Source organism: Falsiroseomonas ponticola (assembly GCF_016805305.1).
Taxonomy (GTDB): domain Bacteria; phylum Pseudomonadota; class Alphaproteobacteria; order Acetobacterales; family Acetobacteraceae; genus Falsiroseomonas; species Falsiroseomonas ponticola.
In genome coordinates this window covers 224,273-277,928 of sequence record NZ_JAERQN010000002.1, presented here as the reverse complement: position 1 = coordinate 277,928, position 53,656 = coordinate 224,273, and the positions used below count along the sequence as shown (strand labels likewise).

Here is a 53,656-nt window from a genome sequence, read left to right as displayed (position 1 = left end):
TCTGGATCGGCCCCTCGCGCTCCCCCCGCGCGAACTGGTCCACCATCGCATTCCCCGTCTCGCCGAGCTTGGCCGCGCCGCCCCGCCAGACGATCCTTCCCTTGTGGATCATCGCCGCGTCATCGCCGATCCGCCGGGCACTCGCCATGTCATGCGTGATGGAAACCGCCGTCGCGCCCAGCTTCTCCACGCAATCGACGATCAGCCCGTCGATCACCGCGCCCATGATGGGGTCGAGCCCCGTGGTCGGCTCGTCGAAGAAGATGATGTCGGGCTCCGCCGCGATGGCGCGCGCAAGCCCCACCCGCTTCTGCATGCCGCCCGAAAGCTCCGCCGGCGACAGGTCGCCGACGCTCGCCGCTAGGCCCACCTGCGCCAGCACCTCCGCCGCCTTGTCGCGGGCCGCGCGGCGAGAGATGCGGCGCTGCGCCAGCAGCTTGAAGCAGACATTCTCCCAGACCGGCAGGCTGTCGAACAGCGCGCCGTTCTGGAACAGCATGCCGATGCGGTCGTTCAGCGCCTCCCGCTCCCGCCGGCTCATCCGCGCCACATCCTGGCCATCGATCTCGATCGTGCCGGCATCGGGCTGGATCAGGCCCAGGATGCATTTCAGCGTCACGGATTTCCCGGACCCCGATCCCCCCAGGATCACCATCGAATGCCGCGCCCGGATATCCAGGTCCACGCCATCCAGCACCACCTTCGGCCCGAAGGCTTTCGTCAGCCCGCGCAGCCTGATCTTCGGCGTCTCGCTACTCATCGGGCGAACAGGATGGCGGTCAGGATGTAGTCCAGCGCCAGGATCAGGATGGAGGACGCCACCACGGCCGAGGTCGTCGCACGCCCCACGCCCTGCGCGCCGCCGCCGGACTGGTAGCCCGCCCAGCACCCCATCAGCGTGATCACGAAGCCGAACACCGCCGCCTTGATCAGGCCGGAGACCACGTCCGACATCTGCAGGAAGTCGAAGGTGGATTTCAGATAGGCGCCGGAGGCGAAGCCCAGCTGCTGCGTGCCGATCAGCCAGCCGCCCATCACGCCCAATATGTCCGCCACCACCACCAGCAGCGGCAGCGCCAGCGTCCCCGCCAGGATGCGGGGCGTGACCAGGTATTTCATCGGGTTGGTGGAGAGCGTGGACAGCGCGTCGATCTGGTCCGTCACCCGCATGGTGCCGATCTCCGCCGCGAAGGCCGCGCCGATCCGCCCCGCCACCATCAGCCCCGCCAGCACCGGGCCCAGTTCGCGGGTGATGGACAGCACCACCACATTCGCCACGGCCCCTTCCGCGTTGAAGCGGGAGAAGCCGGTATAGGATTGCAGCGCCAGCACCATGCCGGTGAAGACCGCCGTCAGCGCCACCACCGGCAGGCTGAACCAGGCGATCTCGATGAAGGCCTTCAGGAACAGCCGCCCATGGAAGGGCGGCCGCACCAGGTGGCTGATCGCCTCCGCCGCGAAGATCGCGATGGCGCCGACCGACCGAAGGAAGCCGATGACGACCCGGCCGAGGGCCGCGGTCAGGTCCAGGGTGCGATCCAAGGCGATCAGGCGCCGCCGCTATGCAGCCGCGCGTAGCGCGCGCCGAGGCTCGTCAGCACCTCATACCCGATGGTGCCGCAGCGCGCCGCGATGTCGTCGGGCGTGTTTCCGGGCCCGCCGATCAGCATCATGCTGTCGCCGACCCGGGCTTCCGGCACATCCGTCACGTCGAAGGTCGTCAGGTCCATCGATACCCGGCCAATGAGGGGCACGGCTCGCCCGCGCAGCAGCGCCAGCGACCGGCCGGAGAGGCTCCGAAGGTAGCCATCGGCATAGCCCGCCGCAACGGTTGCAACCCGCCGGGGTTCCTTCGCGGCCCAGGAAGCCCCGTAACCAACGGTATCACCCGCCGCGATGGTGCGGATCTGCAGCACCGGCACCTCCAGCGTCACCACCTGCCGCATCGGGTTCGGCTCGCCCGGCGTCGGGTTGATGCCGTACAGCGCGCAGCCCGGCCGGGCGAGGGCGGAGGCATAGTCGGGCCCCAGGAAGAGGCCCGAGGAATTGGCGAAGCTGCGCTTCACCCCCGGCGCGATCCGCGCCGCCGCCAGCCCGAAGCGCGCGGCCTGCCGGGCGTTCAGCGCGTGCCCCGGCTCATCCGCGCAGGCCAAGTGGGTCATGACGTAGCGCAGGCCGAGGCCGTCGAGCCGCCCCCGCTCCTCCGCCAGCCTGGCCTGTTCCCCGGCATCCAGCCCGAGCCGCGCCATCCCGGTATCGAGGTGCAGCACCGCCGGCCGCGCCACCCCGGCCGCGCGCCCCGCCGCCGCATGCGCCTCCACGTCCGAAAGCCCGTTCAGCACGGGCCAGAGCCCGGCCTCCCCATCCGCCCCCGGCGGGAAGCCGTTCAGCACGATGATGGCGGGCCCCGCCCCCAGCGCCTGGCGCAGCGCCAGGCCTTCCGTCAGATGCGCCACGAAGAAGGTGTCGCACCCCGCATCCCGCAGCGCGCCCGCGACTGTGGCGGCGCCCAGCCCATAGCCATCCGCCTTCACCACCCCCGCGCAGGGCGCGCCATGCCGCGCGACGAGGTCCCGCCAGTTCGCGACGATGGCGGAAAGGTCGATCCGCAGCACGCCCTGTCCCGGAACCATCAGAGATCCTGCCGATAGACGATGAAGCCCGACCGTTCCGCCACCTGGTCATAGAGGCGCTGCGCCACCGCATTGCTCTCATGCGTGTGCCAATAGACGCGCCGCGCCCCGGCGGCCCGCGCGCGGGCATAGACGCCCTCGATCAGCGCCCGCCCCACCCCCTGCCCGCGCACATCCGGCGCGGCAAACAGGTCCTGCAGGTAGCAGGTCGGCCCGACCAGGCCCGTGTTGCGGTGGAAGATGATGTGGGCGAGCCCGACCAGCCCGCCGCCGGCCTCCGCCACCAGCGCCTCCATCGGCTCCATGCCGTCGAAGAAACGCTCCCAGGTCGCCGCCGTCAGCGCCACCGCCGGCGCCGTCTCCCCCGCCCGCCCGTAGAATGCGTTGTAGCCATGCCAGAGCGGCAGCCAGGCGGCGAAATCCCCCGGCACCGCGGCGCGGATGGCGACTCCCTCAATCGCCATAGCCGCCGCCATCGTGATGCTGGTCGAGGTCGCCGAAGCGCGTGAACTCGCCCTCGAAGAACAGCTTGATGGTGCCCGTGGGTCCGTGGCGCTGCTTGGCGATGATCAGCTCCGCCTTGTTGTGCGCGCCCTCCATGTCCTTCTGCCACTTCTCCATGGCTTCCTGCAGCTTCTGCGGATTCTCGAAGTTCAGCTCCTTCGGCTGCCGCTGCTGCAGGTAGTATTCGTCGCGATAGACGAACATCACCATATCCGCGTCCTGCTCGATCGAGCCCGATTCGCGCAGATCCGCCAGCTGCGGCCGCTTGTCCTCCCGGCTCTCCACCTGGCGGGAGAGCTGGGACAGCGCGATGACCGGAATCGAGAGTTCCTTCGCGATCGCCTTCAGCCCCTGCGTGATCATGCTGATCTCCAGCACGCGGCTTTCCGGCCTGGTGCCCGCCGCGGGGCGCATCAGCTGCAGGTAGTCCACCACCACCAGGTCGAGCCCCCGCGTGCGCTGCAGGCGCCGGCAGCGCGTCCGCAGCGCGCTGATGGTGATGGCCGGCGTGTCGTCGATCCACAGCGGCAGCGCCTGCAATTCCCGGCTCACCTCCAGGAACTTGTCGAAATCCCGCTGCAGGATGTCGCCGCGGCGGATGCGGTCGCCGCTGATCCGCGCCTCCTCCGACAGCAGGCGCGTCGCCAGCTGGTCGCAGGACATTTCGAGCGAGAAGATCGCGACGCCGCCGCGCGGCACCGCATTCGGGTCGGCCTCCCGCGCCTTGCGCAGGATGCTGCGCGCCGCGCCGAAGGCGATCTTGGTGGCCAGCGCCGTCTTGCCCATGGCCGGGCGCCCCGCGAGGATCAGCAGGTCCGATTTGTGCAGCCCGCCCGTCTTCGCATCGAAGTCGCGCAGCCCCGTGGACAGGCCGCTGACCCCGCCGGGGTTGGAGAAGGCGGCCGCCGCGTGCTGCACCGCGGTCGCCAGCGCCTTCTCGAAATGCACGAAGCCGCCGTCGGAGCCATTGTCCTTCGCCAGGTCGAACAGCGCCTGCTCGGCGGATTCCAGCTGCTGCCGGCCATCCAGCTCCGGCTCCGCCCCGAAGGCGCGGTTGACGATGACCTCGCCCAGATCCACCAGCTGGCGGCGCATCCAGGCATCGTGGATGACCTTCCCGTATTCGCCGGCATTGATGATGCCGACCATGGCGCCCAGCAGCTGGCCCAGATAGGCGGTGCCCCCCACCTCATCCAGCAGCCCGTTATGCTCGAACTCCGCGCGCAGCGTGACGGCATCGGCCAGCTGCCCGGCCTCGATCCGCCGCTGGATGGCGCCATAGATCCGGCCATGGATCGGATCGGCGAAATGCTCCGCGGCCAGGAATTCGCTGACGCGCTCATAGGCCTTGTTGTTGGCCAGCAGCGCGCCGAGCAGCGACTGCTCGGCCTCCAGATTCGCGGGCGGCAGGCGCTGGGAAAGGCCGAGCAGGCCGTCGCCGCCGAAGGCGGGGCTGGGGGGGGCGCCGAAGGTGTTCATGGCGCGATCATAGCGCGCCGGACGAGTCGGGCGCGCCCCCGTCCGGCGGTGGATGACTGTGGATAGCGGGGACGAGGGGGGACAAATGAAGATGGGGAGGGCGCTGCCCTCCCCAAACCCCACCCGCCAGGGGGGAGACCCCCCTGGACCATCTCAAATACAAGGGTTCCAAGGGGCCGCTGCCCCTTGGCAGGGGGTGCAGGGGGACGGCGTCCCCCTGCAATCAATCCCGCTCGGACGCCGCGCCCAGCTCAGCCAGCTCGGCGGCCAGCTCGGCCTCCAGGCTCTCCTCCTCCGCCTGGTCGGCGGCGCGCAGATCCTCGCCGCGGGCCTGCTTCTCGGCCTCCTCGACGGAACGCGCGACATTCACGCCCACCGGGATGGAAACCTCCGGGTGCAGCGCCACGCGGACCTGGGTCAGACCCAGCGTCTTGATCGGCTGCTCCAGCAGCACCTGGCTGCGGTCGAGCGTGAGGCCCGAGGCCTTGCAGGCCTCCGCGATGTCGCGGCCGGAGACGGAGCCATAGAGGCTGCCGCTCTCGCCGGCGGAGCGGATGATCACGACCGTCAGGCCGTGCACGCGCTCGGCGATGCGCTCGGCCTCCTCGCGCTTCTTGAGGTTCAGCGCCTCGAGCTGCGCGCGCTCCCGCTCGAACCGCGCGAGGTTGTCCTTGTTCGCGCGGATCGCCTTGCCCTGCGGCAGCAGGAAGTTGCGGGCGTAACCCGGGCGGACCTTCACCAGTTCGCCCATCTGGCCGAGCTTCTCGACCCTCTGCATCAGGATGACTTCGATCATGGCTGCACCGTTTCAGCGCTGGGGGGGCGGCGCGCCGCGCCGGCCCCGTGTTCCGTTGAGGATATCGAACAGGCCGTAACCCGTGACGGCCAGCGCCACCGGGACGGACATGATGAGAAGCGCCGCATAGGCGCCCCCCAGGACCATGGGGCGGCCGCGCAGCGCGCGGGTCGCGCGATGGAAGGCGGCCAGACCATGCAGGAAGACCGGCACCAGCAGCGCCAGCAGCAGCGACAGCTCCACCGCATCGCTGCCCTCCGCCGCCACCAGCCAGAGGCCGAGCGCCAGCGCGGGCAGCAGGGCGTACCAGGCCGGCAGCCGCGCCTCCCGGAAGGCAGGCCGGGCGGTGATGATGCCGAAGCGCACCAGCAGGCCGGATGCGGCGGCGGCGTTGATCAGCAGGGCCAGCGTGACCCAGAAGCCGATCGCGGCCGCCTTCACGCGCACCAGCTCCGCGACGATCCCGTCGGAAGCCGGCAGCCCCATGCGGGACATCGCCTGCTCCACGGCGCCGCGCAGCGCCCCCTCCAGCCCGCCCGGCACGTCGGACAGCAGCCAGGCCGCCACCGCGACCCCCGCCGCCGGCAGGATGCCGAGCAGGGTGAAGGGCGCGGCCAGGTCCGGCATGCCCGTCACCGCCGTCGGCCCGCGCCGGGCCACGAGGACCAGCGCCGCCACCGGCGCGCCGAAGATGCCGAGGAAGAGCCCGGCGCCCAGGCTGGTGCCCACGGCCATGACCGCGACCAGCGCCACGCCCACCGCCGCGATCACCGCCCCCGCGCCGAAGCCGATGCCCGCCATGAACAGCGGCATCGGCGCCAGCCAGAGCGTCAGCGCGCCCCCGGGCATGCCCCGGAAGCCCCACAGGGTCAGGACCGCCGCGGCCAGCCCGGCGGCACCCGCGGCAAGCCAGCGGGGATCGGACGCGATGCGCCGATCCTCCCCCGTCTCCTGCTGCGTGCTGTCCGCGGTCATGCCGGCCTCGGCCCCTTTCCCCGGGCGCCCGTCAGTCGTTGATGACGTAGGGCAGCAGGGCCAGGAAGCGCGCGCGCTTGATGGCGTTCGCCAGCTCGCGCTGCTTCTTCGCGCTCACCGCCGTGATGCGGCTCGGCACGATCTTGCCGCGCTCCGACAGGAAGCGGCTCAGCAGGCGCACATCCTTGTAGTCGATCTTCGGCGCGTTCGGGCCGGAGAAGGGGCAGGACTTGCGGCGGCGGTAGAACGGCCGGCGCGCGCCCACGGCGGGGCGGCGCATGGCGGGGTTCAGGGAGATCTCGTCGTTGCGGTCCGACATCTCAGCTCACTCCTCGCCCGCGCCCATGTCCATTTCCTCGCGCGGCCGCGCGCGGTATTCCTCGCGGTCGTCGCGCTCGCGCCCGCCGCCGGTGCGGCCGGAGCCGAAGCGCCCGGCCGGGCGGGGGCCGCGGAAGCCGCGGTCACGCTCGCGATCCTCGCCACGGCGGGCCAGGATGGCCGACGGCGCCTCGTCGATCGCCTCGATCCGCAGCGTCAGGCTGCGCAGCACATCCTCATGCAGGCCGAGCTGGCGCTCGACTTCCTGCATGGCGGCCGGGGGCGCGGAGATACCGAGGAGCATGTAATGCGCCTTGCGGTTCTTCTTGATCTTGTAGGCGAGGCCGCGGAGGCCCCAGTATTCCTGCTTCTTGACCTCGCCGCCCTGCTCGCCGACCGTCGTCGCCACCTGGGCGGCGATCGCCTCGACCTGCTGCTGCGTGATGTCGTTGCGCGCCATGAGCACGCATTCATACAAGGGCATCGGGTCCCTCCGGCTGTCTCAGCCCAGGCGCCCCCGGCACCATGCCGGAATACGCACGAACGGGCATAGCCGGGACCGATGCCTCGGGTCCCGGCAGGGAAGCGCGGCGTAAAGCACGCCGGACCCGCCGGGGCAAGAAATGAATCGGGCAGGCCGGACATGCGAAGGGCGCGCCCGGCCTGGCCAGGCGCGCCCTTCGTCACGCAACCGGGGGCGTCGCCGCCCCGCCGGTCAGCTCACAGCCCGCGGCGGCGCTTCGCCTTCAGGCGCTTCGCGGCGGCGGACAGGCGCTCCTTCAGGTCGGCGCCCTTGAGGTTGGCCAGGGCCTTGCGGCGCTTGCGGTTGACGACGCGGAGGAGCGGCATGGCGGAAGGCCCTTCTTGCTCGGTTCGGGTGGATGCCCCGCCAGATAGCCCGGACGCCGCGCCAGGGCCAGCGGGCCCGGCCCGCCCGCTCACCGCCGCGTGAACCCCCACCCTTGACGCTCCCGCCATTCCCGGCCTAGGGCCCGCGCGCGTCACACCAGGGTCACACGGACAAAAAATGGCTCTCGCCTTCACCTTTCCCGGCCAGGGCAGCCAGGCCCCCGGCATGGGCCGCGACCTTGCCGCGGCCTTCCCCATTGCCCGGGAAGTGTTCCAGGAAGTGGACGACACCCTCAGCCAGAAGCTCTCGAAGCTGATGTTCGAGGGCCCGGCCGAGGAACTCACCCTCACCGCCAATGCCCAGCCCGCGCTCATGGCCGTCTCCCTGGCCGTGGTGCGGGTGCTGGAGAAGGAGGGCGGCTTCGCGCTGCGCGACCGCGTCGCCCTCGTGGCCGGCCATTCGCTCGGCGAATACGCGGCCCTCGCCGCCGCCGGCACCTTCAGCCTGGCCACCGCCGCCCGCCTGCTCCGCCTGCGGGGCGAGGCGATGCAGCAGGCAACGCCCCCCGGCACCGGCGCCATGGCCGCCCTGCTCGGCGCCGAATTCGACCAGGCCGCCGCCATCTGCGCCGCCGCCGCCGCGGACCCGGAGACGGGGAAGCGGGAGGTGGTGGAGATCGCCAACGACAATGGCGGCGGGCAGATCGTCATCTCCGGCGCCACCGCCGCGGTGGATCGCGCGATCGAGGGTGCCAAGGCCGCCGGCGTGAAGCGCGCCATGAAGCTGCCCGTCTCCGCCCCCTTCCACTGCGCCCTCATGGCCCCGGCCGCGGATGCGATGGCGGAGGCGCTGTCCAAGGCCGCGATGGCCGCGCCGCTCGTGCCGGTCGTCGCCAATGTCACCGCCGCCAAGGCGACGGACCCCGACACCATCCGGGACCTGCTGGTCCGCCAGGTCACCGGCACGGTGCGCTGGCGCGAATGCATCCTGGCCATGGGCGCCATGGGCTGCGACCGCTTCGTGGAGGTCGGCTCCGGCAAGGTGCTGACGGGGCTGATGAAGCGCCTGATGCCGGAAGCCCAGGCCAGCGCCGTCGGCACCCCCGCCGACATCGAAGCCTTCCTCAAGGCGCTGTGACGGTCACCCTCCACCTGACCGCCGCCCCCACGGCGGCGGAGGAGGCGGCCGCACGCGGCGCTCTGCGGGACGCCAATGCGGCGGCCGGCTTCCCGCATGACACCCGCCCGCTCTGCATCCTGCTGCGAAGCGAGGCCGGCGCGGTGGCCGGCGGGCTGGTCGGGCGCACCGGCTGGTCCTGGCTCTATGTCGAGAACCTGGCCGTGCCGCCCGCGCTCCGCGGCGGCGGCTGGGGCGCCCGGCTTCTGGCGGCCGCCGAATCGGAAGCCCGCGCCCGCGGCTGCATCGGCGCCAGGCTCGATACCTACACCTTCCAGGCCCGCGGCTTTTATGAAAAGCAGGGCTACCGCGTCGTCGGGGCCATCCCCGACTGCCCCCCGGGCCAGACGCGCTTCACCATGATCAAGCGCCTGGATGCAGGCGGGGAGACAGGCTGATGTTCCGTCTGGACGGCAAGGTGGCGCTCGTGACCGGCGCCACGGGCGGCATCGGCGCCGCCATCGCCACCGCGCTGCACGCGCAAGGTGCCAAGGTCGCCATCACCGGGCGGCGGGAGGCGGAGCTGGCCGCCCTGGCCGAGGCACTCGGCGGCGACCGCGTCCTGGTCGCGCCCGCCGACCTCGCCGACCCCGCCGCCCCCGCCGCGCTGGTGGAGAAGGTGGAGGCCGAGCTCGGCAGCCTCGACATCCTGGTCAACAATGCCGGCTTCACGCGGGACATGCTGGCGCTGCGCATGGGCGACGCCGACTGGAACGCGGTGCTGGAAGTGGACCTCAACGCCCCCTTCCGCCTGGCCCGCGCCGCGCTGCGCGGCATGATGAAGCGCCGCCAGGGGCGGATCGTCTCCATCGCCTCCATCGTCGGCGTCACCGGCAATGCCGGCCAGGCCAACTACGCCGCCGCCAAGGCGGGCCTCATCGGCATGTCGAAGTCGCTGGCCCAGGAAGTCGCGACCCGCGGCGTCACGGTGAATGTGGTGGCCCCCGGCTTCGTGAAGACGGCCATGACGGATGCCCTGCCCGAAGCCGCCCGCACCGCGCTGCTGACGCGCATCCCCACCCAGAAGATGGGCACGCCGGAGGACATCGCCGCCGCCGTCGCCTACCTCGCCAGCCCGGAAGCCGCCTGGGTCACGGGCCAGACGCTGCACGTCAATGGCGGGATGGCGATGATCTGACGCCCCCGATTCGATGCGCCACCGGGGGGCGGAGCAGGGGGGCCATCCGCCCCCCGCCGGCAAAAAGGCAGGGATTTCCCCCGCCTTTGCGCCGGTTCAGGCCCCCGGGCGGCTTGCGCGCGGCGCGCGCCTAGGCCAGATGACGCATCCATGTTAAGCGGCGCCGCCCCGGAACCAAGGGCCGGGCGCGCACGCATCGCGTTCGCAGCACGGCACTTACCAGCAGGAGATATCGCGGGATGAGCGACACCGCCGACAAGGTGAAGAAGATCGTCGTGGAGCACCTCGGCGTCGAGGAATCCAAGGTGACGACCGAGGCGTCGTTCATCGACGACCTGGGCGCGGACAGCCTCGACACGGTCGAGCTGGTCATGGCCTTCGAGGAAGCCTTCGGGGTCGAGATCCCGGACGACGCCGCCGAGAAGATCACGACCGTCAAGGACGCGATCGACTACATCGAGAAGCAGAAGTCCGCCTGAACAAGGCGACCGGTCGGTAGGGTAGGGGATCCAGGGGTGTTCGTTCATCTCGAGGCGCCGCGGCGCGTCGTCGTCACGGGGATGGGCATCGCCTGCCCGCTCGGCCTGGGCGTCGAGAATGTCTGGAAGCGCATGCTGGCCGGCGAAAGCGGGCTGGCGGCGATCCAGTCCTTCGACGTCAGCAACCTGCCGGCGAAGATCGCCGGCCAGGTGCCGGTCGGCACCAAGGCGGAGGGGAAGCTCGACATCAACGAGTGGATCCCCGTCAAGGACCAGAAGAAGATGGACCGCTTCATCCAGCTCGCGCTCGTCGCGGCGCAGGAAGCGGTCGAGGACAGCGGCTGGATGCCTGGTCCCGACCAGGAGGAAGCCCGCTGCCGCACCGGCGTCATGATCGGGTCGGGCATCGGTGGCCTGCCCACGATCTATGAGGCCTCCCTCCTCATCGCGCAGGGCAAGCAGCGGCGCATCTCGCCCTTCTTCATCCCCTCGGCGCTGATCAACCTGGCCTCCGGCCACGTTTCCATCCGCTACGGCTTCAAGGGCCCGAACCACGCCGTGGTCACGGCCTGCGCCACCGGCGTGCATGCGCTGGGCGATGCGGCGCGGCTGATCGCGCTGGGTGATGCGGACGTCATGGTGGCCGGCGGCGCCGAAGCCGCCGTGGCGGAAATCGGCATGGCCGGCTTCTGCGCCTCCCGCGCCCTCTCCACCGCCTTCAACGACGCCCCCACCAAGGGCAGCCGCCCCTGGGACAAGGACCGCGACGGCTTCGTCATGGGCGAAGGCGCCGGCGTGCTGGTGCTGGAGGAGCTGGAGCACGCGAAGGCCCGCGGCGCCAAGATCTACGCCGAGGTCATCGGCTACGGCATGTCCGGCGACGCCTACCACATCACCGCCCCCACCGAGGATGGCGACGGCGCCTTCCGCGCCATGCGCGCCGCGCTCCGCAGCGCCGGCCTCTCCCCCGCCGATATCCAGTACGTCAACGCGCATGGCACCTCCACGCCGATGGGCGACGACCTGGAGCTGCAGGCGGTGGAGCGGCTCTGGGGCGACGAGGCGAAGAACCTCGCCATGTCCTCCACCAAATCGGCCATCGGCCATTTGCTGGGCGCGGCGGGCGCGGTGGAGGGCATCTTCTCCATCCTCGCCATCCGCGACAGCGTGGCGCCGCCGACCCTGAACCTGGAAAGCCCGTCCCGCGAAAGCCCGATCGACCGCGTGGCCCTGCAGGCCCAGCCGCGGAAGATCGACATCGCGCTGTCCAACAGCTTCGGCTTCGGCGGCACCAACGCCAGCATCATCTTCAAGAAAGCGGCCTAGCCACGACCGCCTCCGGCGGCGCTCGGACCGGCCGAAAGGCCGGTCTTTTTTTGTGCCCTCAAGCGCCGGGCGGCGGCATCCGCCGCCTTGGCTCGCCGGACTGCCGGCGGCGCCCGTTCGGGCGCTCGGACCGGCCCCAAAGCCGGTCCGCCTTTTTGTGCCCTCAGACGCCGGGCGCCGGCTCCGCCGGCTTGGCTTCGCCGGACTGCCGGCGGCGCCCATTCGGGCGCTCGGACCGGCCAAGAAGCCGGTCCGGCTTTCTGTGCCCTCAAGCGCCGGGCGGCGGCATTCGCCGGCTTGGCTTCGCCGGACAACCGGCGGCCCCCCTTCGGGCGCTCGGACCGGCCAGGCGGCCGGTCCGCCTTTTTCCGCCCTCAACCGCCGGGCGCCGGCGCCACCCCGCCAACCGATCCGCCCCCACACCGACCCGCCCGCGCGGAGTTTGACGCGCGGGCGCCTTGCCAGAGTGGCACGGCGACGCCAGGACTAGGCCATGCGCCGCCTCGTCGCTCTCCTCCTCGTCCTGCTCATCATCGCCGGCCTCGGCGGCGGGGCCTGGTGGTATGCCCACCGCGCCTGGACCGCCCCCGGCCCCCTGGCCGAACCCGCGCAGATCGTCGTCCCCCGCGGCGGCACCACCATCATCGCCGAGGCCCTGGCCGAGCGCGGCGTCATCGCCGACCCCCGCGCCTTCCTCGCCGCCGTCTGGCTGACGCGCGGCGAAGGCGCCGTCCGCGCCGCCGAATTCACCTTCCCCGCCCGCGCCAGCCTGCGCGACGTGCTGGAAATCCTGCGCAAGGCCCGCCCCGTCCAGCGCCGCGTCACCATCCCCGAAGGCCTCACCGCCCGCCAGATCACCGCCATCCTGGAACGCGCGGAGGGCCTGACCGGCGAGATGCCCGAGATCGCCGAGGGCGAGATCCTGCCCGAGACCTACAGCTACCAGTTCGGCGACACCCGCGCCGCCGTCGTCCGCCGCGCCGAACAGGCGATGGAGCAGGCACTCGCGGAAATCTGGGCCGCCCGCCAGCCCGGCCTGCCCATCGCGACGGCGCGGGAAGCCCTGATCCTCGCCTCCATCGTGGAGCGCGAGACCGGCCGCGGCGACGAACGCGCCCGCGTCGCCGGCGTTTTCATCAACCGGCTGCGGCGGGGCATGATGCTGCAATCGGACCCCACCGCCGCCTATGCCGCCGCCGATGGCGGCCTGCTGGAACGCCCCCTGACCCGCGCCGACCTCGACCGCGACCACCCCTTCAACACCTACCGCATCCGCGGCCTGCCCCCCGGCCCCATCGCCAGCCCGGGCCGCGACAGCCTGCGCGCCGTGACCCGCCCCGAAGCCACGGATTTCCTCTTCTTCGTCGCCGATGGCACCGGCGGCCACGCCTTCGCCCGCACGCTGGAGGAGCACAACCGCAACGTCGCCCGCTGGCGGGAGATCGAGCGAACCCGCGCCGCGGCCCCCGCGCGGTGACGCGCCCCCCCGCCGCATGACCCCCCTCGCCGGCCCGGCGCTCTGGTGGCGCCTGATCGTCATCGGCGGCCTCTGGGGCTCCTCCTTCCCCCTGCTCCGCCTGGTGGCCGGGGAGATGCCGCCCTTCGCGCTCGCCGCCTGCCGCGGCGCCTTCGCGGCGCTGGGCGTGCTCGCCTTCCTCGCCGTCACCGGCCAGCTGCGCGGCGGCGGCTGGAATGTCTGGCGCGCGGCACTCGTGCTCGGCACCTGCAATGGCTGGGTGCCCAACCTGCTGACGGCCCTGGCGCTGGACCGGATCGAGGCCGCGCCCGCCGCCCTGATCCACGCCGCGACGCCGCTCCAGGTGGCGCTGATGGCCAGCGTCCTGCTGCCCGGAGACCGGCCGGGCTGGCGCGGCGTGGCCGGGCTGCTGCTGGGCTTCGCCGGCATCGCCGTCATCCTCGGCCCGGCGGCGCTCACGGGGAATGCCTCCTTCACCGGGGGGCTGCTGATCCTCGTCTCCGGCTGCTCCTACGCCGCCGGCACGCTCTACGCGCGCATGGCGCGGCCCGGCGCCTCCGCCCAGCTGGTGCTGGGGCAGCAGGTGGTCTCCGGCCTGGTGGCGGGCATGCTCTCCCTGCCCTTCAACGGCATCGGCGCCTATGACCAGCCCGCCTGGGTCTTCGGCGTCATCGCGCTGCTCGGCATCCTCACCTCCGCCATCCCGCTGACCATGTTCCTCCGGCTGCTGACGCGCGCCCGCGTCACGGACGCCTCCATGGTCGGCTACATCCAGCCGCCCTTCGCCGCCGGCGTCGGCGCCCTGCTGCTCGGCGAATGGCCGGCGGCGGGCGTGCTGCTGGGCGGGCTGGTCGTGCTGGCCGGCGTCTGGCTCGCCACCTCCCAACCCCCACCCCGCAAGGCCCCCGCCTGACCCTGGACGGGCAGGCCCGGCGCATGCGCTGATGCAGCCCGGAACAGGGGGAGGCATCCATGCCCATCGGCGGGATCGAGCACATCAACATCTGGGCCGTGGACCTGGACGCCACCATCGCCTTCTACCGGGACGTGCTGGGGCTGGAGCAGGGCGACCGCCCGCCCTTCGATTTCCCGGGCGCCTGGCTCTATGCCGGCGGCGCCCCCGTCATCCACCTGGTCGGCCCCCGCGCCGCCGATGCCACCCGCCCGCCGCGGCGCGCCCAGCCCACCGGCCTGATCGACCATGTGGCCCTCGCCGCCACCGGCCTGCCCGCCATGCGCGCGCGCCTGAAGGCCCATGGCCTGGCCTTCCGCGAACAGGTGGTGCCGCGGGATGGCGTGACGCAGCTCTTCGTCACGGACCCCAATGGCGTGGTGCTGGAGCTGAACTTCCCCGCCGCCGAGACCGGACAGTGAGCCACCATCCCGGGGCCGGGCCATGACGCAGCGCATCACCATCACGCTCGATGACGAAACGGCCGCGGCGCTGGATGCCTTCATGGCGCGGCGCGGCTACGCCAACCGGTCGGAGGCGATGCGGGACCTGCTGCATGGCGGCCTGGCCCGCAGCGCGGAGGAAGCGGGCGACCCGGAGGGCGAATGCGTCGCCGTCGCCAGCTTCGTCTATGACCATGCGGAGCGCGAACTGGGCCGCCGCCTGCTGGATGCGCAGCACGCGCACCACGACCTCAGCGTGGCCACGCTGCATGCCCATCTGGATGCGCATCACTGCGTGGAGGTCGCGCTGCTGCGCGGCCAGGCGCGGGCGGTGCGGCCCTTCGCCGAATCGCTGATCGCCGAACGCGGCGTGCGGCTGGGCCGCGTGAACCTGATGCCCGCCCCCCGCCCCGGAAGGCGGCGCGGCCACCGCCACGACTGATACCGCCGAGCACATGTCGTGACCTGCGGCCGGCAAGGCCGGCCGAGGCGCCGAACGGCGCCCGCCGGAACTCCGGCGAAGCCAAGCCCGCGGAGCGGGCGCCGGCGATCGAGGCATCGGAAAACATGACCAGCGAGCCGCCGCAGGCGGCCATTGGCATGAGCCTCAGGCGAAGCGCGACCGCTCCGTCAGCAGCGGCCCGGTCGCCATCGCGCCGCGGAACGCGAAGCCGTAGTCGAAGCGCGCGCGCCGCGCCCAGACGCCCAGGGATTCCACCAGCGGCACGGCGCAATGCGCCGCCGCGATCCGCCGCTGCGCCTCCGCCCAATGCGCCATCTGCGCCGCGCCATCGGTCGCCCCGCGCGCGGCCTCGATCGCGTCATCCGCCACCCGGCAATGGGAGAAGTTGGTCACCGCCCCCGGCATGCCCACGATGCTGCGTCCGTGGAAGAACTGCGTCAGCATCACGTCGGCCACCGGGAAGCGCGCCGCGGAGTAGTGCACCACGGGGCTGAGGTCCTGCCGGATCATGGCGTGGTAGGAGAGGTGGTCCACCACCTGCACCTCCAGCGTGATGCCCGCGCGGCGCAGCTGCGCCTGCACCACCTGGATGGCGCCCAGCATGCCGGTGTTGCTGGTGTGGATGCTGCGCAGCGTGATGCCATCCGGGAAGCCCGCCTCCGCCAGCAGCCGCCGCGCGCCCTCGGGATCGACCGCGGGCAGCCCCGTCTCCACGAAGCCCAGCGTCCCCGCCGGCAGCACCCCCCGCGCCGCCCGCGCCACATCCCCCCGCCAGCGCGCCAGCGCCGCGCGGTCCACCGCCAGGCCGATGGCGCGCCGCACCCGGACATCATCGAGCGGCGCCCGCGTGACGTTGAGATGCAGCTGCGACAGCTCCGCCGGCTCGATCACATCCACCGTGGCGCCGGCGGCGCGCAGCCGCGCGATCCAGGCGGGATCGCCCTGGCCCTCGATGATGTCCACCTCATTCGCCTGGAAGGCGAGGTCCGCCACCGCCGGCGACCCCACGAAGCGGTACAGGATCTGCTCCAGTTGCGGCCGGCCGCGGAAATAGGCCTGGTTGGCGGCCAGGCGCATGAACTGGCCGGGCTGGTGCTCCGCCACCGCGAAGGGGCCGAAGCCCACCATGCCGGCCTCCGCGCCGCCGGCCTCCATGGCGCGGCGGGAGAGGATGAAGCCGCCGGCATAATTGGTCAGCGGCCCGAGCGGCGCCGGCGGCGCCACGCGCCAGCGCAGCCGCACCGTGGAGGCATCCGGCGCCGACACTTCCTCGAGTCCCGCGAAATCGCCGGCATGGGCGGAGGTCGCGGGGTTGGCCGCCTTGCGCAGGCTGAAGACGACATCCTCCGCCGTCACCGGCCCGAAGCCGCGATGGAAGGCCACGCCCGGCCGCAGCCGGAACAGCCAGTCCCGCCGGTCGGCCGAATGCTCCCAGGCCTCCGCCAAATCGGGCTCGATCTCGGCGGGGCTGGTGGAGCCCGGCCGGAACCGCACCAGCGCGCCATGCACCCAGGAGGCCAGCATGCGGTCCGGATGGGCGGAGGCGAGGTGCGGGTCCGCCGCCCCGATGCCCCGCGGCGCGGAGACCGCCACCCGCACGACGCCCCCCTGCCCCTGCGCCCGCGCGCCGGACAGGGACGGCGCGGCCAGGGCGGCCGCGATCAGGGCGCGGCGGGGGAGTTGCGGCACGGGGAGGCCTCCGGTTCGGAGCGCCGATGCTAGGGGCGTGGCGAGTATGACGTCCAGGCGGAATCGTCATACCGCTCCGCCCCCTACCCCTCCCGCGGCTTCGCCGGCACCACCCCCATCATCGCGTTCCGCCACGCAGGCGGCAGCGCTCCCACCAGACGCGCCACCGCATACAACCGCCGCGGATAGACCACCCGCACCCGCCCCGCCGCGATCCCCGCCAGCGTCCGCGCCGCCGCCACCTCCGGCGTCATCAGCAGCGGCATGGGGAAGGGGTTCCGCGCCGTCATCGCCGTGCGGATGTAGCCCGGGCAGACCGCGTGCAGCCGGATCCCCCGCGCCCGCTCGCTGGCATCCAGCGCCTCCGCCCATCGCTGCACCGCCGATTTGCTGGCGCAATAGGCTGGCGCCCCCGGCGCCGCCACGAAGGCGGCGATGGAGGCGATGACCGCGATCCGCCCCCGCACCCCCGCCGCATCCGGCGCCTGCCCGGCCATCACCGCCAGCGCCGGCAGCGCCGTGTTCAGCACGCCCCCCACATTCGTCGCGAAAATCCGGGCAACCTGGTCCGCCGGCTCCGTCTGCCCACCCGTGCCGCCCGAAACCCCCGCATTGGCGATCACCAGGTCGAGCCTGCCCGCCCCCGCCACCCAATCCGCCATCGCGGCCTGGTCCGTCACGTCCAGCACCCTGGGGCTGACCGCCGCGCCGCGCGCCACGCAGGCGGCCACCACCGCATCCAGCCGCGCCTCGTCCCGGCCGCTCAGATGCAGCGTCACCCCCGGCGCCGCGCAGGCCTCCGCCAGCGCCCGGCCGAGCCCCCCGGTCGCGCCGGTGATCATCACGTCACGCCAGGGGTATGCCGCCACCTTGCCCTCCACCCTCACAAGGGGGAGAAACCCCCCATGAGCAAGCTCGCTTCCATGACCGGCTTCGCGCGCGAAGGCGGCACCCTGCCGGACGGCACCTCCTTCGTCTGGGAACTCCGCAGCGTCAACGGCCGTGGCCTGGACCTGCGGCTGCGCCTGCCCGGCGGGCTGGATGCGCTGGAGCCGGCGCTGCGGGAGGCGCTGGGCAAGCGCCTCAAGCGCGGCAACGTCTCCGCCACGCTCACCGTGAAGCGGGAGGAACGCGCCCCCCGCCTGACCCCCGATCCCGCCGCGCTGGAACAGGCCATCGCCCTGGTGCTCTCCGTCGCCGCCCGCATCCCCGGCGCCGCGCCCCCGAGCCCCGAAGCCGTGCTGACCCTGCCCGGCGTGCTGCGGGCCGAGGTGGTGGAGCCCGACGAGGCCGCGGAGGAAGCCCGCCGCGCCGCCCTCGCCACCGCCTTCGCGACGACCCTCGATGGCCTGGTCGCCTCCCGCGCCCGGGAAGGCGCGCAGCTCGCCACCATCCTGACGACGCTGCTGGATGAGATCGCCTCGCTGCGGGAGGCCGCCGCGAAGGAAGCCGCCGGCCAGCCCGCCGCCCAGCGCGCCCGCCTCATGGAGAACCTGGCGAACCTGCTCGGCGAGGGCGACCTCCGCGCCCGCGTGCCGGAGGAACGGCTCGCCCAGGAAGTCGCCCTGCTCGCCCAGCGTTCCGATGTGCGGGAGGAGCTGGACCGCCTGACCGCCCATATCAACGAGGCGCGGTCCCTGCTGAAATCCGGCGACGCCGTCGGCCGCAAGCTGGAATTCCTGACGCAGGAATTCGTGCGGGAAGCCAATACGCTCTGCAGCAAATCGGCCAGCACCGCGCTGACGCGCATCGGCCTCGACCTCAAGGCCGCGATCGAACGCCTGCGCGAACAGGCGGCCAACGTCGAATGAGCCGCACCCTCCCCGCCCGCCGCGGCATCTGCCTCGTCCTCGCCGCCGCGCCTGGCGGCGGCAAGACCAGCGTATCCCGGAAAATCCTGGAGACCGAGCCCGACCTCTCGCTCTCCATCAGCGCCACCACCCGCGCCCCCCGCCCGGCTGAAACCGATGGCGTCCACTACTTCTTCAAGACGCCCGAGGCATTTGAAGAAATGGTCCAGCGGGATGAGCTGCTGGAGCACGCCGGCTTCCTCGGCCGCCGCTACGGCACGCCGCGCGCGCCGGTCGAGGCCGCGCTGGCCGAGGGCCGCGACGTGCTTTTCGACATCGAATGGCAGGGCCATCGCCAGTTGAAGGCGAAGCTGCCGCAGGATGTCGTCGGCATCTTCCTGCTGCCGCCCTCCATGGAGGAGCTGGAACGCCGCCTCCGCGGCCGGCAGCAGGAGAATGAGGCCGAGATCGTCAAGCGCCTGGCCATCGCGCGGGAGGAGATGACCCACTGGTCCGACTTCGACCACGTGCTGGTCAACCGCGATTTCGATGCCTGCGTCGCGGAAGTCCGCGCCATCCTCCACGCCGCGCGCACCACCCGCGCGCGCCAGCCCTGGCTGCCCGGCTTCGTCGATACGCTGCTGGGCCGGTAGCGCCGCATGGGGGGCGTCATCGAGGTCGTCCTCCCGGTCTTCGCCCTGATCGGCCTCGGCTTCATCGCCGGCCGCCGGGCCCTGCTGCCGCGCGCGGCCTTCGACGGCATGTCGGCCTTCGTCTTCGGCCTCGCCGCGCCCTCCCTCATCTTCCTCGGCGGCACCAGGCCGCATGACAGCGCCGGCGGCGCCGCGGCGGCGCTGCTGACAGGCGGCGTGCTGGTCTTCCTGCTCGCCACCTGGGCCGGGCGGCGCTTCTTCCGCATGGGGCTGTCGGAAGCGGCGCTCTTCGCGCTGGCCTGCGTCTTCGGCAACTCGCTGATGATGGGCGTGCCCATCATCGTCGCCGCCTATGGCCAGGCCGGCGTGCCGCCCATGCTCGGCATCCTCGCGCTGCAGACCATGGTGCTGCTGGGCCTCGCCACCATCGTGACGGAGATGGGGCTGAACGAGCACGCGCCCTGGCGCCGCGTCGCGGTCACCACCGCGCGCGGCGTCGCGCGCAACCCGGTGGTGATGGCGGTGGTGGCCGCGCTGGCCTGGACCTCGCTCGGCCTCACCATGCCCGGCCCGATGGAGCGCACGCTGGAATTGCTGGGCAATGCGACCCCCGCCGTCGCGCTGTTCTGCCTCGGGGGCGGGCTTTCCGCCATCAGCGGCCGCGCCGCCTGGGCGGAGACGCTGACCATCATCGCGGTGAAGCTGGTGGCGCTGCCCGGCCTGGTCTGGCTGATCGCGATCGCCCTGCGCATCACCCCGATCGAGACCGCCGTCGCCGTCACCATGTCCGCCCTGCCCACCGGCGCCAACGCCTTCATCTTCGCACGCCGCTACACCATCGGCATGGACCGCTCGGGCGCCGCCGTCGTCATCACCACCGCGCTGTCGGTCCTCACGCTGTCCGCCCTCATCGGCCATTTCAGGGGAGTGCTGCCATGACGCTGGTCATCGAGCCCGGCTGGGTCTGGGACGCCGATCATGGCCTGCGCACCGGCCATCACGTGGTGGTGCGGGACGGCGCCATCGCCGATGTCACCCCGCACCGGCCCACGATGGACGCCGAGCGCATCACCGCCCCCGATTCCCTGCTGATGCCGGGCCTCATCAACCTGCACAACCACGCCATGTCCGGCCCCCTCTTCCGCGGCCTGGCCGATGAACTGGCACCGGGAGACCTGCCGGGCCACATCGTCTTCTCCCTCCTCATGCCGCTCGGCGATGTCGCCGCCGCGCTGATGACGGAGGAGGATATCGGCGACGCGGTGGAGATGGCGCTGCTGGAGGGGCTGCGCAGCGGCACCACCGGCCTTCTCGACGTCTATCGCGTGCAGCAATGGCCCTTCATCGAACGCGCCAAGCGGATCGGGCTGCGCAGCTGGTCCTGCCCCTATCTGTTCAGCGAAACCGTCGGCATGGGCGCCGATGGCAAGCCCATCTACACGCCGACCGACAACACGGGCTTCGAGGCGACGCTCAAGCTCTTCGAGCGTTTCGACGAGGGCAGGCACGGCGTCACCCGCGTGGGCTTCGGCCCGCATGGCCCTGACAGCAACACACCGGAGCTGCTGAAGCGCGTCGATGCGAAAGCCCGCGAGCTGGACACCATCGTCTCCATCCACGCCGCGCAGAACCTGATCGAGATCGATCGCGTGAAGGCCGCGCATGGCGTGGGCTCCATCGAGCATCTGCGCCGCCTCGGCCTGCTCCGCCCCGGCGTGGTGCTGGCGCATGGCATGTTCGCGACGGACGAGGAGATGGCGATGATCGCGCGGGAAGGCGCGGCACTCGCCTCCTGCCCGCTCGCCTTCGCGCGCTCCGGCCGCTTCGTGCCGCTGGCGCGGATGGAGGCCGCGGGGCTCCGCCTCGGCATCGGGACGGATGGCGTGACGCTCGACATGCTGCACGAACTCCGCACGGCGGCGGTCTTCGCCAAGGTGCAGTCCGGCACGCCGCATGGCCTGGCCGCGCCCCGCATCCTGCGCGCCGCGACGCGGGATGCGGCGCTGGCGCTGGGGCGCGACGATCTCGGCCTGGTGGCCAAGGGCGCGCGGGCGGACCTCGTGATGTTCGACCTCTCCTCCTCCCGCTACCAGCCGGTCTGGGACCCGCTGAAATCGCTCATCACCAATGGCAGCGCGTCCGACCTGACGCTGGCCATGGTGGAAGGCCGCGTGCTGCTGCGTGACGGCCGCCCCACCACGGTCGATGCCGCCGCCGTCACCCGCCGCGGCCGCGCCGCGATCGAGCGTGTGTGGCGCGAAGCCGCGAAGCGCGGTGCGATTCCGGCATCGATCGCCGCGCGGGCTGCGATACCGTTGCAGGGTTAGCGCCGATATCCCTACCCTTCCCGCAACAACGGGAGCCCCTGCGATGACCGCACGCCTGACGCGCCGGCTGCTGCTGGCCGCCACCACCATCGCCGTGCCGTCCATCGCCCGCGCACAAGCGCGCCGGCCGCTGCGCATCGTCATCCCCTTCCCGCCCGGCGGGTCCGTGGATGGGCTGGGCCGCGTGCTGGCGGACCGCCTGGCGCCGGTGCTGGAGCAATCCGTGGTGGTGGACAACCGCAGCGGCGGCGGCGGGCTGATCGGCGCCGATGCGGTGGCGAAGGCGCCGCCGGATGGCACCACCATCGGCGTGATCGGCGCCGCGACCCTCTGCGCCGCGCCCTTCCTGCAGCAGACCATGCCCTTCGATGTCGCGCGCGACTTCCGCGCCATCACCCAGATCAGCGACAGCGCCGTGCTGCTGGCCGTGAACACGGAGGTCGCGACGCGGCGCGGCTGGACGGACATGGCGGCGCTGCTGGCCTGGTGCCGCGCCAACCCCGGCGTCTTCAAGGTCTCCCACGCCGGCGCGGCCACGGTCAGCCACCTGACGCTGGCGGCCCTCTCCGCCCAGTCCCGCGCGGAGTTCAACCAGATCCCCTATCGCGGCGGCGCGCAGATGACGGCCGATCTGCTGAACGGCACCATCGAGGGCAGCGCCGACCTCCCCACCGCCCTGGTCCCCCAGCTGGAGGCCGGGCGCATCCGCATCCTCGGCACCTCCTCGGACCGCCGCCTCGGCATGCTGCCCGCCATCCCCGCCTTCGCCGAGACGCCGGGGCTGGAAGGCTTCGACATCCGCTCCTGGAACATGATCGTGACCGCCGCCGCGACCCCGGCCGCGGAGGTCGAGCGCCTGGCCGCCGCCATCCGCCAGGTGGGGTCGGCGCAATCCTTCAAGGACGCGATGCGCCCCCTCGGCTACGACGCGGTGGTCAGCGAGAACACGGCCGCGGCGGCGGCGCTGATCGCGAGCGAGACGCCGAAATGGCAGCGGCTGGTGGAGGTTTCGGGCGCGCGGGTGAACTGACAGGCGACCAAGGGGGAGCGCTGCTCCCCCTTGACCCCCCCTTTCGGACCCCTGGGCCAGGGCCGAGACGGCCCTGGACCGTCATCAGTCGGCCGTCGCGCCCACGGCCTGGATCACCGTCCGCCAGCGCGCGCTTTCCGCCGCCATGAACTCCGCGAACTCCACGCGGCCCATGCGCCGCGGCACGGAGCCGCCGGCCATGATCCGTTCCCGCAGCGCCGGCTCCTCCATGGAAGCCAGCAGCTCCGCCTCCAGCCGCGCCAGGATCGGCTCCGGCACCCCCGCCGGCGTGCAGAGCCCGAACCAGCCGGTGGAGACGATGTCCACGCCCTGCTGCTGCATCGTCGGCAGGTCCGGGAAGGCGGCGACCCGCTCCGCGCCGCTCACCGCGATCGGGCGCATCCGGCCCGTCTGCGCCATCTGCGCCACGGCGGAGATGGACTGGAACAGCATGTCGATCCGGCCCTCGATCAGGTCCGTGTTCATCTGGCCGCTGTTCGTATAGGGCAGATGCTGCATCGGCAGCCCCGTGATCACCTGGAACTGGCTGCCCGCCAGGTGCTGCGACGACCCCGCGCCGACCGAGCCGAAATTGATCGGCCGGTTCTGCGCCCGCGCCCAGGCGATGAACTGCTGCAGCGTCGTCGCCGGCACCGCGGGCGGGATCACCACGATGTTCGGCACCAGCGCGATCATGCCGACCGCGGCGAAATCCTTCTCCGGGTCGAACTGCATGTTGCGGTACAGCCACTTGTTCGCGGCATTCGCCGCGATGGAAGCCAGCCCCACCGTGTAGCCATCCGGCGCGGCGCGGGCGACCGCCGTCATGCCGATATTCGTCCCGGCCCCCGGCCGGTTGTCCACCACCACGGGCTGGCCGAGTCGCGCCTGCAGCCGGTCCCCCACCAGGCGGGACAGAACGTCGCCGGCGCCGCCGGCCGGGCCCGGGTTGATCCAGCGGATCGGCCGGTTCGGCCAATCGCCCGTTCCCTGGCTGCCCCCTTGGCCACGCGCCACGCCGGGCAGCGCAAGCGCGCCGCCAGCCGCCAACAGGGCACCACGCCGCGTGAACACGGGCATCGACATCGTCTTTCTGCTCCTGGAACCTTGCCGCGGAGGGTGGGGTTGTATCCCACCCCTGTGCAAGACCGCCAGGACGGTAAATCATCGCCCCGCCGGCCGGCCCCTGCCACGCACCGTGGCAGGCTGCCCGCCGGGTTGGCGAATGGAGAGCCTCTGATGGGTGACGTGCTGGGCTGGCGCTGCAAGTTCGGGGTGATGGGCCCCTCCACCAATACGGTGGTGCAGCCGGATTACGACATGATGCGCCCCGCGGGCGTCACCAACCACTACAGCCGCATCTTCACGCCGAATGCCGACGCCATCTCCAACGAGACCTTCCTCGCCGGCGCGCGCCTCATCGGCAACAACACGCTCGATGCCGTGAAGTCCGTCATGACCTGCAAGCCGGACCACCTGGTCATGGGCATGTCCGCCGTCACCTTCTTCGACGGCGCCAAGGGCGCGGATGCCTTCGTGAAGCAGGTGGAGGATCTCTCCGGCCTCAGGATCAGCGTCGGCAGCCATTCCTGCACCGCGGCGATGAACGCCTATGGCGGCGTCAAGAACATCTCGATCCTCTCCCCCTACTGGCCCGCCATGAACGAACAGGTGGCGCGCTACTTCACCGACATGGGCTTCACGGTGAAGAAGGACATCGCGCTGCGCTGCCCCTCCTGGACCGGCATCGCGGAGGTCACGCCGAAGCAATGCGTGGAGGCGATCAAGGCCATCGATGGGGACGATGTGGACGCCATCGTCCAGGTCGGCACGAACCTGTCCATGGTGAAGCTCGCCGTGATGGCGGAGATGTGGCTCGGCAAGCCCGTCATCGCCATCAACACCGCCACCTACTGGCATGCGCTCCGCACCATGGGCATCCAGGACAAGGTCGCGGGCTGCGGCCCGCTGCTGGAGCGTTTCTGAAACCAGGCCGCGGCGGCGGCGTTTCATCGGCGCATCCTTCCGGGGAAGTCACCGATGCAACGCCGCCGCCTTCTCCTGGCCGCCCTGGCCGGCACCCTCGCCACGCTGTCACGCCCCGCCGATGCGGCGCTGCGCATGCCGCCGCCGGAGATGACGCGGCCAGAGGAGCCCCTGATGGACGACATGGACGCGACGGTGGAGGAGGCGCAGTACGGCCCCCCGCCCCGTCGCGGCCGGCGCCGCCGCCGCTGCTGGATCGAGGCGCGGCGCATCCCCTTCCGCGACCGCTGGGGCCGCCTCCGCTACCGGATCGTGGAGCGCGAGGTCTGCCGGTAGCTCACAGGTTCCGCCGCGCCGCCCTGAGGGTCGGCAGGCCGATCCCCGTGCCCTGGAACCCCCCATCCACCGCCAGCACCTGGCCAGTGATGTAGGAGGCGCGGTCGCTGGCCAGGAAGAAGATCGCCTCGGCCAGCTCCTCCTCCAGCCCGTAGCGGTTCAGCGGGATGGTGTCGTGGTAGTCGCGCCTTATCTTCGGCGTGTGCACCGCCTTCGCCATGGCGGTATCGACCGGCCCCGGCGCCACCGCATTCACCCGGATGCCGAGGCTGGCGAGTTCCGCCGCCTGCTGCTTGGTCAGATGCGCCAGCGCCGCCTTGCTGGTCCCATAGGCCACCCGCAGCGTGGAGGCCCGCAGGCCGGAGATGGAGGTGATGTTCACCACCGCGCCCCCGCCCCCTTCCGCCATCACCGGCGCCGCCGCCTGCACCATCAGGAAGGGCCCCGTGAGGTTCACCGCGAGCACGCGGTTCCACTCCTCCAGCGTCGTCTCCAGGATCGGCTTGAACACCGCCGTCCCGGCATTGTTCACCAGCGCGTCGATCCGCCCGAAATGGCGCGCCGCGCGCTGCACGGAAGCCGTGACCGAGGCCGGGTCCGCCACATCGCAGGCCAGCGCCAGCGTCTCCTCCGGCGCCGCCAGCCGCGCCATGGCGTCGTCCAGCAGCGCGGCATCGATGTCGAGCAGCGCGACGCGCCACCCCTCCGCCCGGAAGCGCTTCGCGGTCGCGAACCCGATGCCGCGTCCCGCGCCCGTCACCAGCGCGACCGGTGATGCCATGGCCGTCTTCCTTCCCTGTCCCCGCGCCATCGAACCACGGCGCGGGGCCAGCCGGAAGAACTACAGCGCCAGCGCCTGCGCCACGCGCTTCGCGAAGCCCACGGGGTCCCGCGGCACATCGCCATCCTGCAGCCGCGCCAGGTCCAGCAGCAGCCCGGCCTCGTCCTTGAGGTCCGCGTCGCCCGCCGCCTTGTCCGCCAGCTTGCGGATCAGGGGGTGGCGCGGGTTGATCTCCAGGATCGGCGCCCCGGCGCCGGCCGCGCGGCCCGCGCGCTTCAGCAGGCGCTGCATCTGCAGATCGGGCCCATACTCCGGCGCGGCCAGCACCACGGCGCTGTCCACCAGCCGGTCCGTCGCCCGCACCTCGCTGACATCCTCGCCCAGCGCATCCTTCACCAGCGGCAGCAGGCGGGACAGATCCGCGGCCTCGCCCTGCTCCGCCGCCTCCCCCGCCACCTTGGACAGGTCGATGCTGCCCTGGGTGATGCTGCGCAGCGGCTTCTCCTCGAACTTGTCGAGGCGTTCCGGCCAGAAGGCGTCGATATTCTCCGCCATCAGCAGCACCTCCACGCCCTTGGCGCAGAAGCCCTCCAGCTGCGGGGATTGCGCCAGCGCCGCGGCATCATCACCGGCGAGGTAGTAGATCGCCTCCTGCCCCTCCTTCATCCGCGCGACGTAGTCAGCCAGCGTGGTCCAGCCCTCCACGGCGGAGGATTTGAAGCGCAGCAGCCCCGCCAAATCCTTGCGGTGCTCCGCATCCTCCCAGACGCCTTCCTTCAGGATGCTCCCGAAATTCTCGTAGAACTTCGTGTAGGCCTCGGCATCCTTGGCCTTCGTCTTCAGCTCGGAGATCACGCGGTTCGTCACCGCGCGGCGGATGCGCGCCAGCACCGGCGTCGCCTGCAGCATCTCCCGCGAGACGTTGAGCGGCAGGTCCTCGGTATCCACCACGCCATGCACGAAGCGCAGCCAGGGCGGCAGCAGCTCGGCCTCGTCGGTGATGAACATGCGCCGCACATGCAGCCGCACCTTGCTCTCCCGCTCCCCCTCCACGGCCTGGAAGGGCTTCATGCCGGGGATGAAGAGCAGCGCGGTGAAGTCGATCTGCCCCTCGGCGCGCCAATGCAGCGTGGCCCAGGGCTCGTCGAAGACATGGCCGAGGTGGCGGTAGAATTCCGTGTAGCGCTCCGGCGTGATTTCCGACTTCGGCTTGCGCCACAGCGCCGTGCCCTCGTTGGCCGGCTCATCCTTGCCGTCGCGCGCCACGGTGATGGGGATGGTGATGTGGTCGGCCCACTTCCGGATGATCGACTGCAACCGGAAGGGCTCCAGGAACTCGGTCGCATCCTCCTTGATGTGCAGCACGATGTCGGTGCCGGCCTCGGCACGCTCCGCCGGCGCCAGCGTGTATTCGCCGCGGCCATCGGAAGCCCAGAGCCACGCCTCCTCGCTGCCCGCGCGCCGCGACGTCACCTCCACCCGGTCCGCCACCATGAAGGCGGAATAGAAGCCGACGCCGAACTGCCCGATCAGGCTCGGCTTGTCCGCCGCCTGGCTCTCCGACAGCGACTTGGCGAAAGCGAGCGTGCCGGACCGCGCGATGGTGCCGAGGTGCTGCGCCAGGTCGGCCTTGCTCATGCCGATGCCGGTGTCGCTGATCGTCAGTCGCCGCGCCTCCTTCTCCGGCACCACCCGCAGGCTGGCATCGCCCGGCAGCATGAGGCTGGCATCGGACAGCGCCTCGAACCGCCGCCGGTCCACGGCATCCGCCGCATTTGCGACCAGCTCGCGCAGGAAAATCTCGCGCTCGGAATAAAGGGCATGGACGACGAGATCGAGAAGGCGCCCCACCTCGGCGCCGAATTCATGCCGTTCCACGGTCTCGCTCATGGTGATGTCCCCTGTGGTGAGAAGTCTGGGCGGGCGGCGATATGCGCGCGCGACACAAGCGTTTCAACCGTGGGGGAACGCTGTTCCCCCACACCCCCATGCCAGGGGCGAGACGCCCCTGGACCGTCGGCAATCAGGCTGCGACCAGGCGCAGAAGCGCCGCCGAGGCCAACCGGCTGTTGGCGTCGTCGCTGCGGCTCGTCAGCGCCATCGGCACCCGCAGGCCCAGCACGATGCCGGCACTCGCCGCGCCACCCAGCAGGGCCAGCTGCTTCGCCAGCATGTTGCCGGATTCGATATCCGGGCAGACCAGCACATCCGCCCGGCCCGCCACCGCGCTCACGATGCCCTTGGTCCTCGCCGCCTCCAGGGAGACCGCATTGTCGAAGGCCAGCGGCCCATCCAGCACGCCCCCCGCGATCTGCCCGCGATCCGCCATCTTGCACAGCGCCGCGGCATCCAGCGTGGACACCATCTTCGCCGTCACCGTCTCCACCGCCGAGAGCAGCGCAATCCGCGGCAGCTCCACCCCCAGCGCCGCCGCCAACCCGATCGCATTCCGGACGATATCCGCCTTGGCGTCGAGGTCGGGGGCGATGTTGATCGCCGCATCGGTGATGATCAGCGGCCGCGGATAGAGCGGCGCATCCATGACGAAGCAGTGCGAGACACGACGCTCCGTCCTGAGGCCCGCCTCCCGCGCCAGCGCCGCCACCATCAGCTCATCCGTGTGCAGGCTGCCCTTCATCAGCGCGCCGGCGCGGCCCTGGCTGACCAGCCGCACCGCCTCTTCCGCGCTGGCATGGCTGTGCGGCGTGGGCACGATCTCGAACCCCGCCAGGTCCATCCCCTCCGCCGCCGCACGGATCCGCGCCTCCGGCCCCACCAGGATCGGCGTGATCAAGCCGTGGCGCGCCGCCAGAAGCGCGCCGCGCAGGCTCTCCCCATCGCAGGGATGGGCGACGGCGGTCGGCACCGGCGGCCGGCCGGCACAGCGCGCGAGCATCGCCGCCAGCAGCCGCCGCGGCTGGGTGCCGAAGGGCCCCGTCAGGTCGCCATGCCGCTCCAGCGGTTCCGTCAGCTCCGCAATGCCCGTCAGGATCGGCTCGCCGCCCGCATGCCGCACGGCGCAGCGCAGCCGCACCACGCCGGGGTTCGTCGGCGCCTCCACCTCCGCGCTGATGACGACCTCGTCGCCCTCCGCCAGATGGCCACTGAACGAAAAATCCTCCCGCAGCAGGCGGCAGCCCGGCCCGGGCAGGCGGGTCAGCAGCAGCCGCGTCATCAGCGTCCCCGCTGCCCGCACCGCCAGCGCCGGGTCATCGGACCCGATCAGCGCCGCCACGGGCGCCAGTTCGGAGGCCAGCACGCGATGGGTGACGCTGTCGCGCGTCCCCGGCGGGAAGAGGCTGCTCATTCATCCCTCCGCGGTCGCGCCAGCAGCGTGCCCATCGCCTCGGCCACCGTGAGCTTCCCCGCCAGCAGATCGGCCACCGCCGCGCCGATCGGCAGTTCCACCCCCGCCTGCGCCGCCCGCGCCACCAGCGCCGGCGCCGTCGCCACCCCCTCCGCCACGCTGACCCGCGCGGCCAGCACGGCCTCCAGCGCGGCGCCCCGGCCGAGTTCCATGCCGAGCGAGGTGTTCCGGCTGCCCGGCCCCGTCGTCGTCAGCAGCAGATCGCCGAGCCCCGAGAGCCCCGCCGCCGTCTCCGCCCGCCCGCCCAGCGCCACCGCCAGGCGCGACAGCTCCGCCAGGCCGCGCGTCACCAGCGCCGCCCGCGCATTCTCCCCGAGCCCCGCGCCGATCACGGCCCCGGCCGCGATGGCGATCACGTTCTTCGCCGCGCCGCCGACCTGCACGCCCATCGGATCGTCGCCGCCATACAACCGAAAGCCGGAAGTCCCGAGCCGCTCCGCCGCCAGCCCCCGCAGCCCCGCATCCCGGCTGGCGATGACGGCCGCCGCCGGCAGCCCCTTCGCCACCTCATGCGCGAAATTGGGGCCGGAGAGCACGGCCGCGGCGGCGCCGGGCCGCACTTCCTCCAGGATTTCCAGGGGCAGCTTCAGCGTCCCCCGCTCCACCCCCTTGGCGCAGACCACCAGCGGCGCGCCGGTATCGGGCAGGGTGGCCAGCGTCGCCCGCAGATGCTGCGCCGGCACCACCAGCAGCCAGAGATCAGCGCCGTGCAGCGAAGCCGCCTCCGCCGTCACGCCAACCGCCGATTCCAGCGCCACGCCCGGCAGGTAGCGCTGGTTCTCCCGCGCCGCCGCGATCGCCGCCGCCCGGCCCGCATCCCGTGCCCAGAGCGTGACGGCATTCCCCGCCCGCGCCGCCTGCTGCGCCAGCGCCGTCCCCCAGGCGCCCGCGCCGAGCACCGCGATCCGGCCCGTCCCCGTCATGCTGGTCCCTATTCCGGCGTCACGCGGGTGACGCCCGCGCCGGCCCCATCCTCGCCGCGGGAAAGCCGGGGCAGCAAGCGCGCCAGGATGACAGCGGCCTGTTCCTCGAAGCCGAAGGGCGCATTGGCCACCAGCAGCCCGCAGCCATTCAGCCGGGTGGGGTCGAGCGGCTCCCGGATCACGATCTCCGCCGCCAGGCAGTCCGGCACGGCGGCATCCTGCAGCGCGTGGTGGAAGGCGCGGACCGGCGCGCGGTGCTTGATGGGATACCAGGCGGCGACGATGCCGGCGCGGAAGCGGTGGCGCAGCCGGGCGATGGCCTTGGCCAGGCGGTCGAACTCGCCTTCCTGCTCGAAGGGCGGGTCGATCAGCACCAGGCCGCGGCGTTCCGGAAAGGGCGTCAGCGCCTCGATCGCCTCCCAGGCGTCGCGCCTGTGGACCGCGACCTGCGCGTCGCCGCGGTATCGCGCGCGGAGCGTCGCATGGTCCTCCGGGTGCAGCTCGCACAGCACCAGCTGGTCCTGCGGCCGCAGCAGCGCCCGGGTGATGGCGGGCGACCCCGGATAGGCCGCCGGGTATCCCAGCGCCTCCACAGTCCGGAGATAGTCGGCCAGCGCCGGGTCATCCGCGCCGGAGACCCGCCCGATCCCCTCCCGCCATTCCCCCGTGCGCTGGGGTTCCGGGGCGGAGAGGTCATAGGCCCCGATGCCCGCATGGGTGTCGAGCACCCGGAAGGGCTTCGGCTTGGCCATCAGCCCACGCAGCAGCGCCACCAGCAGCGCATGCTTGGCGACGTCGCAGAAATTCCCGGCATGGAAGGCGTGGCGGTAATTCACGCCCCGGGGCTAGCGCCGGGCCCAAGGGGGCGCAAGGCAGGCCGGCGCAAGCCGCGGGGCCCTTGCCGCCCAGCATGGCATCCGGATATGTTTCCGGAAATAAAGGAGGCCCTGTCCCATGGCGCCTGGCGCTAACCTGGCCGCCCACCGTCGCCGCCAGCGCAGCCGCGGCCTGCAGCGGCTGGAAGTGCAGGTCCGGGTCGAGGATGCCGCCCTGGTCCGGGCCATCGTCGCGGCGCTGGCAGATCCCGCCCAGGCGGAGGCGGTGCGGGCCTCCCTCACGGACCGCTTCGCCCCCCGCCCGGGCCTCAAGGCCCTGCTGGAAGACGCGCCGCTCGATGGCATCGACCTCGACCGCCCCCGCGACACGGGACGGGAGACGGTGTTCTGACCTGGCTGGTGGACACCAACGTCATCTCCGAGATCCGGAAGGGCGCGCGCGGCCATCCCGGCGTGGCCGCCTGGTGGCAGGGCGTGCGGGAGGAAGACCTCTTCCTGAGCGTGCTGACACTCGGGGAAATCCGGCGCGGGATCGAGGGCGTGCGCCCGCGCGATCCCGCCAAGGCGGAGGCCCTCCACCGCTGGCTGGCCGCCGTCATGGGCGGTTTCGCGGCGCGCATCCTTCCGGTGGATGCGCGGGTCGCGCATGAATGGGGCCGCATCGGCGCCGGCCGCAGCGTGCCCGTCATCGATGGCCTGATCGCCGCCACGGCAAACGTCCACGGCTTGGTGCTGGTCACGCGCAACGTGGCGGATGTGGAGGGGCTGGGCGTCAGGACGCTCAACCCCTTCACAGCCGAGGGCTAGATCACCGCGCCGTCACGGCCCCGCCCACCGCGCCGAGCCCGCCGCCCACCAGGGCGCCCGTGCCCGCATTGCCGGACAGCGAGCCCACCGCCGCGCCGGCGCCGGCGCCCAGCAGGCCGCCGCTGACCGCCCGGCTGCCGGGCGAGGAACCGCAGGCCGCGACACCCAGCGCCAGGGCCACGGCCATCATGAATCGAGGGGCGAAACGCATCGGCGTATCCTCCATACCTGTGCGGTGGTGGAACGCCCGAGGCGCGACAAGGCTCCCGCCGCTCACACGGGGGTGACGGAAAGCTCCGAAAGCGGCCAGCGCGGCCGCGGCGCGTGGTCCAGCGCCTCCGTCAGCCCCGCCCGCAGCCGCTCGATCCCGGCCCAGGCGATCATCACGGCATTGTCGGTGCAAAGCCGGATGGGCGGCGCCACCAGCGGCAAGCCGGCCTTGGCGGCCACCGCCGTCAGCGCCGCGCGGATGCCCTGGTTGGCCGCGACGCCGCCCGCCACCACCAGCGCCGTCGCATCCGGCGCCATGGCCAGCGCATGGGCCGCGCGGTCCGCCAGCGTCGCCGCCACCGTCGCCTGGAAGCCGGCCGCGAGGTCCGCCCGCCCCTGCTCGTCGATCCCCTTGGCCACGATGTTCGCCACCGCCGTCTTCAGCCCGCTGAAGGAGAAGTCGCAGCCCGGCCGCCCCAGCAGCGGCCGCGGCAGCACGAAGCGCGTGGCATCGCCCGAGGCCGCCAGCCTCTCCAGATGCGGCCCGCCCGGCCAGGGCAGGCCCAGCAGCTTGGCCGATTTGTCGAAGGCCTCGCCCACCGCGTCATCCAGCGTGGTGCCGAGCCTGACATGCCGGCCCACCCCCTCCACCTTCACGCATTGGCAATGCCCGCCCGACAGCAGCATCAGCAGGTAGGGGAATGACAGCCCGCCCGCGAAAACCCCCGGCAGCCGCGGCGTCAGCGCATGCCCCTCCAGGTGGTTGATGCCGAGGTAGGGCACCCCCGCCGCCAGCGCGATCCCCTTGCCGAGCGTCGCGCCCACGATCAGCCCGCCGATCAGCCCCGGCCCCGCCGTCGCCGCCACCGCCGCCAGGTCCCCCGGCCCGACGCCCGCCTCCCCCATCACCCGCCGCACCAGCCCGGGCAGGTGGGCCAGATGCGCCCGCGCCGCGATCTCCGGCACCACCCCGCCATAGGGGGCATGGTCCTCCAACTGGGAGAGCACGGCCTCCGCCAGGATGGTCCCATCCGCCCGCAGCAGCGCCGCCGCCGTCTCGTCGCAGGAGGATTCGAGCCCCAGCACCACGTCGCTGTCCCGCAGGGGCCGCATGGGTTTCGTCGCCTGCACCACTTTCGCCTTTCCGATACCGGGCCTATGTCCGGCGCCCATGTCGGTAGCCCATCCCCACGCCCAGTCCCAGCCTGGCGCTTCCCACCCGCATCAGGCCGTGAAGCCGCATATGCGCTCGCTCCCGCTGCGCGTCGGCACGCGGGGATCGCCGCTGGCGCTGTGGCAGACCCGCCACTTCCTCGGCCTCATCACCCGCTTCTGCCCCGTGCTGCGGGACGTGAAGGCCTTCGAGGAACACGCCATCACCACCTCCGGCGACCGGATCCAGGACAAGCGCCTGGCCGATATCGGCGGCAAGGGCCTCTTCGCCAAGGAGATCCATGAGGCCCTGGCCGATGGCCGGATCGACTTCGCCGTCCACAGCCTGAAGGACCTGGAGACGGAGATGCCCCCCGGCATCGTCCTCGCCTGCACCCTGAAGCGGGAGGATGCGCGCGATGCGCTGATCCTCGGCCCCGCCTGCAACCCGCCCGATCCCTCCGACCCCTTCGCCTGCCTGCCCGCCGGCGCCGTCATCGGCACCGCCTCCGTCCGCCGCCAGTCGCAGATCCTGCATGCGCGGCCGGACCTGCGGGTGGAGATGATCCGCGGCAACGTTCAGACGCGCCTCGCCAAGGTCCGCGAACCCGGCGGCCCCACCGCCTCCCTCCTGGCGCTGGCCGGCCTGCGCCGCCTCGGCCTGGAAGCGGAGGCGGGTGTCGTGATCGACCCCGATGCCATGGTCCCCGCCGCCGGCCAGGGCATCGTCGGCGTCACCGTCCGCGCCGACGACACCGAACTGCATGAACTCCTCTCGGGGATCGAGGACCGGGAGGCCAAGGCCGTCTCCTCCGCCGAACGCGCGCTGCTGGCGGCGCTGGACGGGTCCTGCCGCACCCCCATCGGCGGCCATGCCCGCCTGCTGCCGGATGGCCGCCTGCACCTGACGGGCCTGGTGGCCCGCGCCGACGGCTCCTTCCTGCTGAAGCGCAGCCTGCATGGCGCGGCCGCGGATGCGGCGCGGATCGGCCGCGAACTCGGCGACAGCCTCCGCCGCGACAGCCCGGCCGACCTCTTCGGGTGAACCCCGTGGCGCCGCGCCAGGTGCTGGTGACGCGGCCGGAGCCGGGCAGCGAGGAAACCGCCGCGCGGCTGCGCGCCCGCGGCCTGGCGCCCGTGCTGGCCCCCGCCCTGGTGCTGGAAGCCCGCCCCTTCGCGGCCCCGCGCGCCCAGGCCATCCTGATCACCAGCCGCGCCGCCGCGCGGGCGCTGCGCCCGGCGCCCCTCCCCCTCCTCGCCGTCGGCGACGCCTCCGCGAAGGCGGCGCGGGAGGCCGGTTTCACCGATGTGACCGCCGCCGCCGGCACCGCGACCGACCTCGCCCGCCTCGCCGCCGAACGCCTGCGGCCGGAAGCGGGCCCGCTGCTGCTCGCGGTCGGCGAAGGCTATGCCCTTGATCTCGCGGCCGATCTCCGCGCGCGCGGCTTCCGCGTCACGCGCCGCATCGCCTATCACGCGGCGCCAGCCCTCACCCTGCCGGAAGCCTCGCGCGCCGCTCTTTCCGCCGGCGGCATCACATCCATCCTGTTCCACTCGCCTCGCTCCGCCGCCTGTGCCATCACCCTCCTCCAAGCCGCCGGCCATGCGGCCGCCCTGGCGGGGATGGAGGCCTTCGCGATCAGCCAGCGCGTGGCGGATGCCGCCGCGGCCGCCATCGCCCCCCTCTCCTTCCGGGCGGTGCATGTCGCCGCCCGGCCCAGTGAAGACGCCTTGCTGGCGCTGCTCCCGGGCGGCGCCGCGGAACCAGCCCCGCCAGGAGCATCATGAGCGCCCCTCCCCCGCCCACCTCCTTCCAGGACCGTCTTCGCCGCCTCCGGCTCGACCCCGCCGCCCTGCCCATCGCCGTGGCCGGCGTGGTGCTGGTGGGCGCCGTCGCCTGGCTGATCGCGCGCCCCCTGCCGCCGGCCCAGCCCCCCGCCAACCCCCTGGCGGCGGAGGTCGCGGAACTCCGCGCCCAGCTCCAGCAGGTGGCCGGCCTCGACCGCCGCCTGGCGGCGCTGGAAGGCACCACGGCCCGCATCGCGGGCCTCGAGGCCCTGCCCCCCCGCATCGCCGCCCTGGAAGGCCTGGCCCAGCGCGTCACCGGCCTGGAAGGCCTCACCCAGCGCGTGACGGCCATCGAGGGCCGCCCGCCCGTCGATCTCGCGCCGCTGCGCGACCAGCTGGCGGAGGGTGAGCGCCGCGCCGCCGCCCTGGCGGAATCCCTGGCCGGGGTGGAGCGCATCGCGCGCGACACCGCCGCCCGCCCGGCCATCGACCCCACCCAGCTCGCCGCCCGCACGGCGGTGGAGGCGCTGACCCAGCGCGTCGATCGCCTCTCCGACCGCACCGAGGCCTCGATCCGCCAGGACGAGGCCCGCGCCGCCGCCGCCGCCTCGCGGCTCGAGGCCCTGGCGCGGGAGGCCGCGGCCCGCGACGCGGCGCTGGAAGCCGCCCAGGCCCAGGCCGCGCAGCGCATCGGCGCCACCGAAGCCGCGCTGGCCGGCCGCATCGCCGCGCTGGAACAGACCATCGCGACCCGCACCGCCGCGCTGGAACAGGCGATCGCCAGCCGCGCCACCGCGCTGGAACAGGGCCTGGCCGCCCGCGCCAGCGCCGCCGAAGCCCAGGCCGCCCGCGTCGCCGCCCTCGAAGGCGCCGCGCAGCGCCTGGCGGCGCTGGAAGGCCGCGCCGGCCGCATGGCGACCATCGATGCGCTCCGCGCCACGCTGGAAGCCGGCCGCCCCCTCGGCGGCGCGCTCGCCGGCCTGCGCGACGCGCCGGAAGCGCTCACCCGCTTCGCCACCGTGGCACCGCCCACCGAATCGGCGCTCCGCCTGTCCTTCGAGGAGGCCGCCCGCGCCGGCCGCGCCGCCAGCGAACCGGCCCGCGAAGGCGCCGGCGTGCTGGACAGCGCCGTCAGCCGCCTCTCCGGCCTCGTCACCGTCCGGCGGGGGGAGGAGATGCTCTGGGGCGATGCCGCCGCCGCCGAGATCGAGCGCGCCCGCCGCGCGCTGGAGGCCGGTGACCTGGAGGCCGCCCTCCAGCGCCTCGCCCGCCTCTCGCCCCCGGCGAAGGAGGCGATGCGCGGCTGGATCAGCCAGGCGGAGGCGCTGGTCGCGGCGCGCGCCGCGCTCCGCAGCCTGGCCGCCGGCTGAGGCCGCCGCCATGCGCAGCGCCCTCCTCTACCTCGTCCTGCTCGCCGGCGGCCTCGCCGGCATCCTCTGGCTCGCCCGCCTCGGCGGCGCGGTCGAGATCCGCGTGGCGGATGCGGAAATCCTGGTCAGCCTGCCCGTCGCCCTGCTGCTGCTGGCGGTGCTGTTCCTGGTGCTGCACCTGATCCTCGTGCTGATCGGCGCGCTCCGCCGCCTGCCCGGCCGCATCCGCGCCAGCCGCGCGGCGAAGCACCGGAACGAGGGTGACGCCGCCCTCACCCGCGCCCTGATCGCGCTGGCCGCCGGCACCCCCGATGTCGCGCGCATCGAGGTGAAGCGCGCCCGCAAGGGGCTGGGCGACACCCCCCAGACCCTGCTGCTGGCCGCGGAGGCCGAGCGCCTGGCGGGGCGGGAGGATGCGGCCGCCGAGGTCTTCCAGGCGCTGGCCGCCCGCCCCGATGCCCGCTTCCTCGGGCTCCGCGGCCTGCTCCGCCAGGCCATCCAGCGGGAGGATTGGCCGACCGCCCAGCGCCTGGCCCGCGAAGCGGAAGCCGCCCAGCCCGGCGCCGCCTGGCTGCGGCAGGAACGGGAAACCCTCGCGCTTCGTACCCGCGACTGGCGGGAAGCCCTGTCGCTGGCCGCCCCCGGCCCGACCCAGGCCGGGCTCGCCCTGGCCGCCGCGCAGCAGGAACCCGACCCCTCCCGCGCCATCGAGCTGGAACGCCAGGCCTTCCAGGCGGACCCCGCCTTCGCCCCGGCCGCGCTCGCCTTCGCCGCGCGGCTGCGCGCCGCCGGCAGCCCGCGCCGCGCGCGCTCCACCCTGGAACAGGCCTGGGCCGCCCGCCCGCACCCCGACCTGGCGCGCGACTACCTGCTGGAGGAGGAGGACCCGCTGCACCGCGTGAAAGCGGTGGAGGCGCTGATCCACAACAACACGAAGCACCCGGAAAGCCAGCTGCTGATGGGCCGCGCCGCGCTCGCCGCCGGCCTCACGGGCCGCGCGCGGACGGAACTCGATGCGCTGGTCGCCTCCGGCCGCGCCGACCGCCGCGCCTACCTGGCGCTGTGCGACCTCGAGGAGGTGGAGAAGGGCGACCTGCCGGAAGGCCGCGCCGCCCAGGCCCGCTGGCTGCGCGCCGCCGCGACGGCGGCGCCGGAGCCGCGCTGGCGCTGCTCCTCCTGCGGCACGGACCATGCCGACTGGGCGCCGGCCTGCCCGGCGTGCAATTCGGTGGGCACGATCGGGTGGACGAGTCCGCAGCAGTTGCCGGTCTGAGGTTGCCAAGGGGGAGCTCCGCTCCCCCTTGAACCCCCACGCCAGGGTCCAGCCGGACCCTGGACCGGGAGATTTTTCACCCGATGACGGTCCAGGGCCGTCACGGCCCTGGCGGATGGGGTACGGGGAAGGCAGAGCCTTCCCCGGAACCACCAGGACCATCCCCGCATGGATTTCCCCCAGCCCCTCGACGGCGCCATCACCCCCCGCTTCGCCGGCCCCGCCACCTTCATGCGCCTGCCGCAGATCGAGGACGCGACCCAGGTCGATATCGGCCTGCTCGGCGTGCCCTTCGACCTCGGCACCACCAACCGCACCGGCCCCCGCCACGGCCCGCGGGAAATCCGCAACGTCTCCTCCATCATCCGCCGCGCGCACCCCGTCACGCGCGTCGAGCCCTGCCGCCTGTGCCGCGTCGCCGATGTCGGCGACACGCCCACCAACCCCGCCGACCTCATGGCCTCGCTCACGCTGATCGAGGATCGCGTGGCGGAGATCCGCGCCACCGGCGCCTGGACCCTGGCGCTGGGCGGCGACCACCTCATCTCGCTCCCCATCCTGCGCGGCATCCACCGCGCGCGGCCCGGCCTCGGCCCGATCGGCATGGTGCATTTCGATGCCCATTCCGACACCAACGACACCTATTTCGGCGGCGCCCGCTTCACCCATGGCACGCCCTTCCGCCGCGCGATCGAGGAAGGGCTCCTGGACCCGGCGCGCATCGTGCAGATCGGCATCCGCGGCTCGCTCTTCGACGCGACCGACATGCACTGGGCGCGCGACCAGGGCATCCGCATCATCACCATCGAGGAATTCCAGGACCTCGGCATCGAGGCGACGATGGCGGAAGCGCGGCGCGTCCTCGGCGACGCGCCCTGCTACCTCACCTTCGACGTCGATTGCCTCGACCCCGCCTTCGCCCCCGGCACCGGCACGCCGGAGATCGGCGGGCTGATGCCGCGGGAGGCCCAGCGCATGCTGCGCGCGCTGCGCGGCCTGCCCATCATCGGCGCGGATGTGGTGGAAGTGGCGCCGCCCTTCGACCTCAACAACGCCACCGCGCTGATCGCCGCGACCATGATGTTCGAGATCCTCTGCCTGATGGCGGAAGCGCGCGTCACGAAAACGTAACACTGGCGCGGGTATTGCTTCGCGGGCGGGGCCAACCCGCCCGAGGACACGCCCCGCATGCGCTTCCTGCTCGCCCTCCTCCTCACCGCTGCCGTCGCCACCGGCACCGCCCGTGCCCAGGCGCCCATCACCCTGGTGGTGAATTTCGGCGCCGGCGGCAGCGCGGACCGCATGGCGCGGCTGGTCGCGCCGGTGATGGCGGAAGCGCTGGGCGCGCCCGTGGTGGTGAAGAACACCACCGGCGCGGCGGGCGCGATCGGCGCGCAGGAAGTGGCGCGCGCCCGGCCGGATGGCACGACGCTGCTGCTGACCACCAGCGGCCCCATGGTCATCCAGCCGCATTTCCGGCCGGACCTGCCCTATCGCCTCGCGGATTTCGCGCCGGTCTGCCTGCTGGGCGACGCGCCGGTGATGATGATGGCGGCGCCCGCCAGCGGCCTGCGCAACGCCGCCGACCTGGTGGCGCGGGCGCGCGCCACGCGGGGCGGGATCGACTACGGCTCCGCCGGCCCCGGCTCCATCCCGCATATCGTCATGGCGGCGCTGGCGCTGCGCACCGGCGCGCCGATGACGCATGTGCCCTTCCGCGGCAGCGCGGAAGCGATCATCGCCCTGCTGCGCGGCGACGTCTCCGTCTATGCCGACCTGCCCGGCGGCATGCGCGCCAACAACCTGGTCGGGCTCGGCGTCATGGCCGAAGCGCGCATGGCCGAATTCCCGGAGGTGCCGACGCTGCGCGAGCAGGGCTTCGACCTCGTGCATTCCATCTGGGCCGGCCTCTACGCGCCGGCCGCGACGCCGCCCGCCTTCCTGGCGCGCGCCGAAGCCGCCTGCGAAAGGGCGCTGCGCGCCCCCGCCACGGTGGAGGGCTTCGCCCGCCTCTCCACCCCCATCACCTATCGCGGCCAGCAGGATTTCGCCGCCTTCCAGCAGGCGGAGTTCACCAGCTACCGCGCCATCCTGCAGGCCGCGGGCATCCGCCCCGGCGATTGAACGCCGGGCGCGGGGCCACCGCCCGGCGCGGTGGTTCAACGCCGGTTAATGTTCGCACGAAACAGTAGCGGCCCACCGCCTTCACCTTCGGATAGCCCGCCATGCGCCTGCGCCTCGCCACCCTCCTGCCCGCCCTGGTCGGCCTCGTCGCACTCCTGGCCCTCGGCTCCACCGGCTTCGGCGCGCTGTCGCTGCGCCAGGCCTCCGATTCGCTCGCCCATGTCTCCCACCAGGCGCTGCAGCCGATGGTGCATCTGAAGGCGCTGTCGGATGCCTATGCGGTCAGCGTGGTCGATGCCTCCCACAAGGTGCGCAATGGCGGCTTCACCTGGGAGGAAGGGGCGAAGGCGCTGGCGGAGGCCGCGACCGTCATCGACCGCTCCTGGCGCGCCGTGGCCACCATGGAACTCTCCCCGGGCAGCGCGGCGCCCATGGCCGATGCGCGCGCCCGCATCGCCGCCGCGCAGCGCCTGCTGGCCGACCTCACCCTCATCGTGCGGGACCGGGACGCGGCGCGGCTCGATTCGCTGGTGCGCGAACGCCTCTACCCCGCCATCGACCCGCTGACCGAATCGATCGGCCTGCTGCTGGATGCGCAGATCGCCGATAGCGGCAGCCTCGTCACCGCCGCGATGGAACAGGCGCGGCGGGACCTCTGGGCCGCGATCGCGCTGCTGGCCGCCGTGCTGGCGCTGCTGGTCGGCGTCGCCGCCATCATCGTCGGGCGCGTCACGCGCCCCATCACCCAGGTCACCAACGCCACCCGCATCCTGGCCGCCGGGCGGCTCGACGTCGCCATCCCGCATGGCGCCCGCGGCGATGAGGTGGGCGAACTCGCCCGCGCCGTCATCGTCTTCCAGGCCGGGCTCCGGGAAGCCGAGGCCGGCCGCAACGCGCAGGCCGAGGCCCGCAGCCGCGCGGAGGCCGACCGCGCCGCGGCGCTGCGCGACATGGCGGAGAAGGTGGAGACCGAGACCGGCCGGGCGGTGGACCTGGTGGCCACCCAGATGGCCGCCATCAGCCGCGACACCCAGGCCATGGCCGATACCGCGAGCCTGGTCGCCGCCGAAAGCGGCCAGGTGCGGGAAGCGGCCGGGGAGGCGCAGGCGAATGTCCGGACCGTCGCCGCCGCCACCGAGGAACTCGGCGCCTCGATCCGCGAGATCGTCGTCCAGGTCACCAACACCGCCAACGCCACCGAGAAGGCCGCCGCCCGCGGCCAGGAAGGGCGCCTGAGCATCGAGGCCCTGTCGCGGGAGGTGGAGCGCATCGGCGGCGTCGCCCGGCTGATCGCCGACATCGCGGGGCAGACCAACCTCCTCGCCCTCAATGCGACGATCGAGGCCGCCCGCGCCGGTGATGCCGGCAAGGGCTTCGCCGTGGTGGCGAACGAGGTGAAGACGCTGGCCGCCCAGACCGCCAGGGCGACGGAGGAGATCGCCGCCCAGGTGGAGGAAGTGACCCGCGCCACCGACAGCACCGTCAGCGTGGTGACGGAGATGGCGAATGCGGTGGCGGAGGTGAACGGCGCCGCCAGCGCCATCGCCGCCGCGATGGAGGAACAGGGCGCCGCGACGCAGGAAATCGCCCGCGCCATCGCGCTGGCCTCCCAGGCCGCGGGCAGCGTCAATGACGGCATCGCCCGCGTCGCCGGCCGGGTGGCGGATACCGGCAGCCGCGCCGCCCAGCTGCGCGAAGGCGCCGCCGCGGCCAGCGATGCGGTGGGCGCGCTGCGCGGCAAGCTCGTGAAGGTGGTGCGCCAATCGGCGCCGGAGGTCGATCGCCGCGCCGCCCCGCGCATCCCGGCCGACATGCCCGCGCAGCTGCGCCTGCCGAACGGCGCCATCCGCACCGTGACGGTGATCGACCTGTCCATGACGGGCTGCGCGCTGGAAGCCGGGGGCAGCCCGCCGCCGGTCGGCGCCTCCGTCTCCATCCAGCTCGCCCAGCCCGGCATCGGCTTCAGCGGCCAGGCGATGGTGGTGGGGGTGGAAGGGCGGCTCCGCCTCTGCTTCGTCACGCCGGACGACGGGCAGCGGGAAGCGCTGGCCCGCATCATCGCCGCCATCGCCGCCCGCCAGGCGGCGTGACGGCGGCGGGCACCGCGCCCGCCGCCGCCTGCGCGGTCAGCCCTTGGCGACCGCCACCTGCGCCCGCGCGGCCGTCAGCATCAGGCCGCTGTCGTTCATGATGGTCGCCAGGTTGAACCCGCGCTCGAACATCTCCTTCGAGTACTGGCCCGTCATGGTGTGGATGCCGACCTTCACGCCGGCCGCATGGGCCGTGGTGCGGATCCGGTCGAGCACCGCCAGGAACTCCGGCTCCCGCCGGTCCTGCAGCGGCGCCAGGCCGAGCGAGAGGCTGAGGTCCGACGGGCCGATGTAGATGGCATCGACGCCGGGGACGTTGACGATCGCCTCCAGGTTGTCGAGCGCCGTCTTGGTCTCGATCATCGGGATCACCAGCACGTCGTCATTGGCCGCGTTGGTGTCCGCCGCCGCGCCGTAGATGCCGGACCGGATCGGGCCGAAGCTGCGCGCGCCCTTCGGCGGGTAGCGGCAGAAGGAGACGAGGTCCCGCGCCTCCTTCTCCGTGTTCACCATCGGGCAGATCACGCCCTTGGCCCCGCCATCCAGCACCTTGCCGATGATGCCCGGCTCGTTCCAGGGCACGCGCACCAGCGGCGTCACGCCATGCGGCTGCATGCCCTGGAAGCAGGCGACCATGGACATGTAGTCCTGCACGCCGTGCTGGATATCCACCGTCAGGCTGTCCCAGCCCGCCTGGGCCATCACCTCGGCCGAGAAGCCGTTCGGGATGGCGAGCCACCCATTCACCACGGGCTTGCCCGCGGCCCAGGCCGCCTTGACGCCGTTTGCCATTGGAATTCCGTCCCCCCTTTGGGTTGTATGATGACAGGACAAGTACGGACGCTAGGCCCGGGTCAGGGCTACCGTCAACGCAGGGCCCGCGCCTTTGCGGCAGCGGCCGCCGCATGGCAGGGTAGCCCCGCGGGCCGGCCGGCAGGGCCAGGCCCCCGGAGCCCCTGATGAACACCATCTCCGCCCGCCCCGTCGATGCCGTCATCGCCGCCGCCCGCGCCTTCCTCGGCGATCGCATGACCACCAATGGCGCGATCCGCGAACAGCACAGCCATGGCGAGGACAGCTCCACGCCCACGCTGCCCGACGCCGTCGCCTTCGTGGAGACCACGGAGGAAGTCAGCCGCCTCCTCGCCCTCTGCCACCAGCACAATGTCCCCGTCGTGCCCTTCGGCGCCGGCACCAGCCTGGAGGGGCATGTGAACCCCGTCCGCGCCGGCATCTCCCTCGACCTCTCCCGCATGACGGCCGTGCTGGAGGTGAACGAGCAGGACATGGACTGCCTGATCGAGCCCGGCGTGACGCGCCAGCAGCTGAACGAGTTCCTGCGCGACAAGGGGCTCTTCTTCCCCGTCGATCCCGGCAGCCACTGCACCATCGGCGGCATGGTCGCCACCCGCGCCTCCGGCACCAATGCCGTGCGCTACGGCACGATGCGGGAGAATGTGCTGGGCCTCGAGGTCGTCCTCGCCGATGGCCGCGTCATCACCACCGGCGGCCGCACCCGCAAGGCGGCCAATGGCTACGACCTCACGCGGCTGTTCATCGGCAGCGAGGGCACGCTCGGCGTCGTCACCAAGGTCAGGCTCCGCCTGCACGGCATCCCGGAGGCGATGAGCAGCGCCGTGGTGCAGTTCCCGACGCTGGCCGGCGCGGTGGAGAGCACGATCCAGGTCATGCAGATGGGCATCCCCGTCGCGCGGATCGAACTGCTCGACGACGACATGATGGCGGCCTCCATCGCCTTCTCGAAGCTCGACGGCTTCCAGCCGCTGACGACGCTGTTCCTGGAATTCCACGGCACCGAGGGGGCCGTGAAGGAACAGGCGGAGCTGGTCGAGGCCATCACCACCGACCATGGCGGCAGCGGCTTCCGGTGGGAAACCGATCCGGCAGCTCGGGCAAAACTGTGGAAGGCGCGGCATGACAGCTACTGGGCCGGCGTCGCCTGGATCCCCGGCCGCCGCGCGCTGACCACCGATGTCTGCGTCCCCATCTCCCGCCTCACCGAAGCCCTTGTCGGCGCCAAGGAGGAAGCGAAGAGCCTCGGCCACACCACCTGCATCGTCGGCCATGTCGGCGACGGCAATTTCCACCAGATGGTGCTCTACGACCCGGCCGATCCGAAGGGGCTGGAAGGCGCCTGGGACATGGACCGCCGCATCGTCGCGCGCGGCATGGCGCTCGGCGGCACCTGCTCCGGCGAACACGGCATCGGCCTCGGCAAGCGCGAATTCCTCGAGACCGAGCACGGGATCGAGGCGCTGGCCGTGATGCGCAGCCTGAAGGCGACACTCGACCCCAAGGGCATCATGAATCCCGGGAAGATGTTCCGGAACTGAACGGCACTCCCGCCTCCCCCGCAGGGGAGGCGGCACGAACGAAGAAACCAGGAAACGCCATGCCCGCCACGCCCGTCGCGCTGGCCATCCTGCTGCTCTGCACCGGCCACATCTTCTCCAACGCCGCGCGCACCCTGCCCGCCGTCGCCGTCGATGTCCTGACGCGCGACCTCGGCATCACGGCGGAGGCGCTGGCCCAGATCACCGGCATCTTCCCCGCCGCCTTCGCCGCCGTGATGATCCCGGTCGGCATCGCGCTCGACCGCTACGGCGTGAAGCGCACCAACCTCTTCCTCCTCACCGTCGCGGGATCGGGCGCGGTCATGGCGGCGCTCGCCACCGGCCCCTGGTCCATGGCCCTCGCCCAGGCCGTGCTCGGCGCCGGCTGCTCCGGCATGCTGATGTGCCCCATCACCTTCGCCGCCCGCGCCCTCACCGCGCCGCGCTTCGCCGTCTGGTCCGGCATCATCCAGGCCACCGGCAATACCGGCATGCTGCTCTCCGCCAGCCCCCTCGCCTTGCTGATCGAGGCCGTGGACTGGCGCGCCGGCTTCTGGGCCTGCGCCGGCATCGCGGCCCTCGCCATCGCCCTCGTCGCCCTGCTCGTCCCCTCCGACCGCCCCGCCCCCGCGCCCCGCCGCGGCCTGGCGCATGATTTGCGGGAGGTCGGGCGCGTCGCCCTCACCCCCGGGCTGCGCGGCGTCATGGTCTTCACCTTCGCCTCCTTCGCCGCCGTGCTCGGCGTGCGCGGCCTCTGGGGCGGGCCCTGGCTGATGGAGGGCAAGGGGCTGGACCGCATCGCCGCCGGCAACATCCTGCTGGCCTGCACCGTGGCCCTCACCATCGGCCCCGCCTTGGCCGGCCTGGTGCTGAAGCGCTTCGGCCAGGCCCCCGTGCTCATGACACTGAGCCACCTGACCGCCGCCGGCCTCATCGCCCTGATCGTCGCCGGCGACCCGATCGCCCGCGCGCTGGGCCTGCCCGCCATGCCGGTCGCCTGGGACCTGGTGCTGCTGGTGCTGTTCGGCGCCATCATCTCCTTCCAGGTCCTGGCCTTCTCCCTCGTCCGCGGCGCGGTGCCGCCGGAGCAGACGGGCCGCGCGCTCTCCTGCTCCAACCTCAGCTTCTTCTTCGGCGCCGCGGTGCTGCAGGGCCTCTCGGGCCTGGTCGCGGGCTGGGGCGGCAATGGCGCGGCGCTGCTGACCTTCGCGGTCGCGCTGGTGATCTGCTCGCTCGGCTTCTGGGTGCTGCGGCCCCGGCCCTGAACCGGGCGCGGCGCCGAGGCCCCCCCCCGAGGCCCCCCCGTGTCCCGCCGCCCCGTTCCGCGTTACGCTGGGCGGGAGGGAGACACACCATGCTGCGCAGCATCCTGGTCGCGCTGGACGATACGCCCGGCGCCCAATCCGCCCGCGACGCCGCCTTCGCGCTGGCCCGCCGCACCGGCGCCGCCCTGACCGCCGCCGTGGTGCTGGACAATCCCCACACCCGCAGCGAGCACGAATTCGTCCCCCTCGGCGGCGCCGCCTTCAAGGCCCGCCGGGACGAGGCGCTGGCGAAGCGGGCGGAGGAGGATGCCGCCGCCGCCTTCGCCGCCTGCGCCGCCGTGGCCGGCGAGACGCCCTACACCGAACTCCGCCTGGCCGAGGCCCCCGAGCCCGCCCTGCTGCGCGCCGGCGCGACGCATGACCTGGTGGTGGTCGGCCGCGACGCGACGCTGGGGCGGGAGCAGACGGAGGACAGCGTCGCCCCCGTCATCGAGCATCTGCTGATGGACGGCGCCCGCCCCCTGCTGGTGGTGCCGCCCGGCGCCCCGCTGGGCACGCAGGGCCCGGTGCTGGTGGGCTACGATGCCTCCCTGCCCGCCATGGCCGCCTTGCAGTTGTTCGCCCTGCTGGGCCTGGCGGAGGGTTCGCCGGTGCGCGTCGCCTCCGCCGCCGAGGATCGCGCCGCGGCGCTGGCCATGGCCGAGGAAGCCTGCGCCTTCCTCCGCCGCCACGGCATCGATGCCACGGCCCTGCCGATGGTCGGCACCCGCCCCGCCGACCTGCTGTTGGCCGAGGCCGAGGGTCTGGGCGCGCGGCTGCTGGTGCTGGGCGCCTTCGAGGAAAGCGGGCTGCGCCGGCTGGTGACGGGCAGTGCCACGCATGTGCTGCTGCGGGATGCGCGCTGCCCGGTGTTCATCCACCACTGAGGGGGGTGGTCACCGAGCCGGATGGTGATGTCCGGGTTGGGCGGGGAGCAGACCTCGGCAGGGCGCTGAAGCCAAGCACGCAAGGTCGAGCGAGCGCTGGCGTTCACGTCTGCAGCGCCGACAATTCGCGTTGCAGTTGTGTGGTGTCCTCATGCTGCTAGGCTTTGCGTGGTCCGCGGTAGATGTGCGGCGGCACGGCAGGTGGGTTGCTACGCTACAAGCCAGGGGAGCTTTTATATGCAGCGCATATCAGGTCACGCTATCGATGGTAAGCATCTCACTGGCTGCAAACCAATCCGCCTTAATATCGGTATCTATATCGACGGCTACGGCGCAAAGCTAAGCGCCGCTGAGCTGTACGAAATCGGCCATAACAAACTTTATGACCATCTGCTCCTTCAGTCAAACGGAGATCTTACGCTCCAACAGGCTCTGTATGACAAATTTAACACTCCTGACGGACCTGAAATTTACGCGGAAATGTTGAGCTTTTGCCTTGCGTTGGTTGAACTCAATGTGGTGGCGCGCATGGAAGCGCGCTACCGTGCCGCCGGCACCCAGCTTCGCCCTAATGCGCTGCTCGTAAACCAGTCTAACCCGCTGGACGTCGAAATTGGGGCTCGCAAGCATAATCTGCTTGAGGCTCTGTTTCCAATTTCGGAAGAGCAATCACATGCGGACCACTATCTCAGTGTGTCCTGCAAAGGGGCTATCTATGCGCCCAAGAAGATCGATCGTCAGCGCCAGATTCGTGAATTAAAGGCGGAGTTATCAAAGGCCAATCGCAACGGCGATACTGAACGCAAAAATTGGATCAATCGCAACCTCGAAACCGTCCCGAAGGGGGTTCTGCACTATTACAACAGCAAGGAGAGAACGATTGGCAAAAGAGTCGATTTCGATTTTACTGAACGATTCTTCGACGCTGTCGCTGAGCGAGTTGGCGATTACGCAGACTGGGGCGAAACCAAAGTGCACTGGGGCACAGACCTCCGCGATTTTGGAGAGAAAGGTGTGGACTGCAATCTAATCATGGACGTTATGGACGACCTTCACGCCGGTACGGTTGATGTCTTCGTAATTATGACAAAAGACATGGATTTCTTTCCACTGATCGAGCGCCTCCGCCACGAAGGTAAGGCAGTTTTTCTTTGCGGTCTGAAAGGAAATGCCTCACATCACTTAAAAGAAAAAGCCTCGCGTCGCTTGATAGAAGCTGCGGGGCGCGACCAATTCTTAGATCTTGCTAGTTCGAAGTTGCTGGAAAGTTTGCCTTCCGTTTTCATGACCGCGAAGGGCAGTATGACGCGCAAAACATTGTTGCAGTGGACCTTTTTGGCGATGCTGCACGAGCGCCGTGCTGGCAGCTAACTATCCCATTTGAATGCGCTATGCGAAAAACCAGCATACAGGGGCGGGACGCGAATGTGTTCTGAGTGTTCGATTTAAGTTGGGAAATTGGGCAACTCAGGTGATTGGCGCCTGCGGCCGGCACATCGCAGCCGGGGCGTTCCGCGACGTCGCAGGGATGTCCGCTCCGGGTCGGCAACAGCCATTCGGCTCCCGTGAGAGCCTACCGCTTCACTCCCCCCCCCCCCTTCACCCCACCCCCCGCAGCACCCCCGCCAGCACCGCCACCCCCCGCTCGATCGCCGCCACCTCCAGCCCCGCATACCCCATCACCAGCCCGACCCTTGCCGGCACCCCCTCGGCGAAGAGCGGCGTCACCGGGTGCAGCCCGATCCCCGCCGCGCGCCCGGCCGCGACCAGGGCCGCCTCCAGCGCCGCCGGCACATCCAGCAGCCAGGCCACCACATGCAGCCCGGCCGCCGCCCCCTCCACCACCACGGAATCGCCGAGCTGCCGCGCCAGCGCCGCCAGCAGCGCCGCGCGGCGTTCCGCGTTCTGCCGCCGCGCGCGGCGGATATGGCGTTCATAGGCCCCGCCCTCGACCAGCGCGGCCAGCGCCTCCTGCTCCAGCGCCGGGGATTGCCGGTCCAGCAGCCGGCGCGCCCGGGCGAAGGGCTCCACCAGCCCCGGCGGCACCACCAGCCAGCCCAGCCGCAGCGTGGGCGACAGCGTCTTCGACGCGGTGCCGAGGTAGAGAACGCGCCCCTCCTCATCCATCGCCTGCAGGGGCGGCACGGGGGCGATGTCGTAGCGGTATTCGCTGTCGTAATCGTCCTCGATCACCGCCGCGCCGTGCCGCGCCGCCCAGGCCAGCAGCTCCCGCCGCCGCGCCACCGGCAGCACGCCGCCCAGCGGGAATTGGTGGGACGGCGTCGCATAGGCCAGGCGCGCCGGCGGCAGCGCCGCCGTCCGCATCCCGTCCCGGTCCACCGGCACCGGCAGCACCCGCGCGCCCAGCGCCGCGAAGGCCTGGCGGGCCAGGGCATAGCCGGGCTCCTCCATCGCCACCGCATCGCCGGGGTCCAGCATCAGCCGCGCGCAGAGGTCGATCCCCTGCTGCGACCCGTTGACGATGACGATCTGCGCCGCCGTGCAGCGCAGCCCCCGCGCCCGCCAGAGATACCCCGCCAGCGCCGCCCGCAGCGCCGGCGACCCGGCCGGGTCGCCATAGCGCAGCACGGCCGGCGCGCGGGCCAGCGCGCCCGTCACCGCCCGGCGCCAGGGCAGGGCCGGGAAATCCCGCGCCGAGAGCTCCCCGTAGCGGAAATCCGCCACCAGCCCCGGCTCCCCCGGCCCCGCCGGCACGGGAAAACCCGCCAGGCGCCGCCCGAAGGCGGAAAGCCGCGCCCCCACGCCGCCCGCCGCCCCGCCCGCCGCGCCATCGCCGCGCAGCCCCGCCGCCACCACCGGCCGCGCGCCCTGCCGGACCTCCAGGTAGCCTTCCGCCACCAGCTGGTCATAGGCCGCAGTCACGGTGGTGCGGGACACGCCCCATTCCGCCGCCAGCGCGCGGCTGGAAGGCAGGCGCGTGCCCGGCGGGTCCTGCCCGGAGACGATCCGCTGGCGGATCGCGGCCACCATCCGCTGCCCGATCCCGGGCTCCCCATCCCGCATGGCGCCCCCGAACTGGCCCCCGAACTAGCCCCCAAACCGGCGCCATCAACTGGCCCACTGATTCTGCCCGGAACTGGCCGTTCCTTCTGGGCCAGAAGCACGGCAGGGTCCAGGGCGGAGACCGAGCCATGTACATCCCCCCCGCCTTCCGCCTGGACGACCTGCCCGCCCTGCATGAGGCGATCCGCGGCGCGGGCCTGGCCAACCTCGTGACCGCGACGGAGCAGGGCCTGATGGCCAGCCCCCTGCCCCTCTTCCTCGACCCCGATGACGGCCCCTTCGGCACGCTGCATGGCCACCTGGCCCGCGCCAACCCGCAAGGGCGCCTGCCCCCGCTGGGGGAGGCGCTGGCGGTGTTCATGGGGCCGGACGCCTATGTCAGCCCCTCCTTCTACCCCTCCAAGGCGGAGCATCACCGCGTGGTGCCGACCTGGAACTACGTCACCATCCAGGCCTGCGGCCCGGCCGAGTTCTACGACGACCCCGACCGCCTGCTGGCGCTGGTGACGAGGCTGACGGAGCGGCACGAGGCGCCGCGCCAGACACCCTGGGCGGTCTCCGACGCGCCGGCCGATTTCATCCGCGGCCAGTTGAAGGGCATCGTCGGGCTCCGCCTGCCGATCACGCGGCTGGAGGGCAAGCGCAAGCTCAGCCAGAACCGCAACGCCGCGGACCGGGACGGCGTGCGCGCCGCCCTGTCCGCCAGCGACCGCCCGGCGGATCGCGCCGTGGCCGCGGCGATGCCCGCATGACGGAGGCGCTCCCCCTGTTCCTGGCCGCCGCGCTGCTGCTGGCCATCACGCCGGGCCCCGGCCTGTTCTATGTCGCGGCGCGGACGCTGGCGGGCGGAAGGGCGGAGGGCATCGCCAGCAGCCTCGGCACCGGCTTGGGCGGCATGGCGCATGTGCTGGCCGGCAGCCTCGGCGTCTCCGCCCTGGTGCTGGCGAGTGCCGAGCTGTTCAACGCCCTGAAATGGGCCGGCGCGCTGTACCTCGTCTGGCTCGGCTGGCGCACCATCCGCACCGCGCGGGCGGAGGCCCTGGCCGGCCCCGTGGCGCCCCCGATGCCTCCCCTTGGCGGCCCCCGCCGCGCCTTCCGGGAGGGGGTGGTGGTGGAGGCGCTGAACCCCAAGACCGCGGCCTTCTTCCTCGCCTTCCTGCCGCAATTCGTCGATCCCGCCGCGGGCCATGCCGGGCTGCAATTCGTGGTGCTGGGGACGGTGTCGGTGCTGCTGAACACGCTGGCCGATGTCGCGGTGGCGCTGGCCGCCGGCCGGCTGCGGCAGGGCGCGGCGGCGCGGCCGACCCTGGTGCGACGGCTGCGGGAGGCCTCGGGCGGGGCGATGATCGCGCTCGGCCTGGGGCTGGCGGTGGCGAAGCGGCCGGGGTGAGAAAAGGGTGGCGGAAGGGTTTTGTTCGCCCTATGTTCGGTCCGGCCACCGCCGGAGGCGCGTCCGGCGCTGAGCCCCCCCCGCGAAAACGGTGCTAAACCCGCTTAAACGGCATAATCGGCTTAAACGGGTTAGCGACTAAAAAGTCACACCCCGCCCGTGATCACCCCCGCCTGGCGCAGCGCCGCGATCTCCTCCGCCGAATAGCCCAGCTCCGCCGCGATCGTCGCGCCATCCGCCCCGGGCGGCCGCAGATCCCCCGCGCCGCCGGGCCGGGCGCCGTCGATCGAGACCGGCAGCGCCGGCAGCTTGATCGGCCGCCCATCCGGCAGCGTCATCGGCACCAGCCCGCCCGATCCGTTGAGGTGCGGGTCCTCGAACAGCTCCGCCGGCCGCCCGATCGGCGCGAAGGGCAGGCCGAGCGCCTCGCACTTCGCCATCAGCTCCGCCTTGGTATAGGCCGCCAGCGCCGCGGCGATGCGGGGGATGGTCCGCGCCCGGGCCTCCACCCGCTGGTTCTTGGTGGCGAGGCTGGGGTCGGTCGCCATGTCCCCGAGCCCGAAGGCGTTGCAGAAGATGGGCCAGGAAGTGTCGGTGACGACGCCCACGAAGACCTGGCCGCCATCGGCCGTGTCGAAGATGTCGTAGACCGGCCAGGCCGGCAGGCGCGTGGACATGGGCGGCGGCTCGACGCCCGTCATATGGGCCTGCGCCATGTGCTGGGACATCAGCAGCGCCACCGATTCGAAGAGCCCCGCCTGCACATGCCCGCCGCGGCCCGTGCCCTCCCGCTCCCGCAGCGCGGCCAGGATCGCGACCGTCACGGAAAGCCCGCCCATGATGTCGATCACGCTGCTGCCCGCCCGCAGCGGCCGCCCCGTGGGCCCGGTCATGTAGGCGAGGCCCCCCATCATCTGCACGACCTCGTCGAGTGCCGTCCGGTGCTCATAGGGCCCGGGCAGGAACCCCTTGCAGGAGGCATAGACGAGCCCCGGATTGACCCTGGCCAGGTCCTCGTAGCCCAGCCCCAGCTTCGCCATGGCGCCGGGCCGGAAATTCTCCACCAGCACATCCGCCCGCGCCGCCAGGCGCTGCACCAGCGCGATGCCCTCCGGCTTCTTCATGTCGACGCAGAGGCTGCGGCGCCCGCGCCCGAAGGCGGCGTAGAAGCCGGTGCCGGAGCCCGTCAGCCGCCGGGTCGAATCGCCATCGGGCGCCGGCTCCACCTTGATGACCTCGGCACCCAGGTCCGCCAGCGCCATGCCGGCCGAGGGCCCCATGATCATGTGGGTGAATTCAAGCACGCGGAGGCCGGCGAGGGGCGTGGGGGAGGTCATCGGTGGTTCCTTCTCGCCCCGATTATCGGCCCTCAGGCGATCCGGTCATAGACCAGGTGCAGGCACCCGCCCTCCACCGCGCGGGCCTGCGCCAGGCGGAAGCGCGTCTCCAGGGTGCCCGGCGGGAAGAGCATCGGCCCCTCCCCCAGCACCAGCGGCAGCACCGCCATCTCCAGCCGGTCGAGCCGCCCGATCGCGAGCAGCCCGCGCAGCAGCTGCCCGCCGCCCTCCGCCCAGACCCGCGCATGGCCGCGCGATTCCAGCGCCGCGACGGCGGCGGCGACACCGCCGATCGCCTCCACTTCCGGCGGCGCATCGGCCAGGGGGCGGGCGGTGACGACCACGGTGGGCTTGCCGGGATAGGGCCAGTCGCCCATGGCGCGCACGGCGTCGAAGGTCCCGCGGCCCATCAGGATGGCGTCGATGCCGGCATAGAAGGCCTCGAAGCCGAAGGCCTCCGGCGGCGGCGCGCCCTCCGTCAGCCAGTCCACGGACCCGTCGGCGCGGGCGATCCTGCCATCCAGCGTCGTCGCGATGTGGCAATGGAGGAAGGCGGGCATGGCGGGACTCCGGCGGGGGAATGACAGTCGGGCGCCCGCGGCCTTACGCTCCGCCCCAAACCGGAGGAACCGCCATGGCCACGCGCCGCCTGCTGCTCGCCCTCTCGTTACTCGCCGCGCCGGCGCTGGCGCAGCGCCCGGCGGGCTTCCCGAACCGGCCGATCCGGCTCGTGGTGCCCTTCGCCCCCGGCGGCAATTCGGACACGCTGGCGCGGCTGATCCAGCCGCGGATGGCGGCCTTCCTCGGCCAGCAGATCGTGGTGGAGAACCGCTCCGGCGCCGGCGGCGCGATCGGCGCGGCGCAGGTGGTGCAGGCGCCGGCGGATGGCCACACCCTGCTCTTCGACAGCGCCAGCTTCGTCGTGGCGCAGTTCATCAACCGCAACCTGTCCTTCGACTATGAGCGTGACTTCGCCCCGGTCGGCACCGTGGCGGATGTGCCCTATCTGCTCGGCGTCGCGCGGGGGCGGGGCATCACGGATGTGGCGTCCTTCCTCGCCGCCGCGCGGGCGGCGCCGGGCGGGCTTTCCTATGGATCGCCGGGGGTGGGCAGCATCGGGCACCTCGCCGGCGTCATGCTGGCGCATCGCGCGGGCGGCGTGCGGCTGGAACACGTGCCCTACCGGGGCGGGGCGGAGGCGGCGCGGGATCTGGCGGCGGGGACGCTCGATGCCGCCATCATCTCCGGCAATTCCCTCAACCCGCTGGTGGAGGGCGGGCGCGCCGTCATCGTCGGCACCACCAATGCGGCGGGGATCGGCGCCCATCCCTCCATCGCCAGCCAGGGCTTTTCCGGTTTCGACGTCACGAGCTGGAATGCCCTCTTCTGCCGCGCCGGCACGCCGGAGCCCATCCGCCGCACGCTGGAGGAGGCGGTGAACCACGCGACCTCCGACGCCGAGGTCCGCGCCCGCTACGCCGCCGCCGGTGCCGAGGCGACGCCCGCCGAGGCCGATGCGCTGGCCGCCCGCCTGGTGCGCGAACGCGCCCTGGTGCGGGACCTGATCCGGGAGACGGGGATCACCTTGGGCTAGGAATCTCCGCCGCCAGCAGGCTGCCCGACTGGCTTTCGGTGATCACCAGCGTCCGCCCATCGGGGGCGAAGGTGCAGTTGGTCGGCATGCGGCCGAAGGGGGTGCAGTCGATCCGGTGGGTACAGAGCCCATGCGCATCCACCACCCAGACCTGCCCATGGCCGGGATTGGCGACGAAGAGCCGGTCATGCGCATCGACGGCCAGCCCATCGGGGCCGGAGGTGC

The 53,656-nt window shown here is 72.4% G+C and carries 57 protein-coding genes (2 of these 57 cut by a window edge); 32 read left to right on the top strand and 25 right to left on the bottom strand.

The features are described from left to right. The 10 genes from JJI54_RS08855 to JJI54_RS32625 form a co-directional block, all read right to left on the bottom strand. Window positions 1–760, bottom strand: partial view of an ABC transporter ATP-binding protein gene (locus JJI54_RS08855; RefSeq protein ID WP_203072600.1) — the 5' portion only. Its footprint begins 17 nt before the window's first position; the window shows 760 of its 777 coding nt (coding positions 1–760); its start codon is at window positions 758–760; its stop codon lies off the left edge, out of view. Then, window positions 757–1,542, bottom strand: a complete 786-nt coding sequence (locus tag JJI54_RS08850) for an MlaE family ABC transporter permease (protein WP_203072599.1) — start codon at window positions 1,540–1,542, stop codon at window positions 757–759. Before JJI54_RS08850 ends, JJI54_RS08855 begins: the two co-directional genes overlap by 4 nt. 5 nt (window positions 1,543–1,547) lie before the next feature. After that, complete coding sequence (gene alr / locus JJI54_RS08845) at window positions 1,548–2,633, bottom strand: alanine racemase (protein ID WP_203072598.1); 1,086 nt, start codon at window positions 2,631–2,633, stop codon at window positions 1,548–1,550. After that, window positions 2,633–3,097, bottom strand: coding sequence for a GNAT family N-acetyltransferase (locus tag JJI54_RS08840; RefSeq protein WP_203072597.1), 465 nt, complete (start codon window positions 3,095–3,097; stop codon window positions 2,633–2,635). Before JJI54_RS08840 ends, alr begins: the two co-directional genes overlap by 1 nt. Beyond that, a complete protein-coding gene (locus JJI54_RS08835) occupies window positions 3,087–4,616 on the bottom strand; it encodes a replicative DNA helicase (protein ID WP_203072596.1) in 1,530 nt (509 codons plus the stop codon). The genes JJI54_RS08840 and JJI54_RS08835 overlap by 11 nt, the downstream gene beginning before the upstream one ends. A 223-nt stretch (window positions 4,617–4,839) precedes the next feature. Further along, window positions 4,840–5,412 (bottom strand): 50S ribosomal protein L9, encoded by a 573-nt coding sequence (gene rplI, locus JJI54_RS08830; protein ID WP_203072595.1) that lies wholly within the window; start codon window positions 5,410–5,412, stop codon window positions 4,840–4,842. A gap of 12 nt (window positions 5,413–5,424) precedes the next feature. Continuing rightward, window positions 5,425–6,387 carry a hypothetical protein gene (locus JJI54_RS08825; protein WP_203072594.1) on the bottom strand — a complete coding sequence of 321 codons (963 nt, stop codon included), beginning with the start codon at window positions 6,385–6,387 and terminating at the stop codon, window positions 5,425–5,427. Between the two features lie 31 nt (window positions 6,388–6,418). Further along, window positions 6,419–6,706, bottom strand: coding sequence for a 30S ribosomal protein S18 (gene rpsR, locus JJI54_RS08820; protein ID WP_164695124.1), 288 nt, complete (start codon window positions 6,704–6,706; stop codon window positions 6,419–6,421). Window positions 6,707–6,712: 6 nt separating this feature from the next. After that, the gene (gene rpsF / locus JJI54_RS08815; RefSeq protein WP_203072593.1) at window positions 6,713–7,189 is read right to left on the bottom strand and encodes a 30S ribosomal protein S6; all 477 of its coding nucleotides are present in this window, start codon (window positions 7,187–7,189) and stop codon (window positions 6,713–6,715) included. A gap of 236 nt (window positions 7,190–7,425) precedes the next feature. Further along, on the bottom strand, window positions 7,426–7,554 hold the full coding sequence (locus JJI54_RS32625) for a hypothetical protein (RefSeq protein ID WP_264177166.1): 129 nt from the start codon (window positions 7,552–7,554) through the stop codon (window positions 7,426–7,428). Window positions 7,555–7,732: 178 nt separating this feature from the next. Here JJI54_RS32625 and fabD point away from each other — a divergent pair, with 178 nt between their 5' ends. From fabD to nikR, 9 genes are all read left to right on the top strand, one after another. Beyond that, window positions 7,733–8,692, top strand: a complete 960-nt coding sequence (fabD, locus tag JJI54_RS08810) for an ACP S-malonyltransferase (RefSeq protein WP_203072592.1) — start codon at window positions 7,733–7,735, stop codon at window positions 8,690–8,692. Beyond that, window positions 8,689–9,129 (top strand): GNAT family N-acetyltransferase, encoded by a 441-nt coding sequence (locus JJI54_RS08805; protein ID WP_203072591.1) that lies wholly within the window; start codon window positions 8,689–8,691, stop codon window positions 9,127–9,129. Before fabD ends, JJI54_RS08805 begins: the two co-directional genes overlap by 4 nt. Next, window positions 9,129–9,869 (top strand): 3-oxoacyl-[acyl-carrier-protein] reductase, encoded by a 741-nt coding sequence (fabG, locus tag JJI54_RS08800; RefSeq protein ID WP_203072590.1) that lies wholly within the window; start codon window positions 9,129–9,131, stop codon window positions 9,867–9,869. The genes JJI54_RS08805 and fabG overlap by 1 nt, the downstream gene beginning before the upstream one ends. Before the next feature lie 239 nt (window positions 9,870–10,108). Further along, a complete protein-coding gene (locus JJI54_RS08795; protein ID WP_092963667.1) occupies window positions 10,109–10,348 on the top strand; it encodes an acyl carrier protein in 240 nt (79 codons plus the stop codon). Between the two features lie 36 nt (window positions 10,349–10,384). Further along, window positions 10,385–11,674, top strand: a complete 1,290-nt coding sequence (gene fabF, locus JJI54_RS08790; protein WP_318987470.1) for a beta-ketoacyl-ACP synthase II — start codon at window positions 10,385–10,387, stop codon at window positions 11,672–11,674. A gap of 493 nt (window positions 11,675–12,167) precedes the next feature. After that, entirely contained in the window at window positions 12,168–13,151 is a 984-nt protein-coding gene (gene mltG / locus JJI54_RS08785; RefSeq protein WP_203072589.1) for an endolytic transglycosylase MltG, read from the top strand. Window positions 13,152–13,167: 16 nt separating this feature from the next. Further along, window positions 13,168–14,064 carry a DMT family transporter gene (locus JJI54_RS08780; protein ID WP_203072588.1) on the top strand — a complete coding sequence of 299 codons (897 nt, stop codon included), beginning with the start codon at window positions 13,168–13,170 and terminating at the stop codon, window positions 14,062–14,064. Between the two features lie 59 nt (window positions 14,065–14,123). Further along, window positions 14,124–14,525 (top strand): VOC family protein, encoded by a 402-nt coding sequence (locus JJI54_RS08775; protein ID WP_203072587.1) that lies wholly within the window; start codon window positions 14,124–14,126, stop codon window positions 14,523–14,525. A 22-nt stretch (window positions 14,526–14,547) separates the two neighbouring features. Continuing rightward, entirely contained in the window at window positions 14,548–14,988 is a 441-nt protein-coding gene (gene nikR, locus JJI54_RS08770) for a nickel-responsive transcriptional regulator NikR (RefSeq protein ID WP_203072586.1), read from the top strand. Window positions 14,989–15,153: 165 nt separating this feature from the next. Here nikR and JJI54_RS08765 read toward each other — a convergent pair whose 3' ends face one another. Both JJI54_RS08765 and JJI54_RS08760 read right to left on the bottom strand, forming a co-directional pair. Next, window positions 15,154–16,698: an ABC transporter substrate-binding protein gene (locus JJI54_RS08765; protein ID WP_203072585.1), complete on the bottom strand. Its 1,545-nt coding sequence runs from the start codon at window positions 16,696–16,698 to the stop codon at window positions 15,154–15,156. Between the two features lie 83 nt (window positions 16,699–16,781). Further along, a complete protein-coding gene (locus JJI54_RS08760) occupies window positions 16,782–17,567 on the bottom strand; it encodes an SDR family NAD(P)-dependent oxidoreductase (RefSeq protein ID WP_318987469.1) in 786 nt (261 codons plus the stop codon). A 36-nt stretch (window positions 17,568–17,603) separates the two neighbouring features. On the opposite strand from JJI54_RS08760, the gene JJI54_RS08755 reads away from it, so the two are divergent. Genes JJI54_RS08755 through JJI54_RS08735 form a run of 5 tightly spaced genes read left to right on the top strand, consistent with a single transcriptional unit; the run spans window position 17,604 to window position 22,498 of the window. Next, window positions 17,604–18,509: a YicC/YloC family endoribonuclease gene (locus JJI54_RS08755; RefSeq protein ID WP_226381573.1), complete on the top strand. Its 906-nt coding sequence runs from the start codon at window positions 17,604–17,606 to the stop codon at window positions 18,507–18,509. Further along, window positions 18,506–19,141, top strand: a complete 636-nt coding sequence (gene gmk / locus JJI54_RS08750; protein WP_203072584.1) for a guanylate kinase — start codon at window positions 18,506–18,508, stop codon at window positions 19,139–19,141. The genes JJI54_RS08755 and gmk overlap by 4 nt, the downstream gene beginning before the upstream one ends. 6 nt (window positions 19,142–19,147) lie before the next feature. After that, window positions 19,148–20,080, top strand: a complete 933-nt coding sequence (locus tag JJI54_RS08745) for an AEC family transporter (RefSeq protein ID WP_203072583.1) — start codon at window positions 19,148–19,150, stop codon at window positions 20,078–20,080. Next, the gene (locus JJI54_RS08740; protein WP_203072582.1) at window positions 20,077–21,468 is read left to right on the top strand and encodes an amidohydrolase family protein; all 1,392 of its coding nucleotides are present in this window, start codon (window positions 20,077–20,079) and stop codon (window positions 21,466–21,468) included. Before JJI54_RS08745 ends, JJI54_RS08740 begins: the two co-directional genes overlap by 4 nt. Before the next feature lie 43 nt (window positions 21,469–21,511). Next, the gene (locus JJI54_RS08735) at window positions 21,512–22,498 is read left to right on the top strand and encodes a Bug family tripartite tricarboxylate transporter substrate binding protein (RefSeq protein WP_203072581.1); all 987 of its coding nucleotides are present in this window, start codon (window positions 21,512–21,514) and stop codon (window positions 22,496–22,498) included. A gap of 84 nt (window positions 22,499–22,582) precedes the next feature. On the opposite strand, the gene JJI54_RS08730 is transcribed toward JJI54_RS08735, so the two are convergent. Continuing rightward, window positions 22,583–23,584: a Bug family tripartite tricarboxylate transporter substrate binding protein gene (locus JJI54_RS08730; RefSeq protein WP_203072580.1), complete on the bottom strand. Its 1,002-nt coding sequence runs from the start codon at window positions 23,582–23,584 to the stop codon at window positions 22,583–22,585. Between the two features lie 153 nt (window positions 23,585–23,737). Between JJI54_RS08730 and JJI54_RS08725 the strand changes: the two genes are divergently transcribed. Together JJI54_RS08725 and JJI54_RS08720 are read left to right on the top strand one after the other, a co-directional pair. Then, window positions 23,738–24,484: a maleate cis-trans isomerase family protein gene (locus JJI54_RS08725; RefSeq protein ID WP_203072579.1), complete on the top strand. Its 747-nt coding sequence runs from the start codon at window positions 23,738–23,740 to the stop codon at window positions 24,482–24,484. 54 nt (window positions 24,485–24,538) lie between these two features. Then, window positions 24,539–24,820 (top strand): hypothetical protein, encoded by a 282-nt coding sequence (locus JJI54_RS08720; RefSeq protein WP_203072578.1) that lies wholly within the window; start codon window positions 24,539–24,541, stop codon window positions 24,818–24,820. A gap of 1 nt (window position 24,821) precedes the next feature. Here the strand turns inward: JJI54_RS08720 and JJI54_RS08715 are convergent, their stop codons facing one another. From JJI54_RS08715 to JJI54_RS08695, 5 genes are all read right to left on the bottom strand, one after another. Next, window positions 24,822–25,601: an SDR family NAD(P)-dependent oxidoreductase gene (locus tag JJI54_RS08715; protein WP_203072577.1), complete on the bottom strand. Its 780-nt coding sequence runs from the start codon at window positions 25,599–25,601 to the stop codon at window positions 24,822–24,824. A gap of 60 nt (window positions 25,602–25,661) precedes the next feature. Next, complete coding sequence (gene htpG / locus JJI54_RS08710; protein ID WP_203072576.1) at window positions 25,662–27,491, bottom strand: molecular chaperone HtpG; 1,830 nt, start codon at window positions 27,489–27,491, stop codon at window positions 25,662–25,664. A gap of 133 nt (window positions 27,492–27,624) precedes the next feature. Continuing rightward, the gene (locus JJI54_RS08705; RefSeq protein ID WP_203072575.1) at window positions 27,625–28,908 is read right to left on the bottom strand and encodes a bifunctional enoyl-CoA hydratase/phosphate acetyltransferase; all 1,284 of its coding nucleotides are present in this window, start codon (window positions 28,906–28,908) and stop codon (window positions 27,625–27,627) included. Continuing rightward, a complete protein-coding gene (locus JJI54_RS08700; protein WP_203072574.1) occupies window positions 28,905–29,891 on the bottom strand; it encodes an NAD(P)H-dependent glycerol-3-phosphate dehydrogenase in 987 nt (328 codons plus the stop codon). Before JJI54_RS08700 ends, JJI54_RS08705 begins: the two co-directional genes overlap by 4 nt. A gap of 8 nt (window positions 29,892–29,899) precedes the next feature. Then, window positions 29,900–30,727: a 23S rRNA (adenine(2030)-N(6))-methyltransferase RlmJ gene (locus JJI54_RS08695; protein ID WP_203072573.1), complete on the bottom strand. Its 828-nt coding sequence runs from the start codon at window positions 30,725–30,727 to the stop codon at window positions 29,900–29,902. A 118-nt stretch (window positions 30,728–30,845) separates the two neighbouring features. Between JJI54_RS08695 and JJI54_RS08690 the strand changes: the two genes are divergently transcribed. Both JJI54_RS08690 and JJI54_RS08685 read left to right on the top strand, forming a co-directional pair. Beyond that, complete coding sequence (locus JJI54_RS08690; RefSeq protein ID WP_203072572.1) at window positions 30,846–31,118, top strand: hypothetical protein; 273 nt, start codon at window positions 30,846–30,848, stop codon at window positions 31,116–31,118. A gap of 8 nt (window positions 31,119–31,126) precedes the next feature. Next, on the top strand, window positions 31,127–31,534 hold the full coding sequence (locus JJI54_RS08685) for a type II toxin-antitoxin system VapC family toxin (protein ID WP_203072571.1): 408 nt from the start codon (window positions 31,127–31,129) through the stop codon (window positions 31,532–31,534). A 1-nt stretch (window position 31,535) separates the two neighbouring features. Here JJI54_RS08685 and JJI54_RS08680 read toward each other — a convergent pair whose 3' ends face one another. After that, window positions 31,536–31,745 (bottom strand): YMGG-like glycine zipper-containing protein, encoded by a 210-nt coding sequence (locus JJI54_RS08680; protein ID WP_203072570.1) that lies wholly within the window; start codon window positions 31,743–31,745, stop codon window positions 31,536–31,538. A gap of 62 nt (window positions 31,746–31,807) precedes the next feature. Next, window positions 31,808–32,857 (bottom strand): tRNA (adenosine(37)-N6)-threonylcarbamoyltransferase complex transferase subunit TsaD, encoded by a 1,050-nt coding sequence (gene tsaD / locus JJI54_RS08675; RefSeq protein ID WP_203072569.1) that lies wholly within the window; start codon window positions 32,855–32,857, stop codon window positions 31,808–31,810. 58 nt (window positions 32,858–32,915) lie between these two features. Here tsaD and hemC point away from each other — a divergent pair, with 58 nt between their 5' ends. From hemC to JJI54_RS08640, 7 genes are all read left to right on the top strand, one after another. Next, entirely contained in the window at window positions 32,916–33,941 is a 1,026-nt protein-coding gene (gene hemC, locus JJI54_RS08670) for a hydroxymethylbilane synthase (protein ID WP_203072568.1), read from the top strand. A 5-nt stretch (window positions 33,942–33,946) separates the two neighbouring features. Next, window positions 33,947–34,684 (top strand): uroporphyrinogen-III synthase, encoded by a 738-nt coding sequence (locus JJI54_RS08665; protein ID WP_318987468.1) that lies wholly within the window; start codon window positions 33,947–33,949, stop codon window positions 34,682–34,684. Further along, entirely contained in the window at window positions 34,681–36,054 is a 1,374-nt protein-coding gene (locus JJI54_RS08660; protein WP_203072566.1) for a hypothetical protein, read from the top strand. Before JJI54_RS08665 ends, JJI54_RS08660 begins: the two co-directional genes overlap by 4 nt. 10 nt (window positions 36,055–36,064) lie before the next feature. Continuing rightward, window positions 36,065–37,327, top strand: a complete 1,263-nt coding sequence (locus tag JJI54_RS08655; protein ID WP_203072565.1) for a heme biosynthesis HemY N-terminal domain-containing protein — start codon at window positions 36,065–36,067, stop codon at window positions 37,325–37,327. A 168-nt stretch (window positions 37,328–37,495) separates the two neighbouring features. Next, window positions 37,496–38,458: an agmatinase gene (gene speB, locus JJI54_RS08650; protein WP_203072564.1), complete on the top strand. Its 963-nt coding sequence runs from the start codon at window positions 37,496–37,498 to the stop codon at window positions 38,456–38,458. 57 nt (window positions 38,459–38,515) lie between these two features. Beyond that, window positions 38,516–39,451, top strand: coding sequence for a Bug family tripartite tricarboxylate transporter substrate binding protein (locus JJI54_RS08645; protein WP_203072563.1), 936 nt, complete (start codon window positions 38,516–38,518; stop codon window positions 39,449–39,451). A 101-nt stretch (window positions 39,452–39,552) separates the two neighbouring features. Then, the gene (locus JJI54_RS08640; RefSeq protein ID WP_203072562.1) at window positions 39,553–41,541 is read left to right on the top strand and encodes a methyl-accepting chemotaxis protein; all 1,989 of its coding nucleotides are present in this window, start codon (window positions 39,553–39,555) and stop codon (window positions 41,539–41,541) included. A 36-nt stretch (window positions 41,542–41,577) separates the two neighbouring features. Here JJI54_RS08640 and JJI54_RS08635 read toward each other — a convergent pair whose 3' ends face one another. Continuing rightward, complete coding sequence (locus JJI54_RS08635; RefSeq protein WP_203072561.1) at window positions 41,578–42,333, bottom strand: HpcH/HpaI aldolase family protein; 756 nt, start codon at window positions 42,331–42,333, stop codon at window positions 41,578–41,580. Window positions 42,334–42,500: 167 nt separating this feature from the next. Here JJI54_RS08635 and JJI54_RS08630 point away from each other — a divergent pair, with 167 nt between their 5' ends. The 4 genes from JJI54_RS08630 to JJI54_RS08615 all read left to right on the top strand — a co-directional run bounded on the left by JJI54_RS08630 (window position 42,501) and on the right by JJI54_RS08615 (window position 47,457). Next, a complete protein-coding gene (locus JJI54_RS08630) occupies window positions 42,501–43,895 on the top strand; it encodes an FAD-binding oxidoreductase (RefSeq protein WP_203072560.1) in 1,395 nt (464 codons plus the stop codon). Window positions 43,896–43,954: 59 nt separating this feature from the next. Further along, on the top strand, window positions 43,955–45,160 hold the full coding sequence (locus tag JJI54_RS08625) for an MFS transporter (protein WP_203072559.1): 1,206 nt from the start codon (window positions 43,955–43,957) through the stop codon (window positions 45,158–45,160). Window positions 45,161–45,249: 89 nt separating this feature from the next. Then, the gene (locus JJI54_RS08620) at window positions 45,250–46,086 is read left to right on the top strand and encodes a universal stress protein (protein ID WP_203072558.1); all 837 of its coding nucleotides are present in this window, start codon (window positions 45,250–45,252) and stop codon (window positions 46,084–46,086) included. Window positions 46,087–46,323: 237 nt separating this feature from the next. Then, the gene (locus JJI54_RS08615) at window positions 46,324–47,457 is read left to right on the top strand and encodes an NYN domain-containing protein (protein WP_203072557.1); all 1,134 of its coding nucleotides are present in this window, start codon (window positions 46,324–46,326) and stop codon (window positions 47,455–47,457) included. A 228-nt stretch (window positions 47,458–47,685) separates the two neighbouring features. Here the strand turns inward: JJI54_RS08615 and pdxR are convergent, their stop codons facing one another. Next, window positions 47,686–49,077 (bottom strand): MocR-like pyridoxine biosynthesis transcription factor PdxR, encoded by a 1,392-nt coding sequence (gene pdxR / locus JJI54_RS08610; protein ID WP_226381572.1) that lies wholly within the window; start codon window positions 49,075–49,077, stop codon window positions 47,686–47,688. 161 nt (window positions 49,078–49,238) lie between these two features. Between pdxR and JJI54_RS08605 the strand changes: the two genes are divergently transcribed. Both JJI54_RS08605 and JJI54_RS08600 read left to right on the top strand, forming a co-directional pair. Next, window positions 49,239–49,862 carry an FMN-binding negative transcriptional regulator gene (locus tag JJI54_RS08605; RefSeq protein WP_203072555.1) on the top strand — a complete coding sequence of 208 codons (624 nt, stop codon included), beginning with the start codon at window positions 49,239–49,241 and terminating at the stop codon, window positions 49,860–49,862. Beyond that, the gene (locus JJI54_RS08600) at window positions 49,859–50,500 is read left to right on the top strand and encodes a LysE family translocator (protein WP_203072554.1); all 642 of its coding nucleotides are present in this window, start codon (window positions 49,859–49,861) and stop codon (window positions 50,498–50,500) included. The genes JJI54_RS08605 and JJI54_RS08600 overlap by 4 nt, the downstream gene beginning before the upstream one ends. Window positions 50,501–50,646: 146 nt before the next feature. Here the strand turns inward: JJI54_RS08600 and JJI54_RS08595 are convergent, their stop codons facing one another. Next, the gene (locus tag JJI54_RS08595; protein WP_203072553.1) at window positions 50,647–51,837 is read right to left on the bottom strand and encodes a CaiB/BaiF CoA transferase family protein; all 1,191 of its coding nucleotides are present in this window, start codon (window positions 51,835–51,837) and stop codon (window positions 50,647–50,649) included. Between the two features lie 32 nt (window positions 51,838–51,869). Continuing rightward, the gene (locus tag JJI54_RS08590; RefSeq protein ID WP_203072552.1) at window positions 51,870–52,397 is read right to left on the bottom strand and encodes a dihydrofolate reductase family protein; all 528 of its coding nucleotides are present in this window, start codon (window positions 52,395–52,397) and stop codon (window positions 51,870–51,872) included. A gap of 74 nt (window positions 52,398–52,471) precedes the next feature. Here JJI54_RS08590 and JJI54_RS08585 point away from each other — a divergent pair, with 74 nt between their 5' ends. Next, a complete protein-coding gene (locus JJI54_RS08585; protein ID WP_203072551.1) occupies window positions 52,472–53,431 on the top strand; it encodes a Bug family tripartite tricarboxylate transporter substrate binding protein in 960 nt (319 codons plus the stop codon). Here the strand turns inward: JJI54_RS08585 and JJI54_RS08580 are convergent. Continuing rightward, window positions 53,418–53,656, bottom strand: partial view of an SMP-30/gluconolactonase/LRE family protein gene (locus JJI54_RS08580; RefSeq protein ID WP_203072550.1) — the final stretch only. It continues 652 nt past the right edge of the window; 239 of the gene's 891 nt are visible here — the last part of the coding sequence; its start codon lies beyond the right edge, outside the window; it ends in the stop codon at window positions 53,418–53,420. The genes JJI54_RS08585 and JJI54_RS08580 overlap by 14 nt on opposite strands.

What these genes read in the sequence shown, in the direction of transcription:
- alr (WP_203072598.1), bottom strand. Translation starts at nt 2,633, where the DNA reads ATGGTTCCGGGACAGGGCGTGCTGCGGATCGACCTTTCCGCCATCGTC.
- JJI54_RS08840 (WP_203072597.1), bottom strand. Translation starts at nt 3,097, where the DNA reads ATGGCGATTGAGGGAGTCGCCATCCGCGCCGCGGTGCCGGGGGATTTC.
- JJI54_RS08835 (WP_203072596.1), bottom strand. Translation starts at nt 4,616, where the DNA reads ATGAACACCTTCGGCGCCCCCCCCAGCCCCGCCTTCGGCGGCGACGGC.
- rplI (WP_203072595.1), bottom strand. Translation starts at nt 5,412, where the DNA reads ATGATCGAAGTCATCCTGATGCAGAGGGTCGAGAAGCTCGGCCAGATG.
- JJI54_RS08825 (WP_203072594.1), bottom strand. Translation starts at nt 6,387, where the DNA reads ATGACCGCGGACAGCACGCAGCAGGAGACGGGGGAGGATCGGCGCATC.
- rpsR (WP_164695124.1), bottom strand. Translation starts at nt 6,706, where the DNA reads ATGTCGGACCGCAACGACGAGATCTCCCTGAACCCCGCCATGCGCCGC.
- rpsF (WP_203072593.1), bottom strand. Translation starts at nt 7,189, where the DNA reads ATGCCCTTGTATGAATGCGTGCTCATGGCGCGCAACGACATCACGCAG.
- JJI54_RS32625 (WP_264177166.1), bottom strand. Translation starts at nt 7,554, where the DNA reads ATGCCGCTCCTCCGCGTCGTCAACCGCAAGCGCCGCAAGGCCCTGGCC.
- fabD (WP_203072592.1), top strand. Translation starts at nt 7,733, where the DNA reads ATGGCTCTCGCCTTCACCTTTCCCGGCCAGGGCAGCCAGGCCCCCGGC.
- fabG (WP_203072590.1), top strand. Translation starts at nt 9,129, where the DNA reads ATGTTCCGTCTGGACGGCAAGGTGGCGCTCGTGACCGGCGCCACGGGC.
- JJI54_RS08795 (WP_092963667.1), top strand. Translation starts at nt 10,109, where the DNA reads ATGAGCGACACCGCCGACAAGGTGAAGAAGATCGTCGTGGAGCACCTC.
- mltG (WP_203072589.1), top strand. Translation starts at nt 12,168, where the DNA reads ATGCGCCGCCTCGTCGCTCTCCTCCTCGTCCTGCTCATCATCGCCGGC.
- JJI54_RS08780 (WP_203072588.1), top strand. Translation starts at nt 13,168, where the DNA reads ATGACCCCCCTCGCCGGCCCGGCGCTCTGGTGGCGCCTGATCGTCATC.
- JJI54_RS08775 (WP_203072587.1), top strand. Translation starts at nt 14,124, where the DNA reads ATGCCCATCGGCGGGATCGAGCACATCAACATCTGGGCCGTGGACCTG.
- nikR (WP_203072586.1), top strand. Translation starts at nt 14,548, where the DNA reads ATGACGCAGCGCATCACCATCACGCTCGATGACGAAACGGCCGCGGCG.
- JJI54_RS08755 (WP_226381573.1), top strand. Translation starts at nt 17,604, where the DNA reads ATGAGCAAGCTCGCTTCCATGACCGGCTTCGCGCGCGAAGGCGGCACC.
- gmk (WP_203072584.1), top strand. Translation starts at nt 18,506, where the DNA reads ATGAGCCGCACCCTCCCCGCCCGCCGCGGCATCTGCCTCGTCCTCGCC.
- JJI54_RS08745 (WP_203072583.1), top strand. Translation starts at nt 19,148, where the DNA reads ATGGGGGGCGTCATCGAGGTCGTCCTCCCGGTCTTCGCCCTGATCGGC.
- JJI54_RS08740 (WP_203072582.1), top strand. Translation starts at nt 20,077, where the DNA reads ATGACGCTGGTCATCGAGCCCGGCTGGGTCTGGGACGCCGATCATGGC.
- JJI54_RS08735 (WP_203072581.1), top strand. Translation starts at nt 21,512, where the DNA reads ATGACCGCACGCCTGACGCGCCGGCTGCTGCTGGCCGCCACCACCATC.
- JJI54_RS08730 (WP_203072580.1), bottom strand. Translation starts at nt 23,584, where the DNA reads ATGTCGATGCCCGTGTTCACGCGGCGTGGTGCCCTGTTGGCGGCTGGC.
- JJI54_RS08725 (WP_203072579.1), top strand. Translation starts at nt 23,738, where the DNA reads ATGGGTGACGTGCTGGGCTGGCGCTGCAAGTTCGGGGTGATGGGCCCC.
- JJI54_RS08720 (WP_203072578.1), top strand. Translation starts at nt 24,539, where the DNA reads ATGCAACGCCGCCGCCTTCTCCTGGCCGCCCTGGCCGGCACCCTCGCC.
- JJI54_RS08715 (WP_203072577.1), bottom strand. Translation starts at nt 25,601, where the DNA reads ATGGCATCACCGGTCGCGCTGGTGACGGGCGCGGGACGCGGCATCGGG.
- htpG (WP_203072576.1), bottom strand. Translation starts at nt 27,491, where the DNA reads ATGAGCGAGACCGTGGAACGGCATGAATTCGGCGCCGAGGTGGGGCGC.
- JJI54_RS08705 (WP_203072575.1), bottom strand. Translation starts at nt 28,908, where the DNA reads ATGAGCAGCCTCTTCCCGCCGGGGACGCGCGACAGCGTCACCCATCGC.
- JJI54_RS08700 (WP_203072574.1), bottom strand. Translation starts at nt 29,891, where the DNA reads ATGACGGGGACGGGCCGGATCGCGGTGCTCGGCGCGGGCGCCTGGGGG.
- JJI54_RS08690 (WP_203072572.1), top strand. Translation starts at nt 30,846, where the DNA reads ATGGCGCCTGGCGCTAACCTGGCCGCCCACCGTCGCCGCCAGCGCAGC.
- JJI54_RS08680 (WP_203072570.1), bottom strand. Translation starts at nt 31,745, where the DNA reads ATGCGTTTCGCCCCTCGATTCATGATGGCCGTGGCCCTGGCGCTGGGT.
- tsaD (WP_203072569.1), bottom strand. Translation starts at nt 32,857, where the DNA reads ATGCGGCCCCTGCGGGACAGCGACGTGGTGCTGGGGCTCGAATCCTCC.
- hemC (WP_203072568.1), top strand. Translation starts at nt 32,916, where the DNA reads ATGTCGGTAGCCCATCCCCACGCCCAGTCCCAGCCTGGCGCTTCCCAC.
- JJI54_RS08660 (WP_203072566.1), top strand. Translation starts at nt 34,681, where the DNA reads ATGAGCGCCCCTCCCCCGCCCACCTCCTTCCAGGACCGTCTTCGCCGC.
- JJI54_RS08655 (WP_203072565.1), top strand. Translation starts at nt 36,065, where the DNA reads ATGCGCAGCGCCCTCCTCTACCTCGTCCTGCTCGCCGGCGGCCTCGCC.
- speB (WP_203072564.1), top strand. Translation starts at nt 37,496, where the DNA reads ATGGATTTCCCCCAGCCCCTCGACGGCGCCATCACCCCCCGCTTCGCC.
- JJI54_RS08645 (WP_203072563.1), top strand. Translation starts at nt 38,516, where the DNA reads ATGCGCTTCCTGCTCGCCCTCCTCCTCACCGCTGCCGTCGCCACCGGC.
- JJI54_RS08640 (WP_203072562.1), top strand. Translation starts at nt 39,553, where the DNA reads ATGCGCCTGCGCCTCGCCACCCTCCTGCCCGCCCTGGTCGGCCTCGTC.
- JJI54_RS08635 (WP_203072561.1), bottom strand. Translation starts at nt 42,333, where the DNA reads ATGGCAAACGGCGTCAAGGCGGCCTGGGCCGCGGGCAAGCCCGTGGTG.
- JJI54_RS08630 (WP_203072560.1), top strand. Translation starts at nt 42,501, where the DNA reads ATGAACACCATCTCCGCCCGCCCCGTCGATGCCGTCATCGCCGCCGCC.
- JJI54_RS08625 (WP_203072559.1), top strand. Translation starts at nt 43,955, where the DNA reads ATGCCCGCCACGCCCGTCGCGCTGGCCATCCTGCTGCTCTGCACCGGC.
- JJI54_RS08620 (WP_203072558.1), top strand. Translation starts at nt 45,250, where the DNA reads ATGCTGCGCAGCATCCTGGTCGCGCTGGACGATACGCCCGGCGCCCAA.
- JJI54_RS08615 (WP_203072557.1), top strand. Translation starts at nt 46,324, where the DNA reads ATGCAGCGCATATCAGGTCACGCTATCGATGGTAAGCATCTCACTGGC.
- pdxR (WP_226381572.1), bottom strand. Translation starts at nt 49,077, where the DNA reads ATGGTGGCCGCGATCCGCCAGCGGATCGTCTCCGGGCAGGACCCGCCG.
- JJI54_RS08605 (WP_203072555.1), top strand. Translation starts at nt 49,239, where the DNA reads ATGTACATCCCCCCCGCCTTCCGCCTGGACGACCTGCCCGCCCTGCAT.
- JJI54_RS08600 (WP_203072554.1), top strand. Translation starts at nt 49,859, where the DNA reads ATGACGGAGGCGCTCCCCCTGTTCCTGGCCGCCGCGCTGCTGCTGGCC.
- JJI54_RS08595 (WP_203072553.1), bottom strand. Translation starts at nt 51,837, where the DNA reads ATGACCTCCCCCACGCCCCTCGCCGGCCTCCGCGTGCTTGAATTCACC.
- JJI54_RS08590 (WP_203072552.1), bottom strand. Translation starts at nt 52,397, where the DNA reads ATGCCCGCCTTCCTCCATTGCCACATCGCGACGACGCTGGATGGCAGG.
- JJI54_RS08585 (WP_203072551.1), top strand. Translation starts at nt 52,472, where the DNA reads ATGGCCACGCGCCGCCTGCTGCTCGCCCTCTCGTTACTCGCCGCGCCG.